Source organism: Streptomyces sp. NPDC048197 (assembly GCF_043202395.1).
GTDB lineage: Bacteria > Actinomycetota > Actinomycetes > Streptomycetales > Streptomycetaceae > Streptomyces > Streptomyces siderophoricus.
In genome coordinates, this window is the sequence record NZ_JBIDAJ010000004.1 from 337,422 (window position 1) to 390,730 (window position 53,309).

At 70.1% G+C, this 53,309-nt stretch carries 46 protein-coding genes and 1 tRNA gene (1 of these 47 only partly in view); 28 read left to right on the forward strand and 19 right to left on the reverse strand.

Annotation, left to right across the window (positions count from 1 at the left end; translation table 11 throughout):
- Together ACGF4C_RS08635 and ACGF4C_RS08640 are read left to right on the forward strand one after the other, a co-directional pair.
- Positions 1-144 carry the 3' portion of a M24 family metallopeptidase gene (locus ACGF4C_RS08635; protein ID WP_393564432.1) on the forward strand. Its footprint begins 1,056 nt before the window's first position, so 144 of the gene's 1,200 nt are visible here — the last part of the coding sequence; the start codon falls outside the window, past its left edge; the stop codon is at positions 142-144.
- A gap of 164 nt (positions 145-308) precedes the next feature.
- The gene (locus ACGF4C_RS08640) at positions 309-1,025 is read left to right on the forward strand and encodes a hypothetical protein (RefSeq protein WP_201806160.1); all 717 of its coding nucleotides are present in this window, start codon (positions 309-311) and stop codon (positions 1,023-1,025) included.
- A 31-nt stretch (positions 1,026-1,056) separates the two neighbouring features.
- On the opposite strand, the gene ACGF4C_RS08645 is transcribed toward ACGF4C_RS08640, so the two are convergent.
- Entirely contained in the window at positions 1,057-2,316 is a 1,260-nt protein-coding gene (locus tag ACGF4C_RS08645; RefSeq protein WP_393564435.1) for a LuxR C-terminal-related transcriptional regulator, read from the reverse strand.
- 135 nt (positions 2,317-2,451) lie between these two features.
- Here ACGF4C_RS08645 and ACGF4C_RS08650 point away from each other — a divergent pair, with 135 nt between their 5' ends.
- From ACGF4C_RS08650 to ACGF4C_RS08665, 4 genes are all read left to right on the forward strand, one after another.
- Positions 2,452-3,366 (forward strand): NADP-dependent oxidoreductase, encoded by a 915-nt coding sequence (locus ACGF4C_RS08650; RefSeq protein ID WP_393564436.1) that lies wholly within the window; start codon positions 2,452-2,454, stop codon positions 3,364-3,366.
- Between the two features lie 220 nt (positions 3,367-3,586).
- Positions 3,587-4,966 (forward strand): M64 family metallopeptidase, encoded by a 1,380-nt coding sequence (locus ACGF4C_RS08655; RefSeq protein ID WP_393564438.1) that lies wholly within the window; start codon positions 3,587-3,589, stop codon positions 4,964-4,966.
- A 312-nt stretch (positions 4,967-5,278) separates the two neighbouring features.
- Positions 5,279-5,851 (forward strand): DinB family protein, encoded by a 573-nt coding sequence (locus ACGF4C_RS08660; protein WP_393564440.1) that lies wholly within the window; start codon positions 5,279-5,281, stop codon positions 5,849-5,851.
- A 142-nt stretch (positions 5,852-5,993) separates the two neighbouring features.
- A complete protein-coding gene (locus ACGF4C_RS08665; RefSeq protein WP_393564442.1) occupies positions 5,994-6,317 on the forward strand; it encodes a hypothetical protein in 324 nt (107 codons plus the stop codon).
- Between the two features lie 248 nt (positions 6,318-6,565).
- Here ACGF4C_RS08665 and ACGF4C_RS08670 read toward each other — a convergent pair whose 3' ends face one another.
- A complete protein-coding gene (locus tag ACGF4C_RS08670; protein WP_393564443.1) occupies positions 6,566-8,869 on the reverse strand; it encodes a DUF4132 domain-containing protein in 2,304 nt (767 codons plus the stop codon).
- A 177-nt stretch (positions 8,870-9,046) separates the two neighbouring features.
- Here ACGF4C_RS08670 and ACGF4C_RS08675 point away from each other — a divergent pair.
- Positions 9,047-9,118: transfer RNA gene (locus tag ACGF4C_RS08675), tRNA-Pro, on the forward strand.
- A 3-nt stretch (positions 9,119-9,121) separates the two neighbouring features.
- A complete protein-coding gene (locus tag ACGF4C_RS08680; protein ID WP_393564445.1) occupies positions 9,122-11,428 on the forward strand; it encodes a hypothetical protein in 2,307 nt (768 codons plus the stop codon).
- An 18-nt stretch (positions 11,429-11,446) separates the two neighbouring features.
- Here ACGF4C_RS08680 and ACGF4C_RS08685 read toward each other — a convergent pair whose 3' ends face one another.
- The 4 genes from ACGF4C_RS08685 to tap form a co-directional block, all read right to left on the reverse strand.
- The gene (locus ACGF4C_RS08685) at positions 11,447-12,856 is read right to left on the reverse strand and encodes a purine-cytosine permease family protein (protein WP_393564447.1); all 1,410 of its coding nucleotides are present in this window, start codon (positions 12,854-12,856) and stop codon (positions 11,447-11,449) included.
- Positions 12,857-12,972: 116 nt separating this feature from the next.
- Entirely contained in the window at positions 12,973-14,808 is a 1,836-nt protein-coding gene (locus tag ACGF4C_RS08690; RefSeq protein ID WP_393564449.1) for a glycoside hydrolase family 15 protein, read from the reverse strand.
- A gap of 203 nt (positions 14,809-15,011) precedes the next feature.
- Positions 15,012-15,569, reverse strand: a complete 558-nt coding sequence (tpg, locus tag ACGF4C_RS08695) for a telomere-protecting terminal protein Tpg (protein WP_393564451.1) — start codon at positions 15,567-15,569, stop codon at positions 15,012-15,014.
- 9 nt (positions 15,570-15,578) lie between these two features.
- Positions 15,579-17,738 carry a telomere-associated protein Tap gene (tap, locus tag ACGF4C_RS08700; RefSeq protein ID WP_393564453.1) on the reverse strand — a complete coding sequence of 720 codons (2,160 nt, stop codon included), beginning with the start codon at positions 17,736-17,738 and terminating at the stop codon, positions 15,579-15,581.
- Positions 17,739-17,979: 241 nt separating this feature from the next.
- On the opposite strand from tap, the gene ACGF4C_RS08705 reads away from it, so the two are divergent.
- The 3 genes from ACGF4C_RS08705 (at position 17,980) to ACGF4C_RS08715 (ending at position 20,044) form a co-directional block, all read left to right on the forward strand.
- On the forward strand, positions 17,980-19,026 hold the full coding sequence (locus ACGF4C_RS08705) for a trypsin-like serine peptidase (RefSeq protein ID WP_393564455.1): 1,047 nt from the start codon (positions 17,980-17,982) through the stop codon (positions 19,024-19,026).
- A 229-nt stretch (positions 19,027-19,255) separates the two neighbouring features.
- Positions 19,256-19,654, forward strand: a complete 399-nt coding sequence (locus tag ACGF4C_RS08710) for a potassium channel family protein (RefSeq protein WP_201806118.1) — start codon at positions 19,256-19,258, stop codon at positions 19,652-19,654.
- 39 nt (positions 19,655-19,693) lie between these two features.
- Complete coding sequence (locus ACGF4C_RS08715; protein WP_393564456.1) at positions 19,694-20,044, forward strand: MmcQ/YjbR family DNA-binding protein; 351 nt, start codon at positions 19,694-19,696, stop codon at positions 20,042-20,044.
- Positions 20,045-20,108: 64 nt separating this feature from the next.
- On the opposite strand, the gene ACGF4C_RS08720 is transcribed toward ACGF4C_RS08715, so the two are convergent.
- On the reverse strand, positions 20,109-20,273 hold the full coding sequence (locus tag ACGF4C_RS08720) for a hypothetical protein (protein ID WP_201806114.1): 165 nt from the start codon (positions 20,271-20,273) through the stop codon (positions 20,109-20,111).
- A gap of 489 nt (positions 20,274-20,762) precedes the next feature.
- On the opposite strand from ACGF4C_RS08720, the gene ACGF4C_RS08725 reads away from it, so the two are divergent.
- From ACGF4C_RS08725 to ACGF4C_RS08735, 3 genes are all read left to right on the forward strand, one after another.
- Positions 20,763-21,989 carry a beta-ketoacyl-[acyl-carrier-protein] synthase family protein gene (locus tag ACGF4C_RS08725; protein ID WP_393564459.1) on the forward strand — a complete coding sequence of 409 codons (1,227 nt, stop codon included), beginning with the start codon at positions 20,763-20,765 and terminating at the stop codon, positions 21,987-21,989.
- Between the two features lie 231 nt (positions 21,990-22,220).
- Positions 22,221-23,468, forward strand: coding sequence for an SDR family oxidoreductase (locus ACGF4C_RS08730; protein WP_393564461.1), 1,248 nt, complete (start codon positions 22,221-22,223; stop codon positions 23,466-23,468).
- Positions 23,461-23,733 (forward strand): acyl carrier protein, encoded by a 273-nt coding sequence (locus ACGF4C_RS08735; RefSeq protein WP_393564462.1) that lies wholly within the window; start codon positions 23,461-23,463, stop codon positions 23,731-23,733. Before ACGF4C_RS08730 ends, ACGF4C_RS08735 begins: the two co-directional genes overlap by 8 nt.
- A gap of 64 nt (positions 23,734-23,797) precedes the next feature.
- On the opposite strand, the gene ACGF4C_RS08740 is transcribed toward ACGF4C_RS08735, so the two are convergent.
- Entirely contained in the window at positions 23,798-26,263 is a 2,466-nt protein-coding gene (locus ACGF4C_RS08740) for an MMPL family transporter (RefSeq protein WP_393564464.1), read from the reverse strand.
- Between the two features lie 81 nt (positions 26,264-26,344).
- Here ACGF4C_RS08740 and ACGF4C_RS08745 point away from each other — a divergent pair, with 81 nt between their 5' ends.
- Entirely contained in the window at positions 26,345-26,845 is a 501-nt protein-coding gene (locus ACGF4C_RS08745; protein WP_393564466.1) for a hypothetical protein, read from the forward strand.
- A 31-nt stretch (positions 26,846-26,876) separates the two neighbouring features.
- Here the strand turns inward: ACGF4C_RS08745 and hemC are convergent, their stop codons facing one another.
- The gene (gene hemC, locus ACGF4C_RS08750) at positions 26,877-27,812 is read right to left on the reverse strand and encodes a hydroxymethylbilane synthase (protein ID WP_393564467.1); all 936 of its coding nucleotides are present in this window, start codon (positions 27,810-27,812) and stop codon (positions 26,877-26,879) included.
- A 112-nt stretch (positions 27,813-27,924) separates the two neighbouring features.
- Here hemC and ACGF4C_RS08755 point away from each other — a divergent pair, with 112 nt between their 5' ends.
- Positions 27,925-28,647: a hypothetical protein gene (locus ACGF4C_RS08755; protein WP_393564468.1), complete on the forward strand. Its 723-nt coding sequence runs from the start codon at positions 27,925-27,927 to the stop codon at positions 28,645-28,647.
- 40 nt (positions 28,648-28,687) lie between these two features.
- Here the strand turns inward: ACGF4C_RS08755 and proP are convergent, their stop codons facing one another.
- The 4 genes from proP to ACGF4C_RS08775 all read right to left on the reverse strand — a co-directional run bounded on the left by proP (position 28,688) and on the right by ACGF4C_RS08775 (position 33,941).
- Entirely contained in the window at positions 28,688-30,199 is a 1,512-nt protein-coding gene (proP, locus tag ACGF4C_RS08760) for a glycine betaine/L-proline transporter ProP (RefSeq protein ID WP_199812377.1), read from the reverse strand.
- Positions 30,200-30,813: 614 nt separating this feature from the next.
- Positions 30,814-31,521: a class F sortase gene (locus ACGF4C_RS08765; RefSeq protein ID WP_393564470.1), complete on the reverse strand. Its 708-nt coding sequence runs from the start codon at positions 31,519-31,521 to the stop codon at positions 30,814-30,816.
- A 129-nt stretch (positions 31,522-31,650) separates the two neighbouring features.
- Positions 31,651-32,421 (reverse strand): hypothetical protein, encoded by a 771-nt coding sequence (locus tag ACGF4C_RS08770; RefSeq protein ID WP_393564472.1) that lies wholly within the window; start codon positions 32,419-32,421, stop codon positions 31,651-31,653.
- A 782-nt stretch (positions 32,422-33,203) separates the two neighbouring features.
- Entirely contained in the window at positions 33,204-33,941 is a 738-nt protein-coding gene (locus ACGF4C_RS08775) for a Mut7-C RNAse domain-containing protein (RefSeq protein ID WP_393564474.1), read from the reverse strand.
- A 356-nt stretch (positions 33,942-34,297) separates the two neighbouring features.
- On the opposite strand from ACGF4C_RS08775, the gene ACGF4C_RS08780 reads away from it, so the two are divergent.
- On the forward strand, positions 34,298-35,587 hold the full coding sequence (locus ACGF4C_RS08780) for an ATP-binding protein (protein WP_393564476.1): 1,290 nt from the start codon (positions 34,298-34,300) through the stop codon (positions 35,585-35,587).
- Between the two features lie 55 nt (positions 35,588-35,642).
- Here ACGF4C_RS08780 and ACGF4C_RS08785 read toward each other — a convergent pair whose 3' ends face one another.
- Positions 35,643-36,410 carry a chitinase gene (locus ACGF4C_RS08785; RefSeq protein WP_393564478.1) on the reverse strand — a complete coding sequence of 256 codons (768 nt, stop codon included), beginning with the start codon at positions 36,408-36,410 and terminating at the stop codon, positions 35,643-35,645.
- 316 nt (positions 36,411-36,726) lie between these two features.
- Between ACGF4C_RS08785 and ACGF4C_RS08790 the strand changes: the two genes are divergently transcribed.
- Positions 36,727-37,428, forward strand: a complete 702-nt coding sequence (locus ACGF4C_RS08790) for an aspartate/glutamate racemase family protein (RefSeq protein ID WP_393564528.1) — start codon at positions 36,727-36,729, stop codon at positions 37,426-37,428.
- Positions 37,429-37,737: 309 nt separating this feature from the next.
- On the opposite strand, the gene ACGF4C_RS08795 is transcribed toward ACGF4C_RS08790, so the two are convergent.
- Both ACGF4C_RS08795 and ACGF4C_RS08800 read right to left on the reverse strand, forming a co-directional pair.
- Complete coding sequence (locus tag ACGF4C_RS08795) at positions 37,738-38,055, reverse strand: hypothetical protein (protein WP_393564479.1); 318 nt, start codon at positions 38,053-38,055, stop codon at positions 37,738-37,740.
- A 257-nt stretch (positions 38,056-38,312) separates the two neighbouring features.
- Positions 38,313-38,549 carry a DUF6296 family protein gene (locus ACGF4C_RS08800; protein WP_030413553.1) on the reverse strand — a complete coding sequence of 79 codons (237 nt, stop codon included), beginning with the start codon at positions 38,547-38,549 and terminating at the stop codon, positions 38,313-38,315.
- 449 nt (positions 38,550-38,998) lie between these two features.
- Between ACGF4C_RS08800 and ACGF4C_RS08805 the strand changes: the two genes are divergently transcribed.
- The 3 genes from ACGF4C_RS08805 to ACGF4C_RS08815 all read left to right on the forward strand — a co-directional run bounded on the left by ACGF4C_RS08805 (position 38,999) and on the right by ACGF4C_RS08815 (position 41,422).
- Positions 38,999-39,376: a VOC family protein gene (locus tag ACGF4C_RS08805; RefSeq protein ID WP_393564482.1), complete on the forward strand. Its 378-nt coding sequence runs from the start codon at positions 38,999-39,001 to the stop codon at positions 39,374-39,376.
- 856 nt (positions 39,377-40,232) lie between these two features.
- Complete coding sequence (locus ACGF4C_RS08810) at positions 40,233-41,063, forward strand: alpha-ketoglutarate-dependent dioxygenase AlkB family protein (RefSeq protein WP_393564484.1); 831 nt, start codon at positions 40,233-40,235, stop codon at positions 41,061-41,063.
- Between the two features lie 101 nt (positions 41,064-41,164).
- Entirely contained in the window at positions 41,165-41,422 is a 258-nt protein-coding gene (locus tag ACGF4C_RS08815) for a DUF2277 domain-containing protein (RefSeq protein WP_351533545.1), read from the forward strand.
- A 95-nt stretch (positions 41,423-41,517) separates the two neighbouring features.
- Here the strand turns inward: ACGF4C_RS08815 and ACGF4C_RS08820 are convergent, their stop codons facing one another.
- Together ACGF4C_RS08820 and ACGF4C_RS08825 are read right to left on the reverse strand one after the other, a co-directional pair.
- Positions 41,518-42,354 carry an endonuclease/exonuclease/phosphatase family protein gene (locus tag ACGF4C_RS08820; protein ID WP_393564529.1) on the reverse strand — a complete coding sequence of 279 codons (837 nt, stop codon included), beginning with the start codon at positions 42,352-42,354 and terminating at the stop codon, positions 41,518-41,520.
- A 234-nt stretch (positions 42,355-42,588) separates the two neighbouring features.
- A complete protein-coding gene (locus ACGF4C_RS08825) occupies positions 42,589-43,209 on the reverse strand; it encodes a flavin reductase family protein (protein ID WP_393564486.1) in 621 nt (206 codons plus the stop codon).
- A gap of 121 nt (positions 43,210-43,330) precedes the next feature.
- On the opposite strand from ACGF4C_RS08825, the gene ACGF4C_RS08830 reads away from it, so the two are divergent.
- Together ACGF4C_RS08830 and ACGF4C_RS08835 are read left to right on the forward strand one after the other, a co-directional pair.
- Complete coding sequence (locus ACGF4C_RS08830) at positions 43,331-45,004, forward strand: recombinase family protein (protein WP_393564488.1); 1,674 nt, start codon at positions 43,331-43,333, stop codon at positions 45,002-45,004.
- A 637-nt stretch (positions 45,005-45,641) separates the two neighbouring features.
- Entirely contained in the window at positions 45,642-46,559 is a 918-nt protein-coding gene (locus ACGF4C_RS08835) for a transporter (protein ID WP_393564489.1), read from the forward strand.
- Positions 46,560-46,653: 94 nt separating this feature from the next.
- On the opposite strand, the gene ACGF4C_RS08840 is transcribed toward ACGF4C_RS08835, so the two are convergent.
- On the reverse strand, positions 46,654-47,403 hold the full coding sequence (locus ACGF4C_RS08840; protein ID WP_393564491.1) for a DNA-methyltransferase: 750 nt from the start codon (positions 47,401-47,403) through the stop codon (positions 46,654-46,656).
- A gap of 605 nt (positions 47,404-48,008) precedes the next feature.
- Here ACGF4C_RS08840 and ACGF4C_RS08845 point away from each other — a divergent pair.
- The 5 genes from ACGF4C_RS08845 to ACGF4C_RS08865 all read left to right on the forward strand — a co-directional run bounded on the left by ACGF4C_RS08845 (position 48,009) and on the right by ACGF4C_RS08865 (position 53,218).
- Complete coding sequence (locus ACGF4C_RS08845; RefSeq protein WP_393564493.1) at positions 48,009-49,142, forward strand: C40 family peptidase; 1,134 nt, start codon at positions 48,009-48,011, stop codon at positions 49,140-49,142.
- An 82-nt stretch (positions 49,143-49,224) separates the two neighbouring features.
- A complete protein-coding gene (locus ACGF4C_RS08850) occupies positions 49,225-49,533 on the forward strand; it encodes a DUF6112 family protein (protein WP_393564495.1) in 309 nt (102 codons plus the stop codon).
- Positions 49,533-50,222 carry a hypothetical protein gene (locus tag ACGF4C_RS08855; protein ID WP_393564497.1) on the forward strand — a complete coding sequence of 230 codons (690 nt, stop codon included), beginning with the start codon at positions 49,533-49,535 and terminating at the stop codon, positions 50,220-50,222. The genes ACGF4C_RS08850 and ACGF4C_RS08855 overlap by 1 nt, the downstream gene beginning before the upstream one ends.
- Before the next feature lie 31 nt (positions 50,223-50,253).
- Positions 50,254-51,648 carry an ATP-binding protein gene (locus ACGF4C_RS08860; RefSeq protein ID WP_393564499.1) on the forward strand — a complete coding sequence of 465 codons (1,395 nt, stop codon included), beginning with the start codon at positions 50,254-50,256 and terminating at the stop codon, positions 51,646-51,648.
- Positions 51,649-51,745: 97 nt separating this feature from the next.
- Complete coding sequence (locus tag ACGF4C_RS08865) at positions 51,746-53,218, forward strand: SCO6880 family protein (RefSeq protein WP_393564500.1); 1,473 nt, start codon at positions 51,746-51,748, stop codon at positions 53,216-53,218.
- The last annotated feature ends 91 nt before the right edge of the window (positions 53,219-53,309 follow it).

Genomic DNA, 53,309 nt, shown 5'->3' on the forward strand with positions numbered 1-53,309 from the left:
CCGCTGCGGCTGCGCCCCGGGATGACGTTCCACATCCAGTCCTGGGTCCTGGACGAGCGGCTGGGCAGGTACGCGTGCTCCGACACGGCGCTGGTCACCGAGGACGGCTGCGAGGTGCTCACCCGTACGCCGTATCCGAACTGAGCCGGCGCGGCACCACCGCGCGCCCCGCTGCCCAAGCTTCCGAACCGTGCGCCCGGACTGTGCCACGGGCGCATTCCCGGCGTCCTGAGTGCGCCCTGTCGGGCTGTCGCACCCAGCCGCCACCATGGGGCGGTGCAGCCCACAACCGGCTTGGAGGCCGACTGATGGACGCAGGCCGCCTGTCCCGTCTCGACGACGCCGTTTACGAACAACTCGTCCTCGACAACGCCCACCCGCCCGCCCGGGACCCGGACGTGTGGGCGGCCCTGATCGACCCGGCGCTCATCGACCGCACCCGCGACGCCCTCAACGCCCTCTTCCAGCGCAGTTCGTCGGTCCTGCGCAAGCGGCGGGAGGAGCGCGAGCGGTTCCGCCTGGAGTGCTTCGCCCGCGGGCCGGCCGGCAAACAGGAGTGGTTCGCCTCGAAGCGGGAGTACGACGCCTGGCGGCACCGCGCGGCGAACTTCAGCCGGACGGTGCAGAACGCCCTGTCGGAGATCAACAAGGCGAAGAAGGAGCTCAACCGTTCCATGAACCACCAGGTCGCGCAGAACCACCGCGACCGGCTGCGCGACCTGGCCTGCGCGGTGCACCGCCACCAGGCCGCGCACGCCCGGTCCGGCGGCATCGCCGACCAGGCCGACTACGAACTCTGGCGCACCCTGGACCGGATCACCGTCCCGATAGGGCCGGCGAACGAACCCACCTCGCTGCGCACGATGCTCGACATCTACTGGAGCGAGGTCACCCCGGTGGACGAGAGCGAGGAGCGCCGGGCCCACGCGGAACGGGCGATGCGCGCGGCACCGGCCGGCCAGGCGGCGCGGTTCAGCGGCGTGCCCAAGGCCCGGCACGTGGGCAACGGCAAGCACCTCGCGTAGCGGGCTCCAGCGGCAGCCGCGCCCGGACTCCTCACGCCACTGCGTGGAAGAGCGCCGCGGCCGCGCCCCGTGACTCGACACCCAGTTTGGTGAGGATCTTGGCGACGTGGAACTTCACCGTCGACTCGCTGATGTGGAGTTCCTGGGCGATAGCCCGGTTGCGGTGCCCGAGCGCGAGCCGCGCCAGCACCTCCAACTCCCTTTCCCCCAGGGCGATGAGGGGGTCGGGCGCGGGGTCCTGGGAGACCCGCAACGGGATCGTCGCCGAGACCGTCGTGCCCCAGCCCGGCACCGCGTCGACGTCCAGGCGCCCTTTGAAGACGTCGAGCCGGTCCCGGACCCGGCCGGGAGCCAGTGCCTCGGGGGTGAGGGTGCCGGGCCCGTCGTCCCGTACGGTCGCGCGCAGTTCGTCGTCGTTGATCTGCCAGCAGACGTGCACCCGGGTCACCGCCTCCTGCTCCAGTGCCTTCATCAGCACGGCCCGGACGACCGCCCGCGCGGTGTGGGCGACGTCGGCCGCCAGCGTCCGCACGGAGTCGGGCGCGCCCAGTTCGAGCCGTACGGGGCTGTAGCGCACCAGCGGCCGGAGGGATTCGGCGAGCCGGGCGAAGGCCTGGTCGGCCGGCTCCTCGGCGATCTGCTGGTCCCGTTCGGCCTCGGCGCGCAGTTCGACCAGGGCGGAGACCGCCAGGTCCGTTGCGGTGGCGCGGGCGGCCGCATCGTCCAGGGTGCGGCTGCGCAGGACACCCAGCACGCCGGTGAGCGCGGCCGAGTACGCCTCCCCCAGCTCGGCGATCACCCGCGCCCGGGTGCCCGCGGCGGTCCGCGAACGGGCCAGCGCACCCGGCATCGCCTCCGCCGCCAGCCGTTCGAAGTGGCTGGTGACGATGTCCCACAGGGCCTGGACGAGCGCGGTAACGTTCTCGTCGACGGGAGTGGCCGCGGTGTCCCGCACCAGCAGCAGGACCGCGCCGCGGGGCGTCGCATGGCTGGTCACGGCGAGCACCGGCCGCTCGGCCCCGGCCAGGTCGAGCGTCCCCTGCCACGGCCGGCCCGGGGTGCCGGCAGCGAGCAGCGGGGCCAGGTCGGCGGTGGAGAGCCGGCCGGTGATCTCCGGGTCGCCGGCCGTCTTGAACGGTGAGTGCGCGCAGTGCGTGGAGAGTTCGGCCGCCGCCAGGTGCGGGACCGCCTCGGACAGCACCTCGGAGAGCCGCGGCAGGATCTCGCCCAGCGGCCGGCGGATCACCTCGTAGGCGGCGGTCAGGGCGGGGACGGCTCCGGTCAGCTCCATGCTCGTCAGCCTAGCCAGCCGCGGCGGGACGGGCGCTGGACTTTTGGCCAGGGGGGACTGGTCCGATGGCCGGGGACCGGGCGCTCCCCCGGCGGCGAGGCTGGAGCCCTCACACCACCAGCGGGGAGATACACCATGAAGGCGATCATTTACCACAGCTTCGGCGGCCCGGAAGTGCTCACGTTCGGGGAGACCGAGAAGCCCGAACCGGGCCCGGGACAGGTCCGGGTGAAGGTGGTCACGGTCGGCGTCAATCCACTGGACTACAAGCGGCGTTACGGCTGGGTGGAGCAGCACTACCCGACCACGTTCCCCGCGGTGCCCGGTCTGGAGTTCGCCGGGATCGTGGACGCGCTCGGCCCGGGCGACCACGAGGTGGCCGTCGGGGACGAGGTCTTCGGCTGGACCAGCACCGGTGCCTACGCCGAGTACGCCCTCGCCGGCGACATCGTGCCCAAGCCCGCCGAACTGTCCTTCCGGGCCGCGGCCGCGCTGCCCGTCGCCGGGGAGACCGCGCAGCGGGTGCTCGACCAACTGGGCCTGGCCGAGGGCGAGACGCTGCTGCTGCACGGGGCCGCGGGGGCGGTCGGCCAAGTGGCCGTCCAGTTGGCGGTGGCCCTGGGCGCCACGGTGGTGGGCACGGCGTCGCCGGCCAACCACGACTTCCTGCGGGCGCTCGGCGCGATACCGGTGGCGTACGGCGAGGGGCTCGCGGACCGGGTCCGGGCCGCGGCCCCGCAGGGCGTGGACGCCGTCTTCGACGCGGCCGGCCAGGACGTGCTGCCGCTCTCCATCGCCCTGCGCGGCGGGACGACGGACCGCATCGTCACCATAGCCGACCCCAACGCGGCCGAGCACGGCGTGCCGTTCTCCGCGGGCGGTACGCCGTCCGAGCAGGTGCGCTCGGGCCTGGTCCGGCACGCCCGGCTCGCCGTCGAGGGCCGGCTGTCCGTCCCGGTCGTCGAGACCTTCCCGCTCGCCGAGGCCGTCAAGGCCCAGGAGCTGAGCGAGGCGGGCCATGTACGGGGGAAGCTGGTCATCGAGGTCTGAGCCGGGCGCGTCCGCCCGTACCAGGTGACTTGGGTGCCGTCACGGTCCGCGAGGCCGTGGCGGCTTTCCCGTTGCCGTGGGTTTTCCGTTATCCCTGCGCTCTCCTGTGGTCCCTGCGCATTCCCGTTGCTCTTGCCCTTCCGACCCTCTACGTTGAGCGGCGCCTGAACAAGGCTCAACTCACCGCTTCAGTGGTGACGTTCGGAAGGAATAACCCCCCATGCTCAGACGCTCCCCCTCCATACCCGGCACCGGTCGGCACCGTGGTGCCACCGGACGCAGCCCGCGCCGCCCCTCGCTGCGCACCTCCCTCTCCGGCGCACTGGCCGTCGCCGCACTGGCCGCCACGACGGCCGCGGCGAGCACCGCGCAGGGCGCCACCACCCCGGCCCCGTCCCCGCAGGCCCAACCCACCCAGCGGGTCGAGTACTTCACCGGCCCGGGCGGCCACCCCCGGCACACCTCCGTAGCGGCCCCGAAGCCGCTGTCCCCCTCGCAGAAGTCGGCGATCGCCGCGGGCGACGGCGAGGTCACGCCGATCGTGCAGAACGGCCCGGTCGGCAGCAAACTGGACGTCGTCTTCGTCGGCGACGGCTACACCTCCGCCCAACAGGAGGACTTCCACGCCGACGTCCGCGCCAAGTGGGCGAAGATCAGTGCCGTGGAGCCGTACGCGTCCTACGCCGGCCAGTTCAACGTCTGGGCGGTGGACGCCGTCTCCCACGACTCCGGTGTCTCCGGTGACCCGACCCAGGACGTGGTCCGGGACACCGCCCTCGGCTCCGCGTTCTTCTGCGACGGGACCGAGCGGCTGCTCTGCGTCGACACCGGGAAGGTCGAGGCGTACGCCGCCAAGGCCCCCGCCGCCGACCTGGTCGTCGTCCTCTCCAACTCCACCAAATACGGCGGTGCCGGCTACAACGACATCTCCTCCCAGGTCGGCTACGACGGGATCGCCACCGCCTCCTCGGACAACGACCGGTCCGACCAGATCGCGGTGCACGAGACCGGCCACTCACTCGGGAAGCTCGCCGACGAGTACGACTACGGCCAGTCCGGCACCTACTCCGGGCCCGAACCCCAGCAGGCCAACCTCTCCACCCTCTCCGCCGACCAGATGGCCGCACAGCACCAGAAGTGGTACCGCTGGCTCGGCCGGCAATCCCCGGACGGCGGCGCCGTGGGTGCCTACGAGGGCGGCGGCTACTACCAGTACGGGCTCAACCGCCCCACCGAGAACTCGATCATGCGGAGCCTCGGGCGGGAGTTCAACCTCCCCGGCCGGGAGGCGATGATCGCGGGCTTCTACCGCTTCGGGAGCGTGCTCAGCAGCCCGTTGCGCACCGACCGGACGCTCACCCGCGGCACCCGCATCCATGTCACCGTGCCCGCGTCCGCGCAGCTCAAGTGGTACGTCGACGGCCGGGAGCGGAAGTCCGCGCGCGGCCGGACCACGGTCGTCCCGCGGGCCCTGGGCGTCCCGGCCGACGGCCGCCGGCACACCGTCACCGCCCGTGCCGCCGACCGGACCGCCGCGGTCCGCGACCCCGCTGTGCGCCGGCTGATGTCGGGCGCACTGAGCTGGAAGATCGCGCCGTAACGGCCTGCGGAGTCGTCTCCGGGGTCGCCTCCGGTGTCAACCGCCGTCCGCTGCGGCGGTTGACCCTTGCCGGGTATCCCCGACCGCGCCACCGCCCCTCCCCGCCAACTCCGGAACCCGGGGGGGGAGGGGCGGTGGAGGGCCCGTAAATGCGCAGGTCAGCGGCGATTGTCAGTGGCCCCTGCCACACTCGGCGGTATCCACATCCGGAACCGTTCGCGTCCGAGAGGGCACGACCGCGAGGCGGGCCCCGACGCCGGGAGACCGGCACCGGAAGCCCGACGCCGGAAGCCACGCAACGGGAGCCACACGATGACCGACCGATCGACCCCTGCGCAGAGCCCTGTGCAGACCCCTGCGCACTACTCCCCCCAGCTGGCCAGCGACACCCGCCGCCCGACACCCGCGACCGGTGGGGAACGGGAGACGCTGAGTGCGGTGCTGGACTGGCACCGCGCGACCTTCGCACTGAAGTGCGCCGGCCTGTCGGCGGAGCAGCTCTCCCGGCAGGCGGTGCCGCCCTCCGGGCTCTCCCTGCACGGCTTGGTCCGGCATCTGGCCGGTTGCGAACGCTGGTGGTTCCGGATCCAGTTCGCCAGCGAGGAGGTGCCGTTGCTGTACTACTCCGACGACGACCCCGACCAGGACTTCACCTCGCTCGACGGTGATGTAGACGAAGCCTTCGCCGTCTGGCGGGCGGAGTGCGAGCGGTCACGGCAGATCGTCACCTCGGCGACGTCACTGGAGGAGACCGGAATCCGCAAGAGAACCGGCGAACCGGTCTCCCTGCGCAGCATCCTGGTGGACATGATCGCCGAGTACGCCCGGCACAACGGCCACGCCGATCTGCTGCGCGAACGCCTCGACGGCACCATCGGCCGATGACTCACATGACGGAGAGCCCCCCCCAGCATGTGACTCAGGTCACACAGAGGGGTGTCATACGTCGAAGGGCCCCTCTCCGTGTACGGGGTGACGGGCCCGCACGGGGCCCGGACCTACGGGGAAAGGACATCACGTGCGTAACATGCGGAACAGGCGAGTTCTCACCACCGCGCTGGCGGCCGCCGCGCTCACCGTTGCCGGTCTGGGCGGTGCCGCCCAGGCCCACGCCATCACCGGCGCCCAGACCGCCACGCAGTCCCACGCCACCGCGGCCAAGCCCGCCGCCGTGCGGCAGCAGGTGCGGCCGATGGACGGTCCGCCCGGCACGGTGTGGACCGGCAAGAAGTTCTGGACCCTCAGCGGCTGCCAGGCGGCCGGCACGGACCTGGTCGCCAGCGGCAAGTGGGCCGACCCCTTCTGCGACGGCTCGGGCCTCATGTGGGACCTGTGGGCCCGTCCGCTCTAAGCCGCCCCTAGCCGCTCTGAGCCGCTCTGAGCTGCTCAGGACAGTGCAGGCCACTGGTGAGCCACCGATAGGAAGTTGACAGGCAACCGGTAGGCCACTGTGGTCCCCAGCGGACCATCCGCATCAACGGCCGTCCCCGCGCAGATCCGCGGCTGCGCGGGGACGTCGCCCTTCCGGCCACGACCGAAGCCCCTCCCTTATCTCGTGGACCACGGCCGAAGCCCTCCCGTGTCTCGGGGGCCACTGCCTCACATGAGGTGTTCCACCGTGCGCACCACACGTTCCAGCAATGTCTCGTCGTACGGCAGGAACGGCAGGGGGACGGCCCGTCGACCCGTCGGCAGGGTGATCTCCACCGGATCGCCGTCGCGGGTGACCCGTCCGGTGGCCAGGTGGACGGCGTAACGCCCGTCCAACAGCAGTTGCCTGGCGCCGAGTTCGACCCGGCCGGACGCTATCTGTGCGGCCAGGATGCGGCGCAGCGCCTCCCTGCGCATCCGTGCGCCCTCGCCCAGCGGCTGGTCGTAGAGGCGGTTCAGCTGCTGCCAGGCGCCTGGTTCATGGGCGTGGGTCTCGCACCAGCCGAAGCTGCCGGCGCTGACGAGCAGATCGACGGCGCGCAAGATCTCCGAAAGCCGTACGGCATCGACCTCCGCCAGGGACTGGGGACTTCCGTCGGCGCGAAAGAGCTTGACCTCCATGGCCTCCGCCCAGCCACTGGCCCCGGGATAGAGAGACCCGGCGATCACGAAGCAAGCGGTCAACTCGCCCACCGGCAGGACGAGTACCTCGTCCTCGATGTTCCAGCCCTGCCGCACGGCCAGCCCGAGGACCGCCTCGATCCGCAACAGATGACCGTGGAACATGATCGTGGAGTGGGCGGAGCCGGTGCCGCCGCCGTCTCCGGTGGCGCCGCATCCGGTATCGCCGTCTCCGGTGGCGGACTCTCCGGTGTCCTCGGGGCGGTAGTGCTCCCGGTAGGCCTGGCGGAACGGCTGGCGGAGTCCCAGCTCCGCGATGCGGTCGCGCCAATAGTGACGTTCGGCAGCGGTGGCGCGGGCCGGATGCCAGAGCCGGACCGCGGCGGACCCGGCCGGTTCGGGAGTGTCGTCGGCCGGCCCTGCCGCGGGCAGGACGGCCCGCCACTCCCCCGGCGCATGCTCGATCTCCCAGATGAGGCGGCGAGCGGTCCCACGGACCACGGCACTCTGGTCGAGGGCCTCGCGCCAGCGGTCGTACCGATGGACGGTGCCCTCCAGATAGCCGCCTTCCACTCCGCGGATCAGCGTGCGTATCTGGGCGCGTGCCTTGGCCAGGAGGTCACGGGCGGCCGCGACCACGTCCGGGTGGTCCCGCCGGGCGGCGGCCGGCAGGGACTTCAGTGCGCGGCCGTCGGCACTCTCCCAGGCCAGGGTGGCCTCCTCGCCGACCGTGAGCACGGCGGTGTACGGGCCGCAGGGGAGGCGCCGGACACCGTCGGCATCGAGGCCCAAGTCGGTGAGGCGCAGGGTGAGTTCGGGGCGACGGGCGAGATGACGCTCGGCGCGCCGCAGTGTGCGGTCGAGCTTCTTGGTGACGCCCGCGTGCCGGACGACGCGTCGGGCCTCGCGCAGTGCGGCCACGGCCTCGGGGGTCGGGTGGGCCTCCACGGCCTGCGCCAGGCCGATACAGGCTGCCTGCGACGGCAGGGTCTTAGCGGTGGTCGGGGCCACGGCACTGTGCGGCAGCAGGGTCGCGAGGAGCTGCCCGGCCCATGGTTCGTCACGCCGCAGGGCACGCCGGGCCGCCCGCCACAGGGTGTCGGTATCGGAGGCGGTGAAGGCCTTGTCTGCGGCGTACGGGAGCCGGCCGGCGTGCAGGGCGGCGAGGTGGTCGGCCGCGGTGCTCAGCACCCGGTGCGCCAGCTCGGTGTGCAACTCCTCGGCGGACGGCCCGAGCGCGGCGTCCGTCAGCAGCGGCCACTCGCCGGTCAGTGGTGCGTACCGCCGGTCCTCGGCGACCAGGGCCCGTTCGCGGGGGCCCGTCGCGAGCAGGACCTCGATCTCCGCGGAGCGCAACGGGCTGTCGGCGTACAGCTCCCACAGACGCCCGGCCAGCTCCCGTTCGGCATCCGGGCCGGCCAGCGGGGCCACCGCCAGGGCGGCATCGGCGGTTTCGTCGGCCTTGCGCCCGGCGATCTCCACCAGGACGGCCGCGGGCTTCCGCAGCGCCTCCTCGTCCCAGGGTTCGGTGCAGCGCAGCAGGCCACCGGCCGCGAACCGCACATCGCGGGGCCGCGGGGACTCGGCCAGCGCCAGGAAGAGTTCGGTGAGCGTGAGGGAGGTGAACGAGGGCTGCACCTTCGTCCAGGTGACCTCGCGGGCGACCTGGCGGGCGTGGTCGGGCGCGTCCTCGGCGGCGAGGGTGCGGTATGCGACCGGCAGCAGCATGCCCAGCTCCGCCGACGTGAGCTGTGCACAAGCGGTCCAGAGGCCTCCGGACCACGCGGCGTCCTGCGGCGGTCCGGCCATCGCGGCGCGCAATTGGGCCGCGTGCGGTGACAGTTCGTTCATGTCGACGACCGTAGCCTCAGGGTCTGACAATGCCCCCTGACCTGCAGCGCAGCCGGTGAACCCGGCCGTACCGACCGCCTTTGCCCGGCCGGTTCGGACGCCCCGGGCGGTGCGTCTCCCGCTCCCTGGAAATCCGTTTGCCCGGCGACTTCCGGGCCGCCTACGCTCGCCGATCATCGACGTGTAGCTCAACAGCAGAGCACCGGGCTCGGGACCCGGAGGGCGCGGGGGCAGCACCCGCCACGTCGGCTTATGAACGACGACGCTGAGCAGCAGCTTCCCTTCGCCGGTGGACCGCCCTACGCCCAGGCACAGTTGGCCTGGGCCTTCGGCACCGCGCTCACCCATGAGGACGCCGCCACCCGCCGACGCGCCGAGGAGCGGATCCGCCGCTGGCGGAGCGTGCTCGACGGTATCGCCGGCGGCCGCCTGTCCGTGGGGTCGCGGGCCCCGGTGGCGGGCCTGCCGGCCTGGGTGACCCCGGAGGTCGTCCGCGGCGGCTTCGCGACCGGTGCGGCGAGCGCCGGCGGTCCGCTGCTGCCGTACGAGCGGGACGCGGCGCGCCGGGCGGGCGTTCCGGCCGAGCGCCGGGCGCTCTTCGCGTACTCCCTGACCGAGGCCGGGCTGGCCGGACTGTGCCGGCTGCTGGACAACGGGTGCTACGAGGTCGCGGTCCCCGAGGAGGCCGCGCTGCTCACCGTGGCCTGGTTGGTGCGCTCCGGGCAGGTGGCCGAGGCGCTGGAACTCGTCGACGTACTGGAGCCGTTCGCCGGGCAGTTGCGGTTCACGCCGCGGCCGACGGCGGCGCCCGCGCCGGACGCCTCGACCGTGCACCGCCGGACGGTCGGCGAGGCCGGGCAGGCCTTGGCACGCCGTCGGCCGCATGCGGCCGTCGAGGCGCAGCGCGAGGCGCTCACGGTCTGGCAACCGTTCGCCGATGAGCTGCTGGTCCACTGGCTGGAGACCGCCGAGGGCGACCGGGTGCTGGTCCGCACCCCCGGCGAGGACTGGCTCGCGCGCGGCGCGGCACTGCTGGACCGCTACCGGCAGCTGGCCGAGGTCCACACCCGTTGCGGTAAGCACCGCAAGCCCAAGGAGAACCTCGCCATCCTGCGGGCCTCTCTGGAGACCACCCTCGCCGGGCGGCCCCTTGATGCCCGCCGTCTCGGTCTGCTGCGGCATGCCGTGTCCTCCATGGTGCGACGACGCGGAGCCCCCGGTTCCGTTCCGCATGCGGCGCTGCGGGCGCGGCAGGCGGCCCAGGCGGCGCTGCCGTCCCATCACGCGCTGGCGCAGCTGGTGCTCCGCCGGCTCGGCGAGCTGCCTCAGGACGTGGGGGCGGCCGATGTCGAGTCGCTGGTCGTCGCGGTGACGGAGGAGGAGCACCGGGAAACCGGGCTGCCCGTGGGAGCCGCGGTTCCGGCGGCGATCCGGCAGGTCGTCGAGTCCACGCTGAGCGCCCCGGTCGGCACGCTCATCGAGCGCGGTGTGGTGCCGTCGGCGGAGGTACTGGCCGAGCTGGTGCCCCAGTTGGTGGCGACGACCACCGCGCAGGCTTACCCGGACGCGGCGCTGCGCCGGCTGATGGCCGCGCATTACCGGGCGTTCGCGCGCCGCCGTTCGCTGCTGCTGCTCAACCTGGAGCGCCAGGTGCGGGTCGAGGAACTGCCGTGGGTGCGGGCGGTGGCCGGGCAGCGGGCGGCCGACGCCGCCCAGGACGACGCGCTCACCACGCTGCGGCACCTCGGCGAGCTGGCCGTCCAGGGCTTCCCGGGCACGCTCCTGCCCAACCCGCTGATCCGTGAACTCGGTTCGCTGGCCCGCCAGGCGGACCTCGACGCTCCTCTGGTGGAGGAACTCGCCGCGGACATCTTCATGGGCACGTTCTCCCGCAAGTTCCTCACAGCGGCCCGGATCGCCGGCGAACTACTGGGCGGCACGCTCTACGAGCGGTACTACGGCATCGACTATGCGGCGCTGCGCAATCTGGCGATCGTCGAGACGAGCACCGCACTGGTCCGCGGCCACCAGCCGCGGACATCGCCGGGTTTCGCCCGGTTGTGCGGCGAGCGGGCCGGGGTCTGTGGGCACGGCTCGGTGGCGGAGTGCGGTGCGGTGATCGAGCAGGCGCAGATCCTGACCACGCACAATCTGGCCACGCTGGTCGGCCGGGTCGGCATCGCCCCGGAACCGGGCCCGGCCGATCTGGCGCGGCGCTGCTTCCGTACGGTGTGCCGGCTGACGGCCCGGGTGCACAACCACCCGTGGCCGCTTGCGACGATCAAGGACGCGGCGTACGCCTGGCGCCACCTGGTGTTCCATCTGGCGCTGTGCGACCCGGGCGAGCAGGCCCGGGTGCTGGCCTGGTTGGACGAGGAGACGGCCCGCCATCCATGGCATGTGGCAGCCCGGCTGGGGCCCGCTCTTGCGGGCCTGCGCCTGGTCGCCGGGGGTGGCAGCTTCGAGCCCGACGGTACGGCCCGGGGCGGCGCGGCCCGCCGTTTCCTGGGGTGGAGCGCGCGCGGCCGCCACTGGCTGAGCGCCCCGCCCGCCGTGTAAGCCACCCGGCGGGCGTGCTCAGCCGCGGGCCGCCGCGACCGGCTCCGCCGACCCCGCGCCCCGCTTCCGCACCATCCACCGCAGCGGCGCGTACACCGTCACCGACACGGCGAAGGCCACGTAGTACTCGAGGTCGGCGCCGTGCAGGGCGGCCGCGACCGGGCCGGTGAAGAGGGAGGTGTTCATGAAGGGCACGGCGGCGGCGAACGCGGCGAGGAAGGCGACGCAGGCCGGCCACCACGGCTGGGGCCGGGCGAACTCGGCCGCGACGTCGATCGGCGCGCCGCCCCGGGCCCTGGCCCGCACCCGCGCGTCCACGAGCACGATGCCCACGAAGCCGGGTATCCAGTAGCCGACGAAAAGCAGCAGGTTCTGGAAGCGGACGGTGGTGTGGGCGGCGTGCAGCCACAGTACGAGCAGGAAACCGAGGACGGCGGCGGCCGCCGCGGCGAGCGGCCTGGGCACCCGTAGGCCGGCTGCCTGGAGGGCCAGCGAGCCGCTGTAGTCGTTCATCGCGTTGCTGCACACGGCCGCGGCCGCGAGGGCGAGCAGGCCGAAGGCGCCGAGTGCCCCGCCGCCCAGCAGGCCGTGGACCGCGGCGGCGGTCTGGTCGGTGAACAGCCCGGCTCCCCACAGGCCCAGCGTCTGCACCCAGACGAAGGAGAGCACCATGCCCAGCAGCGAGTACCAGAACATCCGCGGCCGGGAGGTGCGTCGCGGCAGGTAGCGGCTGAAGTCGGAGGCGTACGGCGCCCAGGAGACGGCCAGGCTGAGCGCCACGGTACTGGTCAGCACGAATGCGCCGGCCCGGTCGGCGCCGTGCGCGGTGCCCGGCACCGGCAGCGGCACGCCAGTCAGCAGCTTGGCGCCGAGGACCAGGAACGCCGCGCCCAGCACGAAGGTCATCACGGTCTGGAGCCGGTGCAGGACCTCGTATCCGAAGACCCCCACGAGCCCCTGCAGGAGCAGCACCGCCAGTGCGCCCAGCCAGAACGGCCAGCCGAGCAGCTGCGCCAGCGCCTCCCCGCCGAAGAGCCCGATGAGGGCGTCCCAGGCGACGGAGGTGAGCCACTGCATGACGCCGGGCAGCACCACCCCACCGCCGAACGCGAGCCGCGCCAACGGGAGCTGCCCAGTACCGGTCCGGCTGCCCCAGGTGCACAGGTAGGCGGCCGGCAGCGCGCCGACGACCGTGCCGAGCACCATGGCGACGAGCGCCGTCCAGAAATCCAGCCCCAGCGACACGCCCACCGTGCCGGTGAAGACCCCGCTCATGGTCAGGTTCGGTGCACACCAGACGGTGAACAACCGCGCCGGCGTCCCGTAACGGTTGCCCTCGGGCACCGGCTCGATGCCGTGCCCCTCAACCGACAGGTCCCCGGCCCGCCCGGGCATCCGCCCACGGAACACGGCATCTTCGATGGTCATACCTCTCCCGGCGTCAACGGCAGCGCCCTACGGTAGGCGGAGCCGTCGACGGTGCCGTCACCGGGATGCCGTCACCGGGGATGCCGTCGCCGGGAAGGCCCCCTCCAGGACGGTCGTCAGCCCAGCGCCCGGTCGAGGTTGAAGGCGGCGCTGATCAGTGCCAGGTGGGTGAAGGCCTGGGGGAAGTTGCCGATCTGTTCGCCGGTGCGGCCGATCTCCTCGGCGTACAGGCCGAGGTGGTTGCCGTAGGTGAGCATCTTCTCGAAGGCGAGCCGGGCCTCGTCGACGCGGCCGGCGCGGGAGAGCGCCTCGACGTACCAGAACGAGCAGATCGAGAAGGTGCCCTCCTCACCGCGCAGGCCGTCCGGACTGCTGCGCGGGTCGTAGCGGTAGACCAGCGAATCGGAGACCAGGTCCTCGCCCAGCACGTCGAGCGTGGAGATCCACTTCGGGTCGGTGGGTGAGATGAATTTGGCCAGCGGCATCATCAGCACGGCGGCGTCCAGGACGGTGTCGCCCTCGTGCTGGACGAATGCCTTCCGCTCCGCGGACCACCCCCGGTCCATGATCCGCCGGTAGATCGCGTCGCGGGTCCGCCCCCACCGGAGCGTGTCCGCCGGCAGACCACGGTGGGTGGCGATCCGCATCGCCCGCTCGATGGCGACCCAGCACATCAGCTGGGAATACAGGAAGTTCTGTGTCTTGCCGCGGGTCTCCCAGATCCCCTCGTCGGGCTGGTCCCAGTTCTCACAGACCCAGTTGACCAGGTTCCCGATGGTGTCCCAGTGCTCACTGGACAGCGGCTCGCCCCACTTGTCATAGAGATAGAGCGAATCGATAAGCGCGCCGTAGATATCCAGTTGGAGCTGCTTGACGGCATTGTTGCCGATCCGGACGGGCGCCGACCCCAGATGCCCCTCCAGGTGGGACAGCTCCTCCTCGGGGAGTTCGCTGCGGCCGTCGATGCCGTACATGATCTGCAGCGGCCCGGCCGCGCAGGCTTCGGAGCGGACATTGCCGGACAGGAAGTGCACGAACGCCTTGGCCTCATCGGTGAAGCCCAGCCTGAGCAGCGCATAAATACAGAAGGCGGCATCCCGCACCCAGGCGTACCGGTAGTCCCAGTTCCGCTCGCCACCGATCTGCTCCGGCAGGCTGGTCGTGGGCGCGGCCACAATGGCACCGGTCGGCGCGTAGATGAGGAGCTTGAGGGTGAGTGCGGAGCGGTGCACCATCTCCCGCCAGCGTCCCCGGTACCGGGAGTGGGAAAGCCAGCTCCGCCAGTAGCGCACCGTGGCGCCGAACAGCTCCTCGGCCTCCATCGCCGGACAGGCCCGCGGCTCCAGCCCCCCGCCAATACGGTCGAGCGCGAACACCGCGACGTCACCCTCGTGCAGCTTGAACGAGGACCAGGCGTCCGGACCGTCGATCTCGACCGGAACGCTGGACGTCAGCGACAGCGTCAGCCCCGGCGACTCGAAGACCGTATGGCACCCGTGGCTGCTCACGGTGTGCGTACGCCGGCCGTAGTCGAACCGGGGAGCCACCCGGGCGATGAACGGCAGCGTGCCGCGGACGCACAGCACCCGGCGGATCAGCCGGTGCCGGTCCGCCTCGCGTGAGTCGTCGACGATCGGCATGAAGTCCTGGACCTCGCCGACACCGTTGTCCGCGAAGAAGCGTGTGATCAGGATGTTGGTGTCGGGGAAGTAGAACTGCTTGGTCCGCGTGGGCACGTCCGGCGCCAGCTCGAACGACCCGCCGCGGTCGGCGTCCAGGATCGACGCGAACACACTCGGCGCGTCGAACCGGGTGCAGCAGTACCAGTCGATGGTCCCGTTCGTGCCCACGAGCGCGGCCGTCCGCATATCGCCGATCAGACCGTGCTCGGCTATGGGGATGTAGCGCGGCGCGTCCGCCCTACTGGGACGCAGGCTCTCACCGGCGACCATGTGACCTCCCCGGCTGCAGGGGCAGGAGGGCTCCGTTCAGGTTACCTCCGGGCCGTGACGCACCGCGAACGTTGACGGGCGGGGACGGGGACGCAGGCGGGTGGCGGGACAGGGACGGCGGGCGGGAGCGGGACGGAGAAACAAATGTTGCCGAGGGCAACGAACCCCGGACACCAGCTCGCTCCTCAATCCCTGGGTCGCTCCTAAAACTCCATCTCCACGTACTCGATGTCGGTGAACTCCACCTGCAGCCCGTCGGCGCGGCGGCCGTGGTCCTTGAAGTAGATCTCCTGGAGCCCCTCGGCCGCGATCTCGCGCAGTTGCTGTTCCGTTGCCCCGGCGGCCTGGGCGTCGAAGAGGCGGGCGGCGTAGGCCGGGGGCAGGGCCTGGGTGATGCGCCGGATACGGCTGTCGTCGGTGCTGCCCGGGGCGGCGGTGAAGCCGAAGCGGGCGCGGGTCTCGATGACGATGCCGCCGACGGTCGCCGCCCGCTTCTTTGCCCGCTCGCGGACCCGTGGTTGCCACCGCCTGCGGACCTCGCGCTCCATACGGGCCGCCAGGTCCTTGCGGGGCCTCTTGATCTGCGCCTTGACGTACCGCTCGACCGTCCGCTGGGAGACCCCGAGCAGCCGCGCCACCGCCATGGTCGAGCCCTTCTCGGACTTGACCAAAAAGCGCATCTGCGCCGGCGCCGACTTGGGGAGGGGGCGGGTGGCGGTGTGCTCCTCAGCCTTGTCCAGGCTGTCCTGGATGATGCCCATGGCGCGCTCCTACTCCCCGTCTCCGGCGGCGTCGGTGCCCTTGATGTGCCGGGCCGGGTTGATCCGCTCGTCCTCGATCATCGCGGCCACCCACAGGAAGTCCTGGGTGCCCTCGTGCTTGACCATGCCGGGCGAGACCCCGAGCCGGAAGCCCCCGGGAAGCGGTTTGCCCTCCTCCGTGTACGGGAGGAAGTCGAGCGGCGACGGACCGTGGGAGAGGTAGACGGCGCAGTCCGACAGGACCGCGACCGGGAACCGCCCGACGGCGGCGAGCTTGGTCATCTTGCGGTGCATGTTGGTGCGGGCCTTGCCGATGAGCTCCGCCCGGATGTGCGGGCTCCAGGTGGGGCGCTCCAGGGCGGGCCAGCGCTCGCCGTATTTGTGGCCCACGCCCTGCGGCCGCTCACGGAGCTTGCCGATGCCGCCCTTGACGGTCGCCTTGATGGCCGACAGCACGGCCGCCTGTCCGGGGTCCACGTCCTTGTGACGCGCCATGGCAGACAGGAAGTCGGCGTCCGACATCCCGGCCGTCACCCCGAGGTCGGCCATCGTGGCCATGTAGGCATCGCGCAGCCGCGTGTACCAGGCGTCCAGATAAGAGCCGTGCTCGTACCGTACGTACGCCTCCAACGGCTCGACGCGCGCGCCGAGTTCGACCGCGTACGCGAGCGTCGAGGTGGCGTACCAGGCCGGTCCGGCCGGGCGGGCGCCCCTCGGGGTGAACGGGTTGGGCAGCCGGGGGTCGACGTCGACGCGGGAGAGGTCGACGAGCCAGGTGCCGGGCAGCTTGGGGTCGAAGGCGGGGGCGTGTACGTGGGTGGCCGGGCCGGTGCCGACCGTGAGGCGGTTCGCCGCCGCGGCGAACGCCATGTTGACGTCGATGCCGACCCCGTACGCGTAGCCCTGGGCGCACTCCTCGTCGGTGAGCGACCGGAACCAGTCAAAGGCCTCTTCATCAAGGACCTGGTCGGAGGTGCGCTCGTGGTGGCGCGGGTAAAGGGCGGCGACCACCGGGTGTTCGCCGGGCGCCTCGGGCGGCGCGGGATCGACGGGTTCTGTGAGCGCGCCCGGGTTGGGCCCGGAAACCCAGGCGCCGGTGCCCTCGTCCTTGACGGCGCGGGTCGGCGGGCGCAGCGCGGTCATCAGCTCCAGTCCGCAGACGGCCGTGGAACCGCGCGGGGTGATGACCCGCGTAGCGAACGAGCCCAGTACGCGGGCGAGTTCGGCCGCCGGCAGGTGCTCCGCCGCTCCCCAGGAACGGGCATCGAGCGCGCCCCACGGGAGGATCGCGAGCTGTACGCACTGCCGCCGGCCGCCCTCTGCGGGACGGTAGATCCGCGGCCAGGGACCGAAACCGCGCCGGGTGAGCTGCCACTTGGCGCGCGTGAGCTGCTTGACGATCTTGTGGTCGGCCGCCAGGCGCAGCCCCCGCCGGTCCTCCAGGGCGGCAGGCAGCCCCAGCCGTTCGGCCGCGCCGGCAGTGATCACGACCAGCGGGTCCGCGTCCTTGCCGTGCCGATGCAGCCGCGGCGCCCCGAGCTTCGCCTCGGTCAACGCCCACTCGACCAGCGCCGGCACGCTCTTGGCCGGACAGTCCAGCACCAGCCCCTCGACGCAGTACGCGGAACCGTCCCCGTCGAGCACGGCGAGCGGCCCGTGCGCGAACCGGGGGTCGGGGTCGGGCGAGGACGGCCGGGCCGGTGGCTGGGGGGTGCGTGCGGGGTGGGCCGGACGGGCGGCCGTACGGGTGGGGCGGGGCGGCCGGGTGGGCCGGGGAGCGGGGGTGGCGGGGGCGGCGGGTGCCGATGCTGCTTCTGCCGGCCGGGCTTCAGGGGGAGCCGGGGCGGGGATCGGCGCGGGGCCCGGTGCGGCCTCGACGGGACCGAGGGGATCGACGGCATCCGACCCGCCGGGGAATCGCTCCGCGAGGCCCTCCAGCAGCCGCAGATACGCGGCGCGCTTCGGCTGGCGCGGCTCGGTCCGGCCGGCTTCCCAGCTGGTGATCGTCTCCCGCCGGACGGCCAGCGCCGTGGCGACCTGATCCTGACTCAGGCCGGCGGCCTCGCGCAGTCGCTTGCGCTCCGCCGGCTCCGGGAGCGCGTCCAGCGCACCGGCCTGCGCCAGCAACGCATCAACCGAAGCGAAGAGCGCATCCTGCTCACTGGCCACGGGAACCACCTCCCTCGCCACCCTATCCGAATCACACCCCCACTCCCTCCGCGAAACGCACGCCGGAACGCACCGTCGGAACACGCCACCACACCGCCTGGACCAGGCCCCTCGACACGCCCTCTCGCCACACCGGCCCAGCCGTAGGACCATCCCGTAGGACCATGGCTCGCCCGCTCGGACCCAGCACGCACCCTCGGCTCTCCACGCTCGGCCAGCATCCCTCGGGAGGACCCCGATCATGCACAGACCGATCGCCGTACGCGGCCTCCGCTCCCTCCTCCTCACCACCCTCCTCCTCGGCCTCGCCGGACCGGCACTCGCCGTCCCGCCGGCTCCCTTCACCCCCGCCGCGCACGCAACCGGCACTCCTCATCCAGCGCCGGCAAGACCGTCACCCGCGTCGACTTCGGCATCCCCGTCCGCTTCGGACGACGACGCGTACTGGACCCCGCAGCGGATGGCGGCCGCCGAGCCGGTCGCGGCCGACAGGAGGGGCCCAGCGAAGGGGAACAGCAGCCTCCGCGCGGCGCGGCCATCGACGGCGGCGGACCCGGTGCCGCCGCCCAGCCACCCGTTCGACGGCCTCCCACAGGTCGGCACCTTCTTCTGGACGGACGGCACCAACACCGGCCGCTTCTGCGGTGGAACGGTCGTCCGCAGCCCGCTCCGCAACCTCGTCGTCACCGCCGCGCACTGCCTGCGCGCGCCCGATCCGAAGCGCCATCTGTCGTTCGTGCCGCAATACCACGACGGCCTGAAGCCGCACGGGATCTACCCCGTCGACCGGATCTACCTCGACCAGCGTTACTACGACCTCGGTACGAACGGGGGCGCACGCTGGGACTACGCGATCGTACGGCTCGGCGCGCGCGCCGACGGGGCCGAGGTGGAGGACGTCACCGGCGGGTACGACCTGGTCCCCTATCCCGGGTACGACCACCGGGACGTACGGCTCATCGGTTACCCGGGCAGCAGTGACACCACCCACCCCAAGCCGCTGGACTGCACCTCGTCCACGCATCGCTACACCAGCACCGACCCGGCCGCCCCCGGCGACTTCCTGGAGATCGCCTGCGCCGGCTACATCGGCGGCACCTCCGGCGGGCCGTTCCTGGTAAGGGACTTCACCGGTTACGCCCTGATCGGGGTCATCGGCGGCTACCACACCGGCGGGGACTTCCCCGACGTCTCCTACAGCTCGTATTTCACCCTCGACACGCTGGCGCTCTACCTGCACGCCGTTCGCGGCGACACTCCGGCCGCACCCCGCATTCCCTCCTCGTGACAGGGCCCCCACAGCACCCCCTGTTAATGTCGGCAATGCCGTAAGAAAACCGGCTTTCCGGCGGAGAGCCGGTTTTCGCACGGCAGATCTGCATTCCGGTCAGGCCGGCAGTGGAAGGTGATGACCCGCTTTGGTGCCGTCGTTTCTCGTGTCCGCTCTGAATCGCCTCTTCCGGAACGAGTCATGGCGTCGGCTGCACGCACGGGCCGCTTTCTGGGTGACCGTGGGTATGAGCGCGCTGCTGCTCGCCGGCGCCGCTCTGGTGGTCGTTGCCGAATCCGGCGCACCGCGGGCGAATATCACGTCGTACCCGAAAGCGGTGTGGTGGTCGATCGAGACGGCGACCACGGTGGGGTACGGGGACTTCTACCCGGTGACGGTGTGGGGCAGGGTCATCGCGTCCCTTTTGATGCTCGGCGCCATTACCGCGTTCGGCGTCATCACGGCCGCCCTCGCCACGTGGTTCGTCGGCCGTGCGGAGCAGGACGCGATCCGGCTGGGCAAGGCGATCGGCAGCCATGCGCGCGAGGACGCGGAGGCGCTGCGGGCGGAGTTGCGGACGCTGCACGCGCGTTTCGACCACGTCGAGAATCTGATCAGGGGCCGCGGTCCCACCGCGCCTTCCTGAACGTTTCAGGAGCGTGGTCGGCGGGGCTAAAGTGGTGACGTGATCGATTCTTCCGACGTCCGCCGTATCGCCCTGTCGCTCCCGGAAACGGTGGAGAAGGAAGCCTGGGATATGCCCACGTTCCGGGTGGCGGGGAAGATGTTCATCACCGTTCCCGACGACGAGACGTCATTCGCCGTGCGCTGCCCCATCCACGAGCGGCACGAGCTGATCGCCGCGGAACCGCACAAATTCTGGGTGCCGCCGCATGAGGCAGGTTCTCACTGGGTGCGCGTCCGGCTGGCCGCACTGGAGGACGTGGACGAACTCCGGGACATCCTCGTGGATTCCTGGAAGCAGGCCGCCCCGGCACGGTTGTTGGACAGCTTCCGCCCGAGCGAGAACGCGTAATCGAGAAGGCGCAATCAAGAGAAGGCGCGATCAAGAGAAGCGCAGTCGAGAACGAGTACCACCACTACTGGTGGTGACGGCGGCGCAGATCGCTCCAGTCGAGTGCCTGGGACGCCTTGAGTTGGGAATGCTCCGCCGCCTCACGGGTCGCGGCGAGGACGTCACCGTGCTCCTCGACGAGCTCTTCGTAGATGGGCGTGGTGCCGGAGGAGTGCGTGGCGGTGTTCATGTCGGTGGTTCCTTCTTTCCATGTGCTGACGCTGGTTCGGCTCGGTAGGTATTCGCCGCCCCGGGAAGAAGGGAGCACCGGCGGGGTCAGCCGACCGCGGGGCGACTGAAGCCTTGGTGCGCAAAGGGAGGTTGTCCCCACTGATACACCGCTCCCCCGTGCGGCGCTGGCCATCGTGTCATGTGCCTGGCGAGCATGCAAAGATCATCCCAGAGCCTGAGACTGTTGATCACCGTTGATGATCGAACGCACGGTTTGTGCGCGCGATACGTACGCGCGAACGGTACACGCGAAGGGCCGACTGGGGCACGGCGGGGCGCGGCCCTCCCCTCCGGAGCACCCACGGCTCCCGCTCGCCGCCCAGGCCGGGGAAGGCTGCGGCTGGTCGGGGGACGCTGCGGCTTGGCGCGCCCGGGGTGGGCGGACGGCTGCCAATACTGAGCGCATGCCGGAAATCGCTGAGGCGCGGGTGCGGAGGGTGGCGGCCGAATGAGCGCGCGAGAGGTGGCCGTCACGGGACTGGGGCTGGTGACGCCCGCGGGGGTGGGGGTCGCCGCCACCTGGCAGGGCCTGCTGAGGGGCGAATCCACCGCGGCGACCGAGCCGTCACTCGCCGGCCTCCCGGTGGACTTCTGCTGCCGAGTGCCCCACTTCGACCCTGCCGCGCAGCTCGGACGCCGGCTCTCCTGGCGACTGGACCGGTGCGCGGCCATGGCCCTGGTGGCCGCCCGCGAGGCGGTGAAGGACGCCGGGCTGGGCGCCGGCAGCTGGGATCCCGTACGGGTGGGGGTCGTTCTCGGGGTGGGCACGGCGAGCATGGAGCGCTACGAGGCGGAGTTCACCAAGCTCACCGAGGGACGGGCCACGGACATCTCCCCGTTGGCCATTCCGCGCAGCGTGCCGAACATGGTGGCCGGCGAAGTGGGGATGGACCTTCAGGTGCGGGGGCCGAACTTGACGGTCAGTACGGCATGCGCGTCCGGGGCGACGGCCTTGGGCACCGCCCGCCAGCTGCTGCTCACGGACGCCTGCGACGTGGTGGTGGCGGGCGGCAGCGAATCGCTGTGCAGCCGGGTTCCGGCCGCCTGCTTCCACCAGATGGGCGCGCTGTCCCGGCGGGCGGCCGATCCCGCGGGCGCCTCCCGCCCCTTTGACGCGGGCCGGGACGGGTTCGTCCTGGCGGAGGGGGCCGGGGTGCTCGTACTGGAGCGGCTGGAACATGCCCGGTCGCGCGGCGCCCGCCCGCACGCCTACCTGTCCGGCTACGGGGCGTCGTGCGATGCGTACCACTTCACGGCGCCGCACCCGGAAGGACGCGGGGCGGCCGAGGCGTTGTCGGCCGCGCTGGGCGACGCGGGGATCGAGCCGGGCGATGTCGACCACGTCAATGCGCACGGCACGTCGACGGTCCTCAACGACCGGGCGGAGGCGCTGGCACTGCGGCAGGTCTTCCGGCGGCCGCCGCCGGTGACCGCGGTGAAGGGGGCCCTGGGGCACTCGGCCGGTGGCGCCGGGGCGATCGAGGCGGCGTGCACGGTCCTGACACTGGCGGAGCAGGTGATCCCGCCGACGGCGAATCTGCAGCAGCAGGATCCCGAGATCGAACTCGATGTGGTCGCGAAGGCGCCACGGCCGTTGCCGATGGCGGCGGCGGTGAGCAATGCGTTCGGGTTCGGGGGCCAGAACGCCGTACTGGTCTTCCGCGCGGCGTCGTAGAGCCACTTCAGCCGTGGGGCCGATGGGGGCGCACGGACGCGGCCGGAGATCACGCGAATGCTCGTATTGCAACGGTGCGCCGGTGCGCCGGGGCCGCTGATCCCTGACACTTCGACATACTGCAACACATTCCTAATAAATAGGAATAATATCAGTGCGCAAGCCACAGCCCGGGCCTGCGGTGCGCACGCTGCCGCGCCGCGGGCGGTGCGCGGTCGAAGGAGTGAGTCGTTGATCACGATCACCGGTGCCACCGGCTTTCTCGGCGCACAGCTCCTCGCCGCGCTGCTGCGCAGGGACGACCGTCCCGTCTGCGCCCTCGTACGGGGTGATCCGGTCTCCGCACGCGAACGACTGCTGCGGGCCGTACGCAGCACAACCGCCGGTCCTGGGACCGAGGCCGGATCCCGGGCCGGGTGGGACGCCGACGAGTTCCACCGACGGGTCACCCCGGTGCGGATCGAGCTGGCCGCCCCGCGGCTGGGACTGTCGGAGGCGGAACACGCGGCGCTGGCGCGGCGCACGCAGGAGTTGTGGCACTGCGCCGCCGACACCAGCCCGCTGGGCCAGGCGGCGGCACTGCACCGCACCAACGTGGCGGGCACCCGCCGCGTCCTGGAGCTGCTGAGCGCCGGGGGACGTACCGGGCGGCTGTTCCACATCAGCACCGCGTTCGTCGCGGGCAGGCGCCGCACGGGCCTGGTGTACGAGGACACACTGGACGAGCAGTACGGATTTGCCACCCTGTACGAGGAGTCGAAGTTCCGCGCCGAGGGCCTGGTGCGCGCATGGGCACGGGCCGAGGGCCGGCCGGCGGTGGTCTTCCGCCCCAGTCTGCTGGTGACCGACCGGCCGTCCCAGGCAGGTGAGCCGCGCCACTGGCTGGCGGTCCAGGCGGCCCGGATCAGCATGCTGGAGCGACAGGATCCGGCTTTCGTCCTGCGCGCCGCCGGTCTGGTCGGCGACGACATCAGCTTCCCCTATACGGCGCGCGTGCCGGGACGGCCGGATGCCCTCGTCAACCTGCTGCAGGTCGACTGGGCGGTGACGGCCATGCTGCGCTGCGCCGCCGCCCGCCCCGAGAGGACGATGGCCGAGCCGGAGCCACCGGTCGAGACCTATCACGTGACACACCCTCAGGACTGCTCGGTGCAGGAGCTGGTGCGGATCGCGTTGAGCGGATGTGACTGGCTCGATGTCACGCTTGACCCGGACCTGACGGCCGAAGACATGCGGCCGTTGGAACGGTTCCTCATCCGCCTGGCCGCCGGGCTGACTCCGCACTGGTGGTCCCGCCGCCACTACGACCGGACCCGCCTGGAGGCCGCGACGGCCGGCCTCGCACCACCGCCGGAACTGTCCGGGGAGTACGTCCGCGCGGGCATGAGCATGCCCTCGTCGCCGGGCCTCTCCACCCCTCCCCCCTCTCCCTCCCCGTCCCCCTCTCCACAGAAGGGAGCCGTGACGGCTCGTGTCTGACCCCTGCCCGACACACACTCCCCCAGCTTCCTCCCCCAACTACGCCGTCATCTGCGCGGCCCTGAACGAGACCTTCGGCATCGACACGGCCGAGCTGCGTCCTGACGCGACGTTCGAGGAACTCGACGTCGATTCCCTCGCACTCCTGGAATTCGCCCTCGTCATGGGCGAACGCCTCGGGGTGACCGCGGAGACCGAGCTGCGTCCGGGCATGACGCTCGCGGAAGCGACGGCGCTGGTCGACGCGTCATCCGTGCGGTCGTGATCGGCGCCCGCAGCTCACCCGTTCCGCTTCACGGACGATCGAGGTCGGAACTCAGGCACGGCCCTCAGGCGCGGCTGGAGGGCGAGGTCAGGTCGGTCACGTCGCCGTGACTGGGCGTGACTGACGAGCCGTCATGGTGCGACGAGCCGTCATGGTGCGGGTGCCCATGTCGCGGATCAGGAGCACGGCGGCCGCGCCCCGGCGCCCACCAGTTGGCCCGCCCCGCCAGCCGCATCACCGACGGGACCAGCACCCCCCGTACCACCGTGGCATCGACCACGACGGCCAGTGCCAGACCGACTCCCAGTTCCTTGAGCAGCAGCACGCCCGAGGAGGCGAGCGCGCCCATGGCCACGGCCACGGCGAGCGCCGCCGCGGTGAACAGCCGTCCGGTCCGGGAGATGCCGTGGACGATCGCCGCCGTATTGTCGCCCGTCGCCCGGTAGTGCTCCTGGATACGGGAGAGCAGGAACAGCTCGTAGTCCACGGACAGGCCGAATGCCACGCTGAACAGAAGCAGTGGAATCGTCATGTCGATCGTGCCGGTGACGGTGAAGTCGCCGAGCAGTGACCGTAGATGACCGTCCTGGAAGACGAAGACGAGGCCACCGAGGGCGGCGGTGAGGCTCAGCGCCGCCACCGCGAGCACCTTCAGCGGAATCAGCACACTGCGGGTGAACAGGAACACCACGGTCATGGTCCCGGCGGCGATCAGTCCCAGTGCCAGCGGCAGCCGCTGCGCCAACGCGGCGCGGGCATCGACGACTTGAGCGGCCCAACCGGCGAGATGCAGGGCGCCGCCGGGGGCCGGCAGCCGGCGGACCGCGTGCACGAGCGCGGCGGCACGCTCCGACTGCGGATCGGACCGCAGCGTCAACGTCACCACAGCGCCCCGCACCACGCGCCCGGCGGCTCTCCCGCCCGGCCTCGGCGCGTACGCTCCCCCGACCACCTCAGAGGTGTACGGTCCCCGGCGCGTCTCAGAGGGGGACGCTCCCTCGCCCCCCACCCGCCGCCCGCCCACATACCGTCCGGTCGCCGGAACGGTCACCGTCGCCTCACCCCGCACCCCGGCCAGCCCGGACAGCCTGCGTCCGTACGCATCCAGCGCCGCCCGGTCGGCCTCCGCATCGACCCGCGGGAGGACCGCCGTCAGGGTGCCCTCCGCGGACGTCCCCCACTCGCTCCGTACGAGATCGGCGGTCGCATGCGATTCGGCGCCGGCCGGCAGGATCCGCTCATCGGCGAGCCCGGGGCGGCCGTGTGCGAACGGCAGCACCAGCGCGGCCAGCACCACCATGCAGGCCGCTCCCCAGCACACCGGCCGCCGGGTGACCGCCCGTGCGACCGTGCCCCACAGCGGACTGTCCCCGCCGATCGTCGGCGCCGGCGCCCACCGGAACCGTCCCAGGGGATCCAGCGCCGTGACCCGGCTCCCCCAGCGGACCAGTACCGCCGGCAGCACGAACACGGCGGTGAGGGCGGCGAGTACGACCACCACCATGCCCGCGTACGCCATCGAGCGCAGGAACGAGAAGGGGAACACCAACAGCGCCGCCAGGGCCGCGGTCACCGTACCGGCCGACACCGCGACCGTACGGCCGGCCGTCGCCACACCGGCCAGCGCCGCCTCCTGTGCGGTGCGCCCCCGGGCCTGCTCCTCACGGAACCGGGCGACGATGAACAGGGCATAGTCCACCGCCAGTCCGAATCCGAGCGCGCCGATGAGGTTGACCGCGAAGACGGAGACGTCCGTGACGGCGGTGAGCACCCACAGCACGGCGAGCGCCCCGACCGCCGCCGCCCCGCCGACCAGCACCGGCAGGAGCGCCGCCACCAGCGAACGGAACGCCAGGGCCAGGATCACGAAGGTCAGCGGTGCGGCGATCAGCTCCGCCCGCAGCAGGTCCGCACGTGCCTGCACGGTCGACTGCGCCAGGCTCCACGCGGGCCCGGTGGCCCGGATGGCGAACGGGCCCCGCTCCCCGGTGTAGCGCGGTACGAGCCGCTCCGCGGTCCGCGCCGTCTCGGTCTCGCTCCCGTCAAGATCGACCAGCACGAGCGCGGCCCGCCCATCCGTCGACCGCAACCCCGCCGCACGACCAGGCTCATGGTCGACATCAAGAGCACGGGCAAGACCAGTTCCACGACGACCGCGCGCACCGTCCCCGTCCGCCGTCCAGTACGAGCGGACCCCGGCCACCCCTCCCTCAGCTGCCAGCCGCTCCGTCAGACGTCGTCCAGCGACGCGCACCGCCGGACCGTCCAGCGCATTCCGCGGTGAGACCGGCCGGACGACCAGCACGAGTTCCGGACTGCCGGCGCCGTAGCGCGCTGCCCAGGCCTCCGCCCGCTCCGAAGGTGTCCCCGACGCGGCCAGCCCGCCTACGGACAGCCGGTCGGCCAGCCCCGAGGCCGCGCACCCGAAGAGGACACCCAACACCCCCGCCACCACCAGCACCCGCCGCGGAAACCGCACCCCCCACTCCGCGAATCCCCACCGGCCCGTCCCGCCGCATCCCTTGCCCATCGCGCCATGGTCCAGCCGGCCTGCGGGCGGGCTGAGCTGACGCGCCGTCACCCACCGCACACATGGAACGGATGGCGCACCATGAAGGACGCACACAGGTCCGCAAGCCGAGCCCATGCCGCGACGATCGGCCCGCTCCGCTTCACCTCACCGTTCGCCCCACCGGAGGTCAACACCGTGACCCAGGCCCGCTACATACGGTTCCAAGGGACTACGCGCAGTCCGCACGGCCACTTCCCCGGCATCTTCGCCCTCGCCAACGGGCTCGCCCGGGACGGCAGGCTGAGCGAGGAGCAGTACCGCTTCTGGCGCGCCGGAAACGACTGGTACGACGCCCACTACGCCAATCCGTCCGACACCGACCCGCTCGTCTACGACCGGCAGCGGAACCCGTGCGCGGTGGCCTGGTTCAAGACCACCGCGACCCACCTCATAGCGCGCGTGGACGGCTATCTGCACCTACTGGCCGCACACGGCGTCCCGTACGAACGACTGGAGTCCGCCGACCCCGGCCGCATCATCTACGAGGACGACGACCAGGTCGTGGTCGTACCCCGGGGATGTCGTACCCCGGGGAGGTAGGGAGCCCGTGGCCCTTGGGGGTGTCGCGGGCTCAGTGCGGGATACCGTCGATGAGTTCGCGGGCGCCCTGGCGCAGCAGGGTCACGGCCACGGAGGTGCCGAGCGTCTCCGGGGTGAGCGGGCCGGCCCATTCGTGGGCGTTGAGGACCGTCTTGCCGTCCGGGGTGAAGACGCAGGCGCGCAGGGAGAGTTCGCCGCGGCGGTCGGTGGTGGCGTAACCCGCGATCGGGCTGTTGCAGTGCCCCTGCAGAACGTGCAGCAGCATCCGCTCGGCGGTGGTCTCCTGGTACGTACGGGGGTGGCCCAGACCGCTGACCGCGTCGATGGTCTCGGTGTCGTCCTCGCGGCACTGGAGCGCCAGCACGCCCGCGCCGATCGGCGGGCACATCTCGTCGACGGAAAGGATCTGGGTGATCACGTCCGTCCGGCGGATGCGCTCAAGGCCCGAGACGGCCAGCAGCAGTGCATCCGCCTCGCCGGCCGCGAGCTTCTCCATCCGGCGGTTGGCGTTACCGCGCATCGGCACGCACTGGAGGTGCGGGTGCGAGGCGGCGAGCTGGGCGATCCGCCGGACCGAGGAGGTGCCGATCCGGGTGCCGGCCGGGAGCTCGTCGAGCGTACGGCCGCCCGGGTCGATCAGCGCATCGCGGACGTCATCGCGCTCCAGGAACGCCGCGAAGGTCGTCCCGGCCGGCAGCGGGCGGTCGCCCGGGATGTCCTTGACGCAGTGCACCGCCAGGTCCGCCTCACCGGCGAGCAGGGCGGCGTCGACCTCCTTGGTGAACGCGCCCTTGCCCTCGACCTGCGAGAGCGCGCCCATCCAGCGGTCACCGGTGGTCTTGACCGGGATGACCTCGGTGGCGATGCCGGGATGGAGCGCGGCGAGTTCGGTGCGTACCCGCTCCACCTGGGCCAGGGCCATCGGCGAGTCGCGGGAGACGATGCGGATCAGTTCTGGGGCGGACATGCGCCCACGATAGTCCGTCAGTTAGGGGCGACAGCCATCAGGAGGCCACCTGTGGGGGCGTTTCTTCGGGGCCGTTCCCTTCGCCCACGTCATCACGAGATACGGTCCCTTCATGTCCCAGTCAACACCCCTTACCGTCACCGCGGACGACCTCGACCGTTGCGTGCAGCTCGCGGTGGCCGTACTGCGCCGGGCGCCCGCTGCGGCGTGGCAGCAAAGAGCCGGTTCGCTGGAGTGGGACTGCTGGGAGACGGTCGAGCACCTCAGTGACGACCTGTTCGCCTACGCCGTCCAACTCGGGCCGCGGCAGCCCCCGTTGGACGGTGAGGTGCCCTTCGCGTGGGAGAGCCGGCGACCGGGCGGGCCCGCGAACGCCGTGCATGCCGACCGCTCGGCGGGGCCGGCGGGGCTGTTGCAGGTGCTGGAGGCGTGCGGCGCGCTACTGGTCGCCATGGTGCGCACGGCGTCGCCGGAGGTCCGGGCTCACCATGTGTTCGGGCTGTCGGACCCAGCGGGCTTCGCGGCGATGGGGGCGGTGGAGACCCTGGTCCACACCCACGATCTGGCCGAGGGGCTGGGGCTGACCTGGGAGCCGCCCGCCGACCTGTGCGCACGGGTGCTCGCCCGGCTGTTCCCGGACGCCCCGGATGTCCCGGGCAGTCCGGGTGACCCAGGTGACGCAGGTGCCGCGGGCGACCCGGGGGCTCCAGCTGATGCCGATGCCCCAGTGGCCCCCGGCCCGTGGGCCGTCCTGTTGTGGGCCACCGGACGCCGTGCGCTACCGGGGCGTGCTCGTCTCACCAGTTGGCGCTGGGACAGCAGCGTGCGCCGATGAAGTCCGGGGTGACTGCGCCGACGGGGTGACGATGGGGTGCTCAGTGCCGGGCCCAGGGGTGCCGTAGCCGGATCCAGATGTCCCTGGCCCGCCGGCCGGCCTCGGTGCGGCTCTTGGCCACGAGTGCCTGGGCCTGCTCCTCGGTCTCCACCATCGGGCCGGAGCCGCGCAGCGGTTTGCCCGCGGTCTCGTGCAGGAAGAAGGTGGCGATCAGCCCGATGACACCGGCCGCCATCAGGTAGTACGCCGGGACCATGGCGCTTCCGGTCGCCTGCACCAGCGCGGAGGCGAACAACGGCGTCGTACCGCCGAAGAGCGAGACGGAGATGTTGAACGAGATCGACAGCGCTCCGTAACGCAGCCGGGTCGGGAAGAGGGCCGGCAGCGTCGAGGCCGACGTCCCCGCGAAGCACACCAGCAGCAGGCCGAGGATCAGACACCCGAAGGCGGGCAGCAGGATGCCGCCGGCCCGGATGAGCAGCACCGCGGGCGCGGCGAGCGCGATCAGGGCGGCGCTGCCCGCCATGAAGACGGGCCGCCGGCCCCATTTGTCGGAGGTGCGGCCGACAGTGGTGATGGTGAGCACCACGACGACCATGGTGCCGAGCACCAGCAGCTGCGCGGTGAGGGGGTCCTCGCCGAGGGTCTCGGTCATGTACGTCGGCAGGTAGGAGGTCACCATGTAGTTGGTGACGTTGTAGAGCAGCACCAGGCCCATGCAGATCAGCACCGCCTGCCAGTGCCGGGTGAAGATCTCCTTCAGCCGTCCGTGTCCGGACTGGCGGGCCTCCTCGACCGGGTCCTCGCCACCAGCGGCACGGACCGCCTCCGCGTCGTGGTGGGCCTGTTCGGCCTCGCGCTGGAAGGCCGGCGTCTCCTCCAGCCGCAGCCGCATGTACAGGCCGATCAGACCCAGCGGCCCGGCGACGAGGAACGGCAGCCGCCAGCCCCAGTTCACCAGACCGTCCGTACCGAGGACGCCGGTGAGCAGCGTGACCAGTCCGGAACCGAGCGAGTACCCGACGAAGGTGCCGAAGTCGAGCCAGCTGCCGAGGAATCCGCGCCGGGTATCAGGGGCGTATTCGGCGATATAGGTGGTGGCTCCGGCGTATTCGCCACCGGTGGAGAAGCCCTGCACCAGACGGCAGATCAGCAGCAGAATGGGGGCGGCGAAGCCGATGGTGTGGTAACTGGGCAGAAAGCCGACCGCGAAGGTACTGATCGCCATCATGATCATGGTTGCGGCGAGTACGCGCTTACGGCCGATGCGGTCGCCGAGCGGACCGAATACGAGGCCACCGAGCGGCCGGACGAGAAACGCCGCGGCAAATGTTGCGAACGTCGAGACGACCTGCGCCCCGGGCGAACTCGCCGGGAAGAAGACCTTCCCCAGCGTGCCCGCCAGATAGGCGTAGACGCCGAAGTCGAACCACTCCATGGTGTTGCCCAGCGCGGCCGCCGAGACCGCCTTGCGGACCGCGGGCCGGTCCGTGACGGTGACGTCCTGGGCGCTCAGTGGCTGTTTGCGGCGGCGCAGCAGAATGCGCAGCATGCGGTCGGTCGCGGGCGTACCCCCGCGGGCCGGCTTCCGGCCCCGCCGCGGGGTCGGCGGTTGTTGACGTCCGGGGTTCATTTCATCCCGTCATCAGGGCGAGGTTTTGGCATCACGAGCAGAGTGAGTCAGACGCACTCACGTCTGCGGTACGCAGCTCTGCTGCTCAGCGCTGCGGTACTCACGTCGTCTCGCGTGTGCCCAGTGATCGCCAGGCAAAACGGCTCACGACCGGAACGACCGGAACGACCGGAACGACCGGTGAGTCTTCTCGAAGTCGGAAAGCGGAAGGCAGAAAACGGGAGGCTGAAGGGGGAACGCGGAAGGGGGAAACGGGGAACGCGGAGAGGCGTCGCGAGGTCCTTCTCAGTGCCGGGCGAATACTGAGCGGTACGGGCCGAGCGCGTTCATTATTCCCTCGCCCCTTCCCGGCCGGGGAAGCATCCACGGTTCCGCGTGTCGCTCGTCCACAGGCCGAATACAGAACGGTGCCCGGACCGGCGCGGTGGCCGGCCCGGGCATCGTCCGGTTGCAGCGGGACGAAACGCAAAGACGGGAACGGGGTGGAGACGGGGAGGGCGGGGAGGAGGGAGAGGGGGAGGTACGAGGGCGGATCAGGCGCGCCTGTACGAGGAGAGGTGGGCGAAGACCACGATGTTGTCGACGTAGTCCTTGACCTTCCGGTCGTAGGCGCCCCCGCAGGTGATGATCCGCAGCGACGCGTCCGGCACATCGCCGTAGACCCGGTCGTTGGGGAAGTTCGCCTTGCTGAAGGTCTCCACGGAGTCGACCTTGAACGTCGCGATCACCCCGTCCTCACGGGTGATGTTGACCGTACTGCCGGGTTTGAGGGATTCGAGTTGCATGAACACCGCGGGTCCGGTCTTGGTGTCGACGTGGCCGGCGATGATCGACGAGCCGCGTTCGCCCGGCGTGGCCCCGTCCTTGAACCAGCCGACGAGGTTGTTGTCGCCTGCGGGAGGAGCTTCGAGCTGGCCGGTCGGGGTGATGCCGAGCGGGGTGAAGGGCGCGTCGACCGCGATCGCCGGGATCGACAGCCGCTTCGGTGCGGAGCGGGGCAGAGCCAGTCCCGGAGCGACGGTCGGAGCGGATGAGGAGCCGTTCGCCCGGGGGCTTGCGGAGGCGGCCACGGCGTGGGAGGACTGCGGCTTGGGATCCGCCGAGGTGTCGACGGAGTTGTAGACGAGGAGCGAACCCAGCAGAAAGGTTGCCGCGGACCACAACAGGCCGCGCCCGACGGGGCGGGAGGCGGGGGTCCGGGGCGGGTTCTTCTTCGGCTGGGGCGACTGCTGGGCGGTCATGTGCGGATGCCTTTCGTGAACGGGCGGCGGCGGGTCGTGGGGAGGCGGTGGGAACGCAATCGCCGCGGCCACCGTCCACGAGGAACGGTGGCCGCGACGGCGCAGCGGCCCCCGTACGGGGCAGCCTTGTCAGGCCGTCGCAGAACCCGAGGCGGAACGACGACGCAGCATGTAGGCACCGGCACCCAGACCACCGAGCATCAGCACGGAGCCGGCAGCCATGCTGCTGCCGGACGCGAGGCCACCGCCACCGGTGTGGATGCCGCCGTGCGGCCGGCGGTGGTCGCCGTAGCCACCGTGGTCGCGGTCGCCGTAGCCACCGTGGTCCCGGTCGCCGTAGCCACCGTGGTCCCGGCCGCCACCGTCCCGACCGTGGTCCCGGCCGCCACCGTCCCGACCGTGGTCCCGGCCACCGCCGTCGCGACCGTGGTCGCGCCCGTGGTCCCGGCCACCGCCGCGGCCGTGGTCGTCGTCGCCGTAGCCGCTGCCCTGGTCCCAGTCGGCGAGCACGGTCTGGGCCAGCGCGCCGCCACCGGTGTGCACACCACCGCTCGGCCGCTGCCGGCCGTGGTCGCAGTAGCGGCCCCGGCCGTAGTCACGCCCGTGGTCCCGGCCGTAGTCACGCCCGTGGTCGCGGTCACGGTCACGGTCCCGGCCGTTGTCGCGACCGTTGTCCCGGCCGTTGTCACGATCGCGGTCGCGACCGTTGTCGCGGCCGTGGTCCCGTCCGTTGTCCCGGCCGTTGTCACGTCCGTTGTCACGTCCGTTGTCCCGGCCGTAGCCACGGCCGTAGTCGCAACGGTTGTCGCGGCCGTGGTCCCGGTCGCGGTCACGGTCGCCGTTCCTGTCGTGATCGTTGTTGCTGGCAGACGACCCGCTGCCCGAGGCAATATCCTCCATGATCATTGCGTTTGCGACGGGCGCGGAGATTGCGAGGGCCGCTGTGATGGCGGCCGAAGCGAACAGGGTGCGGGCAGTGCGCATGGGGACATGTTCCTTTCGGCGCGACTGCGAAGGCTGACTCTTTGTCGGCACATCGGATCGCAGTAGCGACGTGATCACCGTCAGCCGGATTGCGACGGCGCACCACCGGAGAACGTCGCATTCGAGGTACCCGATGGGCTCTTCGGGTGGCCGAAAGCAGCGGATTCACCCGTTGGACGGCGCGCGTCGTCGGCGTGTCGCGCAACGAGTGGGCTAGGGGGCCCGAAGGCGCACCCGCCACCGGGATGGCTCACGGTCTCCACGCGGGATGGTTCATGAGTGAACGACTGAGACGGCGGCGGCGACGGCGCTACGACTGGCACCTCGGCGGTCAACTTCGGCCGGACGGCAGAGGGCCCGGCACCGAGCCGACTGCTGGCCACCGCACCGATTCGGACCTGAACTTCCTCTCGGAAAACGGAAGTTGAGCACTCTTCTCTACGGAAGTTGAGCACTCACTGACGAAGAGTCACTACGGCTACCGCAGGTACTGCAGCGCCGCAACGCAACGCGCCGAGTGCCCGTCCGCCCCCACTTGCCCTCCGGTCCGCACCCGCTCTCCGGTCCCCCGATTGCCGTCCCGCCCGTCACCCGCCCTGAGGAATTCGTACGGCCAGGAGGCCGACCCGGGAGGCGCCGGCCCGTGCCGCGTGTTCCAGCGGCAGCGGGCGATGCCCAACGGGCAGCCGCTCGCCGTATCAGCCGGCGTTCTCCCGAAGCGCCTCCTGGACGATGGCCTCCAGTCGGGCGTGGTGGGCACCGCGCCAGTAGACACGACCGCAGGCGGTGCACTGCGCGAAGACGTCGTACGTACGCTGCGTGCCGTGCTGGAGCTGCTCGCGCACCGAGTCCTTGTCGGCGTCCGCCAGCTTGCCGTTGCAGGCCGTGCAGCGCGTCCAGGGGGCCAGCGCGGGCGCAAAGCGCCTCAGGACGTCGCGGAGTTGGTCGTCGGGCCGGTCGCTGTAGACGAACGCTCCGGCCCAGATCTCCCGTCGGCGCAGCAGCCCCCGGTCCCGGGAGAGCAGCACCCGCTGCTCCTTCGCCGAGAGCGCCGCCAGTGCGGCGTCGCCCGGGTCCTGGTTCGTGTACGCCGCGTCGACGCCCAGCAGCCGCAGCCGGCGGGCGAGGGTGCCGAGGTGGACATCGAGAAGGAAACGCAGCGGGGCACCGGGGACCTGTTGCGGGCGTTCGACGGCCCGCACCTCGATGCGCTCGCCCGCGCTCGGCACATGGGCCGCCGTCGCCTCGGCCCCGTCCACCACCAGACCGCCGACCTCGGTGAGCGGGACGCCCAACGACTCGACGACATGGCCGAGCGTCGAGGTGCCGTCGGTCACCACGGGGACATCCGCGGCGCTGTGCTCTGCCGCGACGAAAACGTGCAGCTCAGGGGCGAAGCTGAAGTGGACTACCGGTGCGTTCACGTCGCACAGCATGTCATCGGACGGGACGGACCGGCCAGCAAATTCCGCCTCGGCGGGCGGCCTCCGAGGAAGACGACATCTGGCTACGTACGGACCGTAGTGGTCCGCGCCCTCGGTTGTGCACGGTGGAGCAGGCCCGCGCTCCCCCCTCAGCCCTAGCCTCACTGCCACCCCATGCACATCACCACGGCATCAACCATCAACCTCACCGCGACACCAACATCACCACGGCATCAACGTCACCACGACACCAACGTCGCGGGGCCTCGACGTCTGCTGACATCGGCGTCACCCAAAGGCACCCAGAGGCACCCAGAGGCACCCAGAGGCACCCACATCACGAGCACGACCAACGAGGGGCGGTACCGGTGAACTGGCTCATCCATGACTACCGTGAGAACGATCTCGCCGAAGTGGTCCACCTGATCGACTCCACCGCCGACCTCGGGCAGGAGTCCGTCTTCTCACTCGCCGAGTGCATCAGCGCGCTGACCTCGCGGCAGCCCGCCGTGGTGGCCGTCCACCAGGGAGCGCCGATTGGTGCCGCGCTGGCCTGCGTGGCGGGTGAGCGGGGCTGGGTGATGCGGATCGCGATCTCGTCGGCCTGGCGCGGCCGGGGCCTGGCGAGCGCGCTGCTGGTGGAACTGGAACGGCGGCTGATCGCGGCCCGGGTGAGCCGCATCGCGTACGTCCTGCCGGAGGAGGACCTGCTCGGTGAGGGGTTGCTGAACGCCGGCTACACGCGTCAGCCCGCGGTGGCCTACTTCGAGAAGGTCGAACCGCACCACGGTCCGGCGGCCAGCCTCCTGGAGGACCTCGGCGGGCGGTTCCTGCCTGCCGACCTGTGGGCCAAGGTGGCCGGGATGGAGGCGGAGAAGGACCTGATCGAACGGCGGGTCGTGCTGCCGCTGGCGGAGCCGGAGCGGGCCGCCCGGCACGGGGTCCGGCCGCCGCGGGCGATCGCCCTGTTCGGTCCGCCGGGGACCGGCAAGACCACCTTCGCCCGGGCCATCGCCGCCCGACTCGGCTGGCCGTTCGTCGAGCTGCTGCCGTCCCGGCTCGCCGACGAGGGCAATCTCGCGGCGGCGCTGCGCAGCGCGTTCGCCCGGATCGCGGATCTGGAACGGGTGCTCGTCTTCATCGACGAGGTCGAGGAGATCGCTCCGGTACGCCATGAGCCCGCCCAGCCGGGTGGGCTGCACGGCGTGACCAATGAGCTGCTCAAGCTGATACCGGGGTTCCGGGAGCGGGACGAACGGCTGTTGGTGTGCGCGACCAACTCGATCCGCTCGCTCGACCCGGCGTTCCTGCGTCCGGGCCGCTTCGACTACCTGATCCCGATCGGTACGCCGGACACCGCGGCCCGCTCGGCGATCTGGTCCCGGTACACCGACGGGCGGGCCGATGTGGATGTCGCGGCACTCGTGGCGGCCAGTGAGCTGTTCACCCCGGCCGACATCGAACACGCCGCGCGGGTGGCCGCACAGGCGTCGTTCGAGCGGGACCTGGAGTCGGTCGGCGCGGGGGCGGGCGCGCACGGCCGGTTCGGTGCGAGCACCGAGGACTACCTCACCGCCATCGCCCAGTGCCGGCCGTCCGTCACCCCCGCCATGATCGACGAGTTCGGCGCGGACATCACGGCCCACGCCCGCTGCTGACGGCCGGCCGGCGCTCGGACGCATATACGTATGCCTGCGCCTACGCCTACCCCCCTCAGCAGCTCAGATTGTCGCCAGGTGTGGTGCCCAGGATCTGCACGAAGCTCTTGTAGTTGTTGATCCGGCTCTGCACCTGGCCGGGGTTGCCGCCGTTGCATTCGAGGGACCCGTTGATGCTGCGGATGGTCTCCCCGAAACCGGCGCCGCTCACCATCGCCTGGTGGGGCGTCATGGTTCCCGGGCCTTTCTGGGTGTTCCAGTACCAGAGCGCGGTCTTCCAGGCGACGGCGGGATCCTGCTCCACCAGGTAGGGGTTGTGCAGCAGATCGATGCCCAACGCATCCCCCGCGGCCTTGTAGTTGAAGTTCCAGCTGAGCTGGAGCGGCCCGCGGCCGTAGTAGGCGGCCTGCCCGGCCGGGCACCCGTACGGCTGGCCGGCGTCGCAGTAGTGGGGATAGTTGGCCGTGTTCTGCTCCACCACGTAGACGAGCCCGCCGGTCTCATGGCCGACGTTCGCGAGGAACGCCGCTGCCTCCTGCCGCCGTACGGTGTCGCTCCCGGTGTTGGCGAACTCCGGGTAGGCACTGAGCGCCGCGGTCAGTCCGCTGTACGTGTAGAACGCGTTCCGGTTCGGGAACATCTGGTTGAACCGCGCCTCACTCACGACGAATTCCTCGGCCCGCGCATCGGCCTGGGTTCCGTCCGGAGCAGCGGTACAGGAGGAACAGCCCACCGCGGCCGCCACAGGCCCCGCCGGCACGACGAGGGCAACACCGACGGCGAGAGTCGCGGCACTCAGTACCGCGGCCATACGTGTTCTCATTGCGAAACTCCTTCGCGCGGCCGACGGGCGCCACGAGCCCCAGGAGCAGGCTGAGCGAGGCGGGCGGGCCGGCCGCAGGGGTGGGGGGAGACAGGAATCGCGCGCACGGACATGCAGAGAGACGAGCCAAGGTCTAGACCAAGTGGAACTCAACTGCAGGCTAGCCAGGCCGAGTTGGCCATGTCCAGACCAATGCAAGGATCATCTCGCGTCGTGTCGCGTCGCGTCGCGTCACGTCGGCTCGCCTTGCCTCGCGCCGGCTCGCCTCACACCGCCGCCCAGTCCCGCCCGCCTGTGCAACAGTGATCCCATGGAAATGCGAACGATCGGACTGCTCGGCGGGATGAGCTGGGAGTCCACGGCGGAGTACTACCGGCTGCTCAACGAGCTCACCCGCGAGCGTCTGGGCGGCCTGCATTCGTCCAAGTGCGTGCTCTACTCGGTGGACTTCGCCGAGATCGAACGACTGCAGGTCGAAGGTCGCTGGGACGAGGCGGCCGGGATACTCGCCGAGGCGGCCAAGGCCCTGGAGGCGGCCGGCGCGGACCTGCTGCTGATCTGCACCAACACCATGCACAAGGTTGCCGATCAGGTGGCCGCCGCGACCTCCGTCCCGCTCCTGCACCTCGCCGACACCACGGCTGAGGCCGTCCGCGCGCACGGGCTACGCCGCATCGGACTGCTGGGCACCGCCTTCACCATGGGGCAGGACTTCTACCGCGGCCGCCTCGCACACCACGGACTCGACGTCCTCGTTCCGGACGCCGCCGGCCGCAGCACCGTCCACAAGGTGATCTACGACGAACTCTGCCTCGGCATCGTCCGTGAGGAATCCCGGGCGTCCTTCCAGGCAGTCATCGACGACCTGGTCGCGGCCGGCGCCGAGGGCATCGTCCTGGGCTGCACCGAGATCGAGCTGCTCATCGGCCCCGAACACAGCCCGGTCCCCGTCTTCCCCACCACCCGCCTGCACGCCGAAGCAGCCGTCAACCACGCACTCGCGCCCGTAGCCACGTAGCCGGCCCGACGCCGAACGCCCCTGCAGTACGGCCCTGCAGGACGGCGCTGGCACGAGGTCGCGGCGCGAGGTCAGCGCATTGCGGGAAGTCACAGAGTGAGGTCATCGCATGAGGTCACGGCGGGAGGTCACGGCGGGAGCTCACGGCATGACTGGCGAGCAAACCCGTCAGCAGGTCACTCGGCCCCCTCCACCCCCAACCCCCGACGCGTACGACCACTCTCTCAACTACCCTTTCTCCACGAATTCTTGGGTGACCCCGAGGTTTGAAGTGGCGACAGGTACTCTGACGTGGTGTCGCGTACCGAGTTAGAACGACTGGCCAGAATCCGGATGCAGGTCACCGGGGAAACGCTCGAACGCGCCATGGCCGTACTCCGAGGACAGGCCGCCGAACCGGACCCCGAGGCCGGCCACGCCCCTGAGTCGGACCGCACCCTTCCGGATGTCACGCCCGAGGCCCCAGAGCCGGGCTTCACACCCACCCTTGCCGCCGCTCCCGCTCCCGCCCCTGATCCAGACCCGGCCACCGACGGCGACGGCAGCGGCGAGGGCGCTGGTGATGGTGATGGCGAGGGTGACGCAGAGCCCGCCGATCTTCGGGACGTCGGCGAGGCCCCACCCCACCGGCGGCCCCACCTACGCGGCCTCTAACCGATGACAGGCTCGCCCGGCCCCCACCTTGCGTCACCCACCGAATCCATGACATCGCACGCAGTCACTGCGGGCTGGAGGCGCTTCGCGCGCCTCCAGCGCCTCCAGCACCTCCAGCCCTTCCGGGCGTAAGGAGAACGGCGGCCACCGACCCGGCACGGACGCAAGCAAAAACACGGCCACCGGCCCGGTACTGCCACCGGACCAGTCACCGCCCGCTCCGCCACCCCTCAAGCGTCAGCGCCCAGCCGGCGCGCGAGGAGCGGTGTACGGGGGGCCTGGTGTCCGCCGCTGGCCAGCATGCGCACCTCGCCCCGGTCGCTGATTTCCGCGCGTACGATCCCTGATTCGTCCTCGTAAACCGGATACCCGCCTGCTCCGGCCCGCTCGGTGCGGCGGACGACCACCACGTCGTCCTCTACGGCGGGGGCTTGAAATACCAGCTCATAGCGTTCCGGGTAATCCATGGCGGCCTCCCGATACGACTTGGCCCTTCCATCGTCACCCAGGCCCGCCGAGCGCGCCTCAGGAAACGGCGCTATGCCGAACACGGAAACCCACGGCGCCATTACGGAGCGTTTGGGCCCCGCTCCCGTGCGCTGTCACAGGAGCGGGGCGGGTCCGAGAAGCGCCAGCAGCTCGGATAGTTACGGGTCCCACCGTACGGGCCACCACTGACAATCGCGGTCCGGGAGAAAGCGCGAGGTGCCGCCCGTACGACGCCCGACAGCAACTGGCCACCCCAAAATCGCCCTGGTGCGGCATCGGGGCATCACCCGATCAGGGGAGTACCCTCCGGTCAACCCAAGGCCTGACAGAACAGACGGTCGCAGCTGAGTACCGACGAACGCCCCGACCAAGCCGAGGCCACCGGGAGCCGGGATAGCCGACCAAGCCCAGAACGAGGTAGCTGAAGGTGAAGAAGAATCCCCATTTCTCGATCGCAACGATCGCCCTGGACTGCCCGGACGCGCACCAGCTGGCCGGCTTCTACGGGCGACTGCTGGGCTGGAGCGTCACCGCGAGCGAACCGGACTGGGTGCTACTCCGATGCCCTGATGGCGGAACCGGTCTCTCGTTCCAGTCCGAACCGGGCTACCGACCACCGGTGTGGCCCGAACGCCCCGAGGAGCAACAGAAGATGCTGCATCTCGACATCCGGGTCGACGACCTCGACGAGGCCGAGCAGTACGCGTTCACACTCGGCGCGGTCCGAGCCGAGTACCAGCCACAGGACGATGTGCGGGTGCTCTACGACCCGGCGGGACACCCCTTCTGCCTCTTCCGCGACTGACCCGCCGCTGCCCCCACCTCAACACCCGTCCGTTTCCCTTCCGGTTCCCATCCGTCTCCCGTCCGTCTCCTGTCCGTCTCTTCGCCTCCCCCGCCTTTCCCTCCCCTCAGGTCCACTGAGTTCCCTTGAGTTCCCCTGAGTCCTCTGAGTCCCCCTGAGCCCACTGTCCGGACGCGGAGCGTGTGGGAATGGACACATATAGCCAGCGAATCGTGCCCACCGGACCACCGGTCCCCGCTGGTCAGGGAGTTGAGGTGGAGACAGGGACGGGGGCCGGATCACGCCATGTGAGCCACAGCGCGCCGCAGGCGTGGAGGCGTTGTCAGTGTCTGCCCCTAGCATTGCTCATATGTCCCCAACTCCTTCTGCCCATATGGGTGTGCCTGTCCCTGTCTCCGAGGCGAACGAATCGATTCGGCGGTTCGTGCGCGCTCGGCGTGGTCTGGCATGGACGGCGCAGGACATGGCGGAGTACGCGGCACTGCTGGAGGTCTGGACGCTGGCTGTACGGTCAGAGGGCTCGGACGTCGTGGTAGTGGAAGCGGCGTAAGGTCGGAGCACGCACACCAGACCCAAGATCAGATCAAGCTCAAGGTCGGATCAAGCTCAAGGTCGGATCAAGCTCAAGGTCGGATCAAGCTCAAGGTCGGATCAAGCTCAAGGTCGGATCAAGCTCAAGGTCAGACCAGCATCAGCCCACACCAGGTCCACACCTGGCGCGCAGAGAATCAGCGAGACAGGCGGACAGCACCCGGGCAGAGCACCGGACAGGACGCGGGCAAGAAGAGCCACCCGGGCAGGAGCAGGGAACTGGGCGGGCAGGCCAGCGGACGGGCAGGACCCCAGGCAGGAACACATGAGCACGCCACTCCCCGGCTTCGAAAGCTTCGGCGCCCTCGCAGCAGAGCCCACTTCTGCGGGGAGCGGGGAGGGCCGTGGCGAGCAGGCCGGCAGCAGGACGACGGGCGCCCGCCGGGAGATCGCCCCCGGCGCCGTACACGTCCCCGGCTGGCTGTCCCTGGCGCAGCAGCAGGCGCTGGTCGTCGCCTGCCGGAACTGGGCGCGCGGCCCCGTGCCGATCCGGCACACCAAGCTTCCGAACGGCGGCGTGATGTCGGTCCAGACCGTGTGCCTCGGCTGGCACTGGCAGCCGTACGCCTACACCCGTACCGCCGACGATGTGAACGGCGCACAGGTCGCCGAACTCCCCTCCTGGCTGGTCGAGTTGGGCCGCAAGGCGGTAGCCGCGGCATACCAGGACCGAGATCCCGCCACAGCGGCCGCGCACCCGTCCCACTCCCACACACGCGACACCTGCACACGCGACACCTACACACCCGACACCTACACACCCATCGCCTATACACCCGACACCGCACTGATCAACTTCTACGACGACCAGGCGAAGATGGGCATGCACCAGGACAAGGACGAGCGCTCGGACGCTCCCGTGGTGTCCCTCAGCATCGGCGACCGCTGCGTCTTCCGCTTCGGCAATACCGAGAAGCGCACCAAGCCGTACACCGACGTCGAGCTGGCCTCCGGCGACCTTTTCGTCTTCGGCGGGCCGTCCCGCTTCGCGTACCACGGCGTGCCCAAGGTACGACCGGGCACCGGCTCCCCCACCACCGGCCTGGCCGGCGGCCGCCTCAACATCACCCTGCGCATGACGGGCCTCAGGGGCTAGAAACAGGGGATGGAGCCGGGGAATGGAACTCGCTCGGCTCCACCGGTCCAGGCCCGCCAGGGCAGGGTGACTCCGACGCCGGAAGCCCGCACACTGAACTCATGTGCCGCAGCATCAAGACGCTCCGCCCGCCGATCACCCCCGAGGTCACCGAAGAGGACATGCGGGCCGCAGCCCTGCAGTACGTCCGCAAGATCTCCGGATTCCGCGCCCCGGCCGCCCACAACCGCGAGGTGTTCGACCACGCCGTGGACGCGGTGGCGGCAGCGACCCAGGACCTCCTCGACGGCCTACAGATCCGCGGCTCCACCACCCGCCAGCCCAGCAGTCAGCCCAGCAGCGAGCCCACCCGCCAGTAGCCCCCCACCCCACCCCACTCCACTCCACTCCACAACACAGAACTCACCCACCCCGCTGCCTCACCCACCCGCTGCCTCGTTCCCCCCACACACCCTCACCCTCCCCACCCGACCACCGCCTGCACCGGCAGGTGATCGCTCGGAAACTGGCCGTGTGCGGAATAGGTGTTGATCACCGCGCGTCGCGTCCGTACGCCCGGCGACGTAAGGATCCAGTCGATACGGTCCCCGTCCGGTACCAGCGGCCGGTATCCGTGGAAAGTGCCGTACTGCGCGCTCCGCTCCTCAGCCGCGTCCCAGCTGTCAACGAGCGCCCCGCCGTGCAGCATCGCGTCGTACACCGGATTTCCGTGCGCCGCCACATTGAAGTCGCCGGTGACGATCCGGGGCAGTGCGGGGTCAAGCCCGTCCAGTCTCTCGGTGATCAGCGCCGCGGACCGCTCGCGCGAATACTGATGTGCATGATCCAGATGCGTATTGAGTGCGTAGAACACACTCCCCGTACGCAGATCCCGGAAACGTACCCAGGTCACCATCCGGATAACGGTATTTCCCCAGGTCGCCGACCCGATCAGATAGGGAGTATCGGACAGCCAGAAATGGTCGTACTCAAGCGGAGCGAGCCGCTCCACCCGGTAGAAAATCGCCGCGAATTCGTCCTTGCTGCCACCGCCCCGCCCGGTGCCGAGCCAGGCGTAGCGCGGCCCCAGGTCCTCCGCGATATCGCGCAGCTGACCGTAAAGCCCCTCCTGGGTGCCGAGCAGATGCGGGCCCTCCCGGCGAAGGAGGGCCCGCATCACGGGGCGGCGCTCGGCCCAGGAATGCGGTCGGGCGTCCGAGGCATAGCGCAGGTTGAACGTCATCACGTGCAGCGCCGGCCCGCCGTCGGCGGCGTATGCGTTCTCCGACCCGTACGCCGTCGTCGTCACCACCGTCCCGGTGACCGCCGCAGCCGCCACCGCCCGCACCACGACCCGCCGCCGAAACCCCGGCCCACCCGCCCCGCCGCCAGTAACACCAGCAGCGCCGGCCCCACCCCTCACGTCACTCAGCTCAGCTACGCCCGTTAACTCAGCTACGCCCGTCACGTCAGTCACCCAACACAGGCTCTCTAAGAATGCAGTGAGCGGGAAGTGACCCTCAGGGGAATGCGCCCGGAATCAGCCTCAACGGTCGCTGGCCGGCCCCTGCCAGTCCGCGTGCCGAATACGCGACAGCTCCCGCACCTCACCGACCGTCCCCCACTCGTCCCGTCCCAGGCGCGCCAACGGCTTCAGCCGGGAAATCTCAGGATGACCGTCGACCAGCACGTCCTGCGAAACGGCCGCATGCACCACCCGTCCGAAAACGATGACGGAGTCCCCGATCCCCATCGTGGAGTGCACCTCGCACTCCAGCGCCACCGGCGAGGCCGCCACCCGCAGCGGCTTGACCCGCAGACTCGGCTCGGACTCGATCCCGGCCGCCTCGAATTCACTCACACCGTGCGGAAAATCGGTCGCCGTGTCATTGATCTGCTCCAAAAGCCCCTCGGACGCAAAATTCACCACGAATTGCCCGGTCGCCTCGATGTTGAGGAGAGTGTCCTTACGCCCGACCGAACTGAACTGCACCACGGGCGGCGCGACGCTGGCAATGTTGAAGAATGAGTGCGGGGCTAGGTTCGTAGAAGCACAATCAGGGCTGATCGTCGAGATCCAGGCGATGGGCCGCGGCACGACCGTCGCGGTCAGGAGCTTGTAGAACTCGTTGCGGGACATCTCAGCAGGATCGAAGTCAATGCGCATGGCGATCAGTATCCAGGAGTGCGGCCGCGGAGCCTACGGCGGATCCACGGCATCACCAAACCCCTGAGTTCGGCGGAAAGTGCCCGGTATCGGGAGCCACCGAGCACCAGGAGCCGACACCGTGCCCACAGCAGCAACCACTGTCTGGGAGGACTTCGAGGTCCCCGCCCATGCCCGCGGCGGCCAGGTCACCCTCAACCTCCATGACCACCTAGCGGCCTACGCCCCCAAACGCCCCGGCGCCTACCTGCGTACCTCCTCTGACCGGTTCGGCCTCGAAGCCGGTGTCGACCGCCAGCTCGAAGATGCCGAAGACACCCGCTCCCGCCTGCGCTGGGGCTCCTTCGCCAAGGTCTACCGTGAAAACGACACCTCGGCTTTCAAGAAGCGCAAGGTCAGCAAGCCCGACGGCTCCATCGACTGGATCGTCCTGCGCCCCGAGTTCCGCCAGCTCCTGGCCGACCTCGCCAACGGTGTCATCGACGGCGTGATCTTCTACGACCTCGACCGGCTCGTCCGCCAGCCCCGGGATCTCGAAGACCTCATCGACATCGTCGAATACGTCAAGCGCCCGGTCACCGGCGCCACCGGCGGTCGCATGAACCTCATCAACGACAGCGACCGTCACATGGCCCGCATGATGTGCGTGATGGCGCTCAAGTCCTCCGAGGACACCGCCCGCCGCGTCGCCCGCCAGCACCTCTCCGCCGCCCAGAACGGGCTCGCCCAAGGCCGCATCGCCTACGGCTGGGTCCGTAAAGGCGAGCGCAAAGGGCAGCTCGTCCCGGATGAGGCCGACGTGGTCGTACGGATCTTCCAGGACTTCATGTCGGGGGAATCGGCCTACAGCATCGCCAGGAGCTTCAACGCCGAAGGGATCCAGCCTCCTGCCGCCCGCACATGGTCGTCCACGATGGTCGCCAAGATGCTCCGCAATCCGCGCTACGCGGGCATGGTCTCCTACGCGGGGAAACATCGGGTCCAAGCCGCTACTGCCGGGGACGGCTGGTCACTGGTCCTCTTCGATGACGAGGGACGCCCCCTGCTCGGCTCGTGGGAACCCATCGTTACCCCCAAGCTCTGGTCCCAGGTCCAGTTCGAGTGGCAACGCCGCCGCCAGAAGGCAGGCATCAAGCCCGGCGAGTCAGGCACCGCACCGGTCAGCAGGTACCTGCTCTCCGGAATTCTGCGGTGCAGCAAATGCCATCGAGGTCTGGTAGGGCACCGCTACCGGCGCAGCTCAGGAAAGGTAGTCCACAACTACGTCTGTCCCTCCTCCGAGCGAGGCGGCTGTGGGGGGATCGCTATCTCGGCGCCCGCCGCTGACACAGCGGTCGAGGAAGCCATGAATGCCTTCCTGCGTAGGCAGCTTCAGGCATCGCAGACCGGCTTGGACCAATCCGCCGGAACTATCGCGGCCTTGCAAGCGCGGTTGGATCAGGAACTGGCCCGGAAGAGCGAACTCATCCACCGGTGGTCCGAGGGATCCTTGCATGAGGCCGATTTGACAGAGGAAGACTATTTCACCATGCTGGCGGCCCTCAATCGCAAGGTTTCCAGCCTCAGGGAATCGATCGCCACCCTGGAGGGCACTCCTCCGCCGAGGGCCACCCCTGAGGAGCTCCTCACCAACTGGACATCGGGGTCGCTGCTCCAGAGGCGCGCAATCCTCAAGCGCTACCTGCACTCCATCACAGTGCAACCGCCCCTTCCATCATCGGAGTTCGACCGCTCCGAGCTCGTGAAGGCGCGTCTCGCTCCACACTGGAAGACCACCGCAGAAATAACCGCGTAGATGATGGGCTTCCCCAGTCGAATGTTCAGCTGGGGAAGTCGTCATCTCACCGCCCCATGTACTCCAAGAGCTTCCATATTCGCACAGCTTCAGCATCCGCCAGGACCGGACTCTCTTCGAGAAACCTCTCCACCCAATCACTCTCGAACTCACTGTCCCCTCGGCTCTTCAACACCGCTCCCACATCCACGCCCGTCACACGATGCAATGCCTGATCACGCGTCACACAATTCTCCTACCTGAATATTTGGAATGACCGCACACAAACGCTCGCTAGGGGCCATCCATAGACCCCTGGAGGTCGCCCGTCGGGGTACAGAGGAGCAAGGTAGGAAATAATTCCGGCCGCACCAAATGACGCCCACGCCCTCCCCACCGTTAATCCGTAAAGCCAAGTTTGAGCCGGGTTTCGGGCGCGTCAGGTAGATCTCGTGACACTCCAAGTCGACCAGCACCTCACCTCCGTAGAGGTGTGGGTCACTCGACCACGCGTCCTGGGCCCTTCCCTGCACTCCGCATCACCGTTGCACCGGACGGCGAGGTGGCGGCCCTCATCGGCTTCGACACGTGCCGGAATAAATCCCTCCCGGCCTTGATTGTTCGTTCGCAGCGATCAAGGCGGAGTCGGGGGAGGCCCATGACCAACTTGAAGGCCTTCAGGGTAAGCGACGGGCAGGCCACAGAGATCCCGGGATCGTCGGTGGCGCTGGAGCGTCATCTGCAGGCGCTGATCGAGGCCAATATGGAGGCGATGCTCGGCATCCGTTTCCTGGCGAGCGAGTACGCAACGGGTCGGCATCGGGGTCGGATCGACTCTCTGGGTCTGGATGAGAACGGGACGCCGGTCATCGTGGAGTACAAGCGCTCCCGTGACCAGAACGTCACGAATCAGGCGCTGTCGTATCTGTCATGGCTCTATGACCACCACCATGAGTTCGAGAGCCTGGTCAAGGAGAAGCTGGGTGCCGAGGTGTCCGAGGCGATCGACTGGAGCAATCCCCGTCTCGTCTGCGTCGCTGGGGACTTTACGCACCATGACACGGTGGCCATCGAGATGATCGGCCGTCGCATCGACTTGGTGGGCTACCGGGTCTTCGACGATGTGCTGACCCTGCAGCTGGTCGCCTCCGTTGCCGGCTCTGCCTCTCGGGCTCGGGGAAAGTCAGCCACCACGTCCCGAGTCGCCAGTGCGGCTTCGCCGAAGCCGGTTCAGCAGTACCTGGACGGTTCACCACAGGTCCTTCAGGACCTGTACGCGGACCTCGACGAGGTGCTCCTGTCGCACGAGGACGTGCAGAAGGAGACCCAGCTGCACTACATCGCGTACCGGAGGATCAAGAATGTCGCCACGGTGCGCGTCCAGCCGCGGAACCGCATGCTCGTGGTCAACCTGAAGCTGGATCCGGATGCCGTGGAGCTGGAGGAGGGTTTCTCCCGGGACGTCCGCGGGGTGGGGTGCTTGGGAATTAAGGACGGCGTCGAGGTGCGGATCAGATCGCGCGAGGATCTCGCACGAGCCGGTGACCTCATCCGGCAGAGCGTCGAAGCAGGCTGATCTCGAACGTCAAGGTCGGTTGCGTCATCGGGTTTTCGATGACGCAACCGACCTTGTTCTGCATTCTGGCCCGGTCTGCCGGGGTGCGCCGTTCTCATTCCTCGGGCCCGGCGAGTGCGAAGTCGTCCTGGGTCAGGACGTTGCGCAGGCGCTGTTCGGCGATGCCGGCGTAGTGGTCGGAGAGTTCGACGCCGACGAAATTGCGGCCCTCCTTCAGCGCGGCGATGCCGGTGGATCCGGAGCCGGTGAAGGGGTCGAGGACGGTGCCGCCGGGCGGGCAGACCTGGACGAGCTGCTGCATGACCTCGATGGGTTTCTGGGTGATGTGGACGCGGTCCTTGCGGGGCTGGGAGGCGATGAAGTGGCCGGGCAGGTAGAGGCCCCGGGTGTTGTCGAGGGAGCCCTTGACGCCCCAGAGGATGAACTCGGAGTCCTGCTTCGGTCCGCCCTTGCGGGGCCGTGAGGCCGGCTTGATCCACGGCATTGTCCCGTGCCAGGTCCAGCCGGCCATCTGCAGGGCATCGGACGTGGTGGGGTCCTGCCTCCAGTCGGAGAAGACCATGACGACGGCGTGTTCGCGGCTGGCGCGGTATGCCTCGGTGAGCAGTTCGGTCAGCAAGGCGCGGTAGGAGCGTTGGTCGCGGTTTTCGCCGGGGAAGTTGGCGAGGTCGTGGCGGGCGTCGCCGCTGGTGTACTTCGCTCGGGCGGTGCGGGCGGTGCGTTCGGAGCTGGTGCGTCCACCGGAGTTGTAGGGCGGGTCGGTGATGACGGCATCGACGCTCTCGTCCGGCAGGGACTTCAGGACGGTAAACGCGTCGCCTCGGTGCAGGGTGTACGACGGCATTCGGCGGATCCCTCTTTCTGGAAGACGACCACATGCACGCCCCCATGGAACGGGATATGCGTGCAAGAACCACTCGGGAAAACCGCCTGGCGGCTTCCTGGGGCGAGCAGATGGCTGGAGGTTAGCGCCTTCCCTCGGCCGCGCCCAATGACCGTGATATTTGCTGTTCCTTTCATGATCGCGGCTCGTTTGGTGCGGCCGGATTTTGTCTCTACAGTCTCGGCGTGTTCGCAGGACGGGCTCTGGTCCAAGCCCTGTTGAGCTGTGCAGATGCAGTGTTGCTCACCCAATTGGCGGTCCGTTCGGCACCCGTGAAGATCCTCATGGATGCAAGGGAGAGGAATTCACCGTGTGGTGCCTGAGATTACGAGCGCGGCTGGCTGCCGCATTGCGATAAACGGTTCGGCGCTTCGGAGTTAGCAGCTCCGAAGCGCGGCCCTCCCTTCGGGGACGTTCGATGTTTAACCCGCGTGGTGCCGGTGGCCTTTCGACGAGAACGCCGGCACCACGCTGCCTACGAGTAAGGAGCTGCTGATGCAGCATGCCCAGGCACGCCCCTGGCCCGAGCCGGATATCTGGATACGCCGAGCGTCCGGTGGACGGCTGTGAAGAAGGTCGCCGTGATAGCCGGGGGCGTCGTCCTCGCCCCGATGCTGCTGATCGCGCCCATCGCCATCGCCCTGGCCGGCGCCAGCAACGCCCAGGCCGCCTGCGGCGAAGCGGGTGGTGCCGGTGCGGTGGACGCCAAGGCCGTGGCCAAGCAGGTGGAGTCGATCCTCAAGGGCGGCGGCAAGGGTTCAGTGTCCGTTGCGGGGCTGGACAACCCCAAGGAGCAGATACCGAACGCCAAGACGATCCTGGCCACCGGCGTCGCGATGAAGGTGCCCCCTCGCGGGCAGATCGTCGCGCTGGCGACTGCGTTGCAGGAGTCGGGGCTGCGAAACTTGGCCTACGGCGACCGGGATTCCATCGGCCTGTTCCAGCAGCGCCCCAGCCAGGGCTGGGGCACCGCGCAGCAGGTCCGGGATCCGGTGCATGCCTCGACGAAGTTCTACGAGGCGCTGCTGAAGGTCTCGGGCTGGCAGTCGATGACCATCGCCCAGGCCGCGCAGGCAGTCCAGGCGAGCGGGTTCCCTGACGCCTACGCCAAATGGGAACCGCTGGCCACGGCGCTCCAGAAGGCTATCGCCAAGAACCTCCCCGCCAAGGGCGGTTCCGGCAAGGACGCCGGCAAGGACGCCGAGCCGGAGGTCCCGTCTGGTGGATGTGGGACGGGAGGCGATGGGAGCGGGTTCGGCCCGATCCCGGCAGGGTCCGTTCCCAAGGGCTACAAAATCCCGGCTGACGCGCCCAAGTCGGTTCGTATGGCGATCCGTTGGGGGCTCGGTCAGCTTGGCACTGCGTATCAGTGGGGTGGCAGTTGTACCGATCCGCGCGGTCAGGATCCGATGGGCCGGTGTGATTGCTCGTCGTTGATGCAGGCGTCGTACAAGGCCGGTGGGGTCTCGATCTCCCGGACCACGTACACGCAGGTCAAGGAGGGTAAGGCGGTCAGCGTCGATGCCCTCAAGCCTGGCGATCTGCTCTTCACCCGCGGCACAGCAGCGGTGCCGGAACACGTCGGGATGTTCATCGGCCAGGGGCTGATCCTGCAGGCCCCCAAGACCGGCGACGTGGTCAAGATCTCGACCCTCGCCTCCTGGCGGCCGGACATCCTCGCCGCCCGCCGAGTCGTCTGACCGGCCCCTCTCCCCCCTTCTCCCTCTTCTCTCTTCCTCCCGCTCCGGGCCTTCGCATGCCCAAATTCGCACTGGAGTTCCCATGAACCTGATGCAGCACGCCCAGTACCTGGCTTACAACCCCGGCGTCACGCCGAAGCAGGGCGGGCTTCCCGGTCTCGATGTCCTGAAGAACGTGATAGGCAGCATCAACCTGTTCGGCATCATCGCCACGGTCGGCGCCCTGGTCATCTCCGCAGTCGTCTGGGCCTGGGGCCACCACAGCGGCGGCCACCAGGCCGAACAGAACGGCAAGAAGGGCACGGCCATCGCCGCCGGATGCGCCCTGCTGCTGGGTGCCGCAAACGGCATCGTCGCATTCTTCTCCGCCATGGGAACGCAGGTCCACTGATGCCGAAGAAACGTCTCCGCAATACCGAGGAGCGCACGTACGGAGAGCCGGCCTCGGTCCTGCGGCGCTCGCTGATCGGCGGCATCATCCTCGCCGTGCTGCTGGCCGTCGCCGGTCTCGTCGCGTATCTCAACCGTACGGACAGCCCGGCCTCGGCCGAGCCCTCCCCACAATCGACATCCGCCCAAGAGCCGTCGCCCTCACCCGAGGCGACAGACGGCAAGCGTGTCGCTGTCGCGGATCCTCCGAAGACGAGCGATCCGATCGTGTTCGCCAAGGCGGCCACGAAGGTCCTGTGGACGTACGACACCCGAACTTTTTCCCAGGCCGAGCACCTGGCCGGGCTGAAGCAGTGGATGACCGGCGAGAAGAAGTACGCCGACTGGAAGTCCATCACCAACCAGGTACCCAGCCCGGTGCTGTGGTCGCGGCTGCACGACAACCACCAGCACACGAGCGCCACGGTAGGCGAGGGCCACTTCCCGCAGGCGTTCAAGACTGCGCTGGCGCAGGATCCGGGTGCGATCACCGAGGCGTACCTCTACGCCGTCACGGTCACTGGCAACCAGACCCTCGCCTGGAAGGGCTCCGGGGCCGGGGCCGAGGCCCGCTCGATGACCCTCGCCGTCCAGTGCCGGCCGCACAAGGACTGTGCGCTGGCAGCCGTCCTGCCCAACGCCGCGCCATGAGCGCCCTGATCCCGGATAAGGAGGTGCCCTGATGGGAGCCTGCGACCTTCCTCTGATGAATACGGTCTGCGACGCCGTCGGCGGCGTCGTCAGCTCCACCGGCCAGGCGGTCACCGACGGCATCGGTGCCTGGATTGCCAAGTCGATGGGCGAGGTGGCACAGTCCGCGGCGGACCTTGCGTCCAAGGCGGTCGACCAGACCACCGCCATCGACCTGAACGCCGAGTGGTTCCGCAACAACTACGAACTTCTCTTGCCGATCGGGTTGATCCTGACGGTGGGCACGTTCTGCCTGCAACTGACCCGTGCTGCCTGGCGCCGGGACGAACGTGCCCTTGCCCAGGCGGCGTTCGGGACCATGGTGGGCGTCTTCTTCGCCTTCGCTGCCATCGCGTGCACCACCGCCGCGATCACCGTGGTCGACGCGCTCAGTGCGGGTCTGTTCAAGGCCGCCAACAGTTCCGTCGATGATGCGGTCCGCCGCATGATCAAGGTCAATGAGCTGGGAGCGATGTATGGCCTGGGCTGGGGTGTCCCCTCGATCATCGCGCTCGGCTGCGCGATCGGGGCGTTCTTGTACTGGGCCGTGATGGTCGCCCGCAAGGTCGGCATTCTCGTCTTGGTCACGCTGGCGGTCTTCGCCGGTGCCGGCGGGGGCTGGGAAGTAGCCAGGCGCTGGCGCCGCGGCTGGACCGAGGCCACGGCCACCCTGGTCGTCAGCAAACTGCTGATGACGATCGTGTTCTTGCTGGGCGTCTCGGCCATGGGCAAGTCCGACTCGCACGGTGGCCTCGCTGCCCTGTCGGATGCGATCGCGGGCATCGTCGTGATGGTCCTGGTGATGCTCTGCCCCTACGCCACCTACAAGTTCATCCACTGGGCCGCTGACGGCGGGGGTCACGATGACCTGCACCGCACGGGTGTGGCCGGTGCGGCGGTGGCGGCCGGTGCGGCCAAGACCGCGGCCCAGCTCGCCATGCAGGCAGGCACGGGGACGCCTGCTCCGCAGGGACCGTCGAAGGTGCCAGGCCAGGGCACGGACGGTGTGGCCTCCGGCATCGACCCGACCGGCGGCACCGGCGGTGGCGGAAAGCCGAAGCAGACCCGTTTCCGCTACGGCGAGGACCCCAACGCCACTGGCGACAAGGGGCGTGCGCTGATCCAGCGGCCTCCCTCGGACGGCGACCGCGGCCAGCCCCTGATCCAGCGCCCCGGCCAGGCGAGCACCTCGGGCGCGGCTGCAGCTTCGGCGCCGGTTTCCTCCGGGCCGGTGGCCCAGGGTGCCTCGGCCGCGGCAGGTACGCGGATGGATGCGCCGGCTCCACGGCCCAGCGGGCCGCCACCGGAAAGCGGGCCTCCGCCGCTGGGCGGCAGCACGCCGCAACGGTGGATCTACCCCAAGCCACCGGGTGAATCGGGCTCGTAGCCCTCATCTGACGGGGGCGGGCGCCTGCCGCGCTCGGCCCGCCCGCCCCCGTCTCCCCTTCCTTCTTTTCTCACCACGTTCCAAGGACGGCTTCGCCATGCACCACCCCGACTTGGTCACATCCGACGGCCCGGCCACCGTGAAGTTCCCCCACCGCTCACGCCGCGGTGTACTGCTCGGCCTCTCGGTCGCCCAGCTCGTCGTCGTCACCCTCACCGGTCTGCTGCTGCTCGCGGTGCTGATGCGATCCGGCGTCACCGGTGCGCTCAAGCTCATGCCGCTGTGGGCGGTCATCGTGGCGGCGGTCTTTGTCCGCCACCGCGGACGGTCCCTGGCCGACTGGGCTCCCATCGCCCTGCGCTACGCACTGCGGCGTTTCAAGGGCCAGCTCATCTGGCTCACGCGCCCCTCCCGCCGACCGCGACGCGAGGGCCTGCTCCACCTGCCCGGCACTGCGGCTTCCCTGCGCGTGGTCACCTCCTCGGACGGCCAGTTCGGTGCGGTGCACGATCCGCACAACTGCACGCTGACCGCTGTGGTAAAGGTATCTTCCCGCGCCTTCGCCCTGCTCGATCCGGCCACGCAGACCAGCAATGTCGCAGGGTGGGGCCGCACCCTGGCCGCGCTGTCGCGTTCCGGGCACATCGCCCGGGTCCAGGTGCTGGAGCGGACCGTGCCCGACTCCGGCGATGCGCTCAACCGCTACTGGAACGAGCACGGCAACGCCGACACCCACCTGGCCGGTCCCATCTACAGCGAACTGCTGGCCGCCGCCGGTCCCGCCGCAGCCCCGCACGAGGCATACGTAGCGCTCGCGCTCGACCTCAAAGCCACCCGGCGCCTGATCAACCAGGCGGGCGGCGGACTCACCGGCGCCTTCGCCGTCCTGTCCCAGCTCACCTCCACCTTCGACCAGGCCGCCCGCAGCTCCGGTCTCATGCCTGGCGGCTGGCTGGGGGCGAGCGAGATCGCCGCCGTGATCCGCACTGCGTACGACCCGAAAGCGTCCGCGGCCCTGGATCAGTGGTCCGAGGCAGGCCGTCCCCAGGCCGACCCAGCTGCCGCTGGCCCGGTCGTTCTGGTAGAGAAGGCCGACCGGATCCAGACCGACTCGGCCCGCCACGCCACGTACTGGATCGAGAACTGGCCCCGCATCGAGACCTCCCCCGGCTTCCTCCACCAGCTGCTGTTCACTTCCGGCGTGCGGCGCACGCTGTCCCTGACCTATGCGCCCAAGGAGCTGGATGCAGCGCTCAAGGACGTGCAGCGCAAGAAGGCCACGGTGATCGCAGATGCGGCCGAGCGGCAGCGCAAGGGCCAGGTCGACTCCGAAGAGGACTCGGTCGAGTACGCCGACATCAAGGCCCGTGAGCGCCAGCTGATCGCCGGCCACGCCGACGTGGCGCTGACCGGCCTGCTCACCGTCAGCGCCGAGAGCGACGACGAACTCAACGCGGCCTGCGCCGCGATCGAGACAGCCGCCGTTGCCGCCCTGCTCGATCTGCGGCTGCTGACCTGGCAGCAGGCCGAAGCCTTCACCAACGCCGCCCTCCCGCTGGCCCGCCCCTAGATGAATGAGTCCTATGTTCATGCTGGCCGCGACCATGGCGAAGGGCGCCCGTTGGCTCGTGTGTGACGACAAACCTGGACGCCCTTCTGGC

Excerpts from the sequence above, each read along its gene's own strand:
- ACGF4C_RS08850 (WP_393564495.1), top strand. The coding sequence starts at position 49,225 with ATGAACCTGATGCAGCACGCCCAGTACCTGGCTTACAACCCCGGCGTC.
- ACGF4C_RS08775 (WP_393564474.1), bottom strand. The coding sequence starts at position 33,941 with ATGCTGTGCGACGTGAACGCACCGGTAGTCCACTTCAGCTTCGCCCCT.
- ACGF4C_RS08785 (WP_393564478.1), bottom strand. The coding sequence starts at position 36,410 with ATGAGAACACGTATGGCCGCGGTACTGAGTGCCGCGACTCTCGCCGTC.
- ACGF4C_RS08740 (WP_393564464.1), bottom strand. The coding sequence starts at position 26,263 with ATGGGCAAGGGATGCGGCGGGACGGGCCGGTGGGGATTCGCGGAGTGG.
- ACGF4C_RS08645 (WP_393564435.1), bottom strand. The coding sequence starts at position 2,316 with ATGGAGCTGACCGGAGCCGTCCCCGCCCTGACCGCCGCCTACGAGGTG.
- ACGF4C_RS08725 (WP_393564459.1), top strand. The coding sequence starts at position 20,763 with ATGAGCGCGCGAGAGGTGGCCGTCACGGGACTGGGGCTGGTGACGCCC.
- proP (WP_199812377.1), bottom strand. The coding sequence starts at position 30,199 with ATGCTGCGCATTCTGCTGCGCCGCCGCAAACAGCCACTGAGCGCCCAG.
- ACGF4C_RS08755 (WP_393564468.1), top strand. The coding sequence starts at position 27,925 with ATGTCCCAGTCAACACCCCTTACCGTCACCGCGGACGACCTCGACCGT.
- ACGF4C_RS08810 (WP_393564484.1), top strand. The coding sequence starts at position 40,233 with ATGAGCACGCCACTCCCCGGCTTCGAAAGCTTCGGCGCCCTCGCAGCA.
- ACGF4C_RS08690 (WP_393564449.1), bottom strand. The coding sequence starts at position 14,808 with ATGGTCGCCGGTGAGAGCCTGCGTCCCAGTAGGGCGGACGCGCCGCGC.
- ACGF4C_RS08685 (WP_393564447.1), bottom strand. The coding sequence starts at position 12,856 with ATGACCATCGAAGATGCCGTGTTCCGTGGGCGGATGCCCGGGCGGGCC.
- ACGF4C_RS08640 (WP_201806160.1), top strand. The coding sequence starts at position 309 with ATGGACGCAGGCCGCCTGTCCCGTCTCGACGACGCCGTTTACGAACAA.
- ACGF4C_RS08770 (WP_393564472.1), bottom strand. The coding sequence starts at position 32,421 with ATGGAGGATATTGCCTCGGGCAGCGGGTCGTCTGCCAGCAACAACGAT.
- ACGF4C_RS08670 (WP_393564443.1), bottom strand. The coding sequence starts at position 8,869 with ATGAACGAACTGTCACCGCACGCGGCCCAATTGCGCGCCGCGATGGCC.
- ACGF4C_RS08800 (WP_030413553.1), bottom strand. The coding sequence starts at position 38,549 with ATGGATTACCCGGAACGCTATGAGCTGGTATTTCAAGCCCCCGCCGTA.
- ACGF4C_RS08660 (WP_393564440.1), top strand. The coding sequence starts at position 5,279 with ATGACCGACCGATCGACCCCTGCGCAGAGCCCTGTGCAGACCCCTGCG.
- ACGF4C_RS08665 (WP_393564442.1), top strand. The coding sequence starts at position 5,994 with ATGCGGAACAGGCGAGTTCTCACCACCGCGCTGGCGGCCGCCGCGCTC.
- ACGF4C_RS08815 (WP_351533545.1), top strand. The coding sequence starts at position 41,165 with ATGTGCCGCAGCATCAAGACGCTCCGCCCGCCGATCACCCCCGAGGTC.
- ACGF4C_RS08835 (WP_393564489.1), top strand. The coding sequence starts at position 45,642 with ATGACCAACTTGAAGGCCTTCAGGGTAAGCGACGGGCAGGCCACAGAG.
- ACGF4C_RS08765 (WP_393564470.1), bottom strand. The coding sequence starts at position 31,521 with ATGACCGCCCAGCAGTCGCCCCAGCCGAAGAAGAACCCGCCCCGGACC.
- ACGF4C_RS08860 (WP_393564499.1), top strand. The coding sequence starts at position 50,254 with ATGGGAGCCTGCGACCTTCCTCTGATGAATACGGTCTGCGACGCCGTC.
- ACGF4C_RS08650 (WP_393564436.1), top strand. The coding sequence starts at position 2,452 with ATGAAGGCGATCATTTACCACAGCTTCGGCGGCCCGGAAGTGCTCACG.
- ACGF4C_RS08710 (WP_201806118.1), top strand. The coding sequence starts at position 19,256 with ATGAGCGCGCTGCTGCTCGCCGGCGCCGCTCTGGTGGTCGTTGCCGAA.
- ACGF4C_RS08655 (WP_393564438.1), top strand. The coding sequence starts at position 3,587 with ATGCTCAGACGCTCCCCCTCCATACCCGGCACCGGTCGGCACCGTGGT.
- ACGF4C_RS08745 (WP_393564466.1), top strand. The coding sequence starts at position 26,345 with ATGAAGGACGCACACAGGTCCGCAAGCCGAGCCCATGCCGCGACGATC.
- ACGF4C_RS08720 (WP_201806114.1), bottom strand. The coding sequence starts at position 20,273 with ATGAACACCGCCACGCACTCCTCCGGCACCACGCCCATCTACGAAGAG.
- ACGF4C_RS08865 (WP_393564500.1), top strand. The coding sequence starts at position 51,746 with ATGCACCACCCCGACTTGGTCACATCCGACGGCCCGGCCACCGTGAAG.
- ACGF4C_RS08680 (WP_393564445.1), top strand. The coding sequence starts at position 9,122 with ATGAACGACGACGCTGAGCAGCAGCTTCCCTTCGCCGGTGGACCGCCC.
- ACGF4C_RS08825 (WP_393564486.1), bottom strand. The coding sequence starts at position 43,209 with ATGCGCATTGACTTCGATCCTGCTGAGATGTCCCGCAACGAGTTCTAC.
- hemC (WP_393564467.1), bottom strand. The coding sequence starts at position 27,812 with ATGTCCGCCCCAGAACTGATCCGCATCGTCTCCCGCGACTCGCCGATG.
- ACGF4C_RS08705 (WP_393564455.1), top strand. The coding sequence starts at position 17,980 with ATGCACAGACCGATCGCCGTACGCGGCCTCCGCTCCCTCCTCCTCACC.
- ACGF4C_RS08790 (WP_393564528.1), top strand. The coding sequence starts at position 36,727 with ATGCGAACGATCGGACTGCTCGGCGGGATGAGCTGGGAGTCCACGGCG.
- tpg (WP_393564451.1), bottom strand. The coding sequence starts at position 15,569 with ATGGGCATCATCCAGGACAGCCTGGACAAGGCTGAGGAGCACACCGCC.
- ACGF4C_RS08840 (WP_393564491.1), bottom strand. The coding sequence starts at position 47,403 with ATGCCGTCGTACACCCTGCACCGAGGCGACGCGTTTACCGTCCTGAAG.
- ACGF4C_RS08855 (WP_393564497.1), top strand. The coding sequence starts at position 49,533 with ATGCCGAAGAAACGTCTCCGCAATACCGAGGAGCGCACGTACGGAGAG.